This window comes from Microcoleus sp. AT3-A2 (assembly GCF_036705685.1).
Classification (GTDB): domain Bacteria; phylum Cyanobacteriota; class Cyanobacteriia; order Cyanobacteriales; family Microcoleaceae; genus Microcoleus.
The window spans coordinates 1-42,886 of sequence record NZ_JAUBVF010000055.1 but is presented as its reverse complement, the minus strand read 5'-3'; the positions used below and the strand labels follow the sequence as shown (position 1 = coordinate 42,886).

At 45.4% G+C, this 42,886-nt stretch carries 26 protein-coding genes; 17 read left to right on the top strand and 9 right to left on the bottom strand.

The annotated features are described in order from the left end of the window. Positions 1-217 precede the first annotated feature (217 nt). The 7 genes from QUB37_RS23395 (at position 218) to QUB37_RS23365 (ending at position 12,504) form a co-directional block, all read left to right on the top strand. Positions 218-1,087 carry an alpha/beta hydrolase gene (locus tag QUB37_RS23395; RefSeq protein ID WP_333166695.1) on the top strand — a complete coding sequence of 290 codons (870 nt, stop codon included), beginning with the start codon at positions 218-220 and terminating at the stop codon, positions 1,085-1,087. A 299-nt stretch (positions 1,088-1,386) separates the two neighbouring features. Further along, positions 1,387-2,529 carry a heat-inducible transcriptional repressor HrcA gene (hrcA, locus tag QUB37_RS23390; RefSeq protein WP_445251234.1) on the top strand — a complete coding sequence of 381 codons (1,143 nt, stop codon included), beginning with the start codon at positions 1,387-1,389 and terminating at the stop codon, positions 2,527-2,529. A gap of 837 nt (positions 2,530-3,366) precedes the next feature. Then, positions 3,367-4,959, top strand: a complete 1,593-nt coding sequence (gene metG / locus QUB37_RS23385; protein ID WP_333166689.1) for a methionine--tRNA ligase — start codon at positions 3,367-3,369, stop codon at positions 4,957-4,959. A gap of 105 nt (positions 4,960-5,064) precedes the next feature. Continuing rightward, positions 5,065-5,670, top strand: coding sequence for a LabA-like NYN domain-containing protein (locus QUB37_RS23380; protein ID WP_006631885.1), 606 nt, complete (start codon positions 5,065-5,067; stop codon positions 5,668-5,670). Between the two features lie 176 nt (positions 5,671-5,846). Then, positions 5,847-7,046 (top strand): LPS export ABC transporter periplasmic protein LptC, encoded by a 1,200-nt coding sequence (gene lptC, locus QUB37_RS23375; protein WP_333166686.1) that lies wholly within the window; start codon positions 5,847-5,849, stop codon positions 7,044-7,046. A 753-nt stretch (positions 7,047-7,799) separates the two neighbouring features. Then, positions 7,800-10,595, top strand: a complete 2,796-nt coding sequence (locus QUB37_RS23370; RefSeq protein WP_333166683.1) for an ATP-binding protein — start codon at positions 7,800-7,802, stop codon at positions 10,593-10,595. 4 nt (positions 10,596-10,599) lie between these two features. Next, positions 10,600-12,504, top strand: coding sequence for an EAL domain-containing protein (locus QUB37_RS23365; RefSeq protein ID WP_333166680.1), 1,905 nt, complete (start codon positions 10,600-10,602; stop codon positions 12,502-12,504). A 342-nt stretch (positions 12,505-12,846) separates the two neighbouring features. On the opposite strand, the gene QUB37_RS23360 is transcribed toward QUB37_RS23365, so the two are convergent. The 4 genes from QUB37_RS23360 to QUB37_RS23345 form a co-directional block, all read right to left on the bottom strand. After that, positions 12,847-13,455, bottom strand: a complete 609-nt coding sequence (locus QUB37_RS23360) for a Uma2 family endonuclease (protein WP_333166677.1) — start codon at positions 13,453-13,455, stop codon at positions 12,847-12,849. A gap of 163 nt (positions 13,456-13,618) precedes the next feature. Next, positions 13,619-15,067, bottom strand: coding sequence for a signal recognition particle protein (ffh, locus tag QUB37_RS23355; protein WP_333166674.1), 1,449 nt, complete (start codon positions 15,065-15,067; stop codon positions 13,619-13,621). A 149-nt stretch (positions 15,068-15,216) separates the two neighbouring features. Continuing rightward, the gene (locus tag QUB37_RS23350) at positions 15,217-16,152 is read right to left on the bottom strand and encodes a DMT family transporter (protein WP_333166671.1); all 936 of its coding nucleotides are present in this window, start codon (positions 16,150-16,152) and stop codon (positions 15,217-15,219) included. Between the two features lie 238 nt (positions 16,153-16,390). Then, positions 16,391-17,173 (bottom strand): calcium-binding protein, encoded by a 783-nt coding sequence (locus QUB37_RS23345; protein ID WP_333166668.1) that lies wholly within the window; start codon positions 17,171-17,173, stop codon positions 16,391-16,393. A gap of 493 nt (positions 17,174-17,666) precedes the next feature. Here QUB37_RS23345 and QUB37_RS23340 point away from each other — a divergent pair, with 493 nt between their 5' ends. From QUB37_RS23340 to QUB37_RS23330, 3 genes are all read left to right on the top strand, one after another. Beyond that, on the top strand, positions 17,667-20,051 hold the full coding sequence (locus QUB37_RS23340; protein WP_333166666.1) for a GAF domain-containing protein: 2,385 nt from the start codon (positions 17,667-17,669) through the stop codon (positions 20,049-20,051). A 302-nt stretch (positions 20,052-20,353) separates the two neighbouring features. After that, a complete protein-coding gene (locus QUB37_RS23335) occupies positions 20,354-25,867 on the top strand; it encodes an AAA family ATPase (protein WP_333166664.1) in 5,514 nt (1,837 codons plus the stop codon). A gap of 277 nt (positions 25,868-26,144) precedes the next feature. Then, complete coding sequence (locus QUB37_RS23330) at positions 26,145-26,570, top strand: hypothetical protein (protein WP_333166661.1); 426 nt, start codon at positions 26,145-26,147, stop codon at positions 26,568-26,570. 41 nt (positions 26,571-26,611) lie between these two features. Here the strand turns inward: QUB37_RS23330 and QUB37_RS23325 are convergent, their stop codons facing one another. Both QUB37_RS23325 and QUB37_RS23320 read right to left on the bottom strand, forming a co-directional pair. Next, the gene (locus QUB37_RS23325) at positions 26,612-27,037 is read right to left on the bottom strand and encodes a DCC1-like thiol-disulfide oxidoreductase family protein (RefSeq protein ID WP_333166658.1); all 426 of its coding nucleotides are present in this window, start codon (positions 27,035-27,037) and stop codon (positions 26,612-26,614) included. A gap of 42 nt (positions 27,038-27,079) precedes the next feature. Further along, a complete protein-coding gene (locus QUB37_RS23320; RefSeq protein ID WP_333166655.1) occupies positions 27,080-30,160 on the bottom strand; it encodes a PAS domain S-box protein in 3,081 nt (1,026 codons plus the stop codon). A 380-nt stretch (positions 30,161-30,540) separates the two neighbouring features. Between QUB37_RS23320 and QUB37_RS23315 the strand changes: the two genes are divergently transcribed. The 7 genes from QUB37_RS23315 (at position 30,541) to QUB37_RS23285 (ending at position 40,213) form a co-directional block, all read left to right on the top strand. After that, a complete protein-coding gene (locus QUB37_RS23315) occupies positions 30,541-31,734 on the top strand; it encodes an NAD(P)/FAD-dependent oxidoreductase (RefSeq protein WP_333166652.1) in 1,194 nt (397 codons plus the stop codon). Positions 31,735-31,912: 178 nt separating this feature from the next. Beyond that, the gene (locus QUB37_RS23310; protein WP_333166651.1) at positions 31,913-33,826 is read left to right on the top strand and encodes a S9 family peptidase; all 1,914 of its coding nucleotides are present in this window, start codon (positions 31,913-31,915) and stop codon (positions 33,824-33,826) included. Between the two features lie 153 nt (positions 33,827-33,979). Beyond that, complete coding sequence (locus QUB37_RS23305) at positions 33,980-34,696, top strand: HAD-IA family hydrolase (protein WP_333166647.1); 717 nt, start codon at positions 33,980-33,982, stop codon at positions 34,694-34,696. 278 nt (positions 34,697-34,974) lie between these two features. Beyond that, on the top strand, positions 34,975-35,598 hold the full coding sequence (locus QUB37_RS23300; protein WP_333166644.1) for a DUF3859 domain-containing protein: 624 nt from the start codon (positions 34,975-34,977) through the stop codon (positions 35,596-35,598). Beyond that, positions 35,599-37,389 carry an asparagine synthetase B family protein gene (locus QUB37_RS23295; protein WP_333166641.1) on the top strand — a complete coding sequence of 597 codons (1,791 nt, stop codon included), beginning with the start codon at positions 35,599-35,601 and terminating at the stop codon, positions 37,387-37,389. It begins immediately after the preceding gene. 153 nt (positions 37,390-37,542) lie between these two features. Next, a complete protein-coding gene (locus QUB37_RS23290; protein ID WP_333166639.1) occupies positions 37,543-38,763 on the top strand; it encodes a decarboxylase in 1,221 nt (406 codons plus the stop codon). A gap of 211 nt (positions 38,764-38,974) precedes the next feature. Continuing rightward, positions 38,975-40,213 carry a hypothetical protein gene (locus QUB37_RS23285; RefSeq protein ID WP_333166637.1) on the top strand — a complete coding sequence of 413 codons (1,239 nt, stop codon included), beginning with the start codon at positions 38,975-38,977 and terminating at the stop codon, positions 40,211-40,213. Positions 40,214-40,531: 318 nt separating this feature from the next. Here the strand turns inward: QUB37_RS23285 and argJ are convergent, their stop codons facing one another. The 3 genes from argJ to QUB37_RS23270 all read right to left on the bottom strand — a co-directional run bounded on the left by argJ (position 40,532) and on the right by QUB37_RS23270 (position 42,490). Further along, on the bottom strand, positions 40,532-41,773 hold the full coding sequence (argJ, locus tag QUB37_RS23280; protein ID WP_333166698.1) for a bifunctional ornithine acetyltransferase/N-acetylglutamate synthase: 1,242 nt from the start codon (positions 41,771-41,773) through the stop codon (positions 40,532-40,534). A gap of 320 nt (positions 41,774-42,093) precedes the next feature. Further along, complete coding sequence (locus tag QUB37_RS23275; protein WP_333035219.1) at positions 42,094-42,234, bottom strand: hypothetical protein; 141 nt, start codon at positions 42,232-42,234, stop codon at positions 42,094-42,096. Between the two features lie 61 nt (positions 42,235-42,295). Continuing rightward, positions 42,296-42,490, bottom strand: coding sequence for a hypothetical protein (locus tag QUB37_RS23270; protein WP_006631905.1), 195 nt, complete (start codon positions 42,488-42,490; stop codon positions 42,296-42,298). Positions 42,491-42,886: the final 396 nt, after the last annotated feature.

Sequence of the window (42,886 nt, the reverse complement as noted above, 5' to 3'; positions counted from 1 at the left end):
TTAATTGGGTCAACAGGTAAAAGATGAGTAAAATTACTCATTGACAATAGTGCTTTTAGCTTAACTTGTGAGTAATGCTTATAGCGCTTCTTGGGTAGATGAGGTAAACAATTCAACTGAAAAAGCTTGATAACACAGGGTTTTGGCTTACTCCATCTTTCTGAGAAAGGCTATACATAGGTTTACATCGGTCTTATGGAGCGGGTAGGATAAAAGTATGGCAACAATCGACATCCTAGGGGTTCGGCACGCTTACGATTTGACGGCTCCGACTGCAACTTCCCCGGTTCTGGTATTTGTCCACGGCTGGCTGTTAAGCCGCCACTACTGGCAACCTTTGACCGATCGCTTGGCATCAAACTATCAGTGCCTTACCTACGATTTGCGGGGGTTTGGCGATTCTCAATCCGACGGTGGCGTTCATCATGGGCATTCCGAACCGCTAAATTCCTGCTACACTCCCGCAGCTTACGCTCGCGATTTGGAACTTTTACTCGAAAAACTCGATATATCTTCTGCTTGGCTGGTGGGACACTCTCTGGGAGGTACGATCGCCCTTTGGGGAGCCAGCAAATTCTCCGATCGCGTTAAAGGCGTTGTCTGCATCAATGCAGGGGGCGGCATCTATCTTAAGGAAGAATTCGAGCGGTTTCGATCGGTCGGCAAGCAGCTAGTGAGAATGCGTCCCGGCTGGCTGCCTCGCTTGCCGTTAGCAGATTACGTGTTTGCCCACGATTCTGTAGCCCGCTCGATCGGCAGATCCTGGGGACGGCAGCGCTTAATAGATTTCGTGGGAGCTCATCCAGAGGCAGCTTTGGGGGCTTTATTGGACTCCACCACAGAAGCGGAGATTCACCTATTGCCACAAATTGTGTCCCAACTCAAGCAGCCTGTTTATTTTATTGCCGGCACTAAAGACAAAATTATGGAACCAAAATACGTGCTGCATTTGGCTAGCTTTCACTGGATGTTCCAAGGTTGCGGCGAGAATGTCCTTCAGCTACCCGATTGCGGCCATTTGGCAATGGTGGAACAGCCGGATGCAGTGGCTAGTTACCTGCAAAATATTCTTAAAGAACACACTTAAAGGGCATTTGCTAAAGCGAAACCGAGGAATGGGGCATTGGGCAAATCTCCGGTTCGGGGAAGCGAAGCTTCCCAAATAGAAAGTTACAAGTTAAAAGTTAAAACATTTTTCCCTGTTCATTCCCTCAACATCGATCCGTAAAATCACGTACACAATCCGTAAAATCACGTACATAATCTGTTGCTGAACTTCCTTCGCCTAAATCTGTTATCTTAAATAGATAACTCTGCCCGATCGCCCTTAAGGACAGAGCTTCTGACTCGATAGTGGCAAATTGTCTGAATACTAATTCTGCTTAAATATCTGTGCGCGTTAACCTCACCGATCGGCAACAACACATCCTTTGGGCAACGGTTCGCCACTACATAGCTACAGCGGAACCCGTTGGCTCAAAAGCTTTGGCTGATGAATTCAACCTCAGCGTCAGCCCAGCTACAATTCGCAATGCGATGGGGACTCTTGAAAAAGCTGGACTGCTTTATCAGCCCCACACTTCGGCAGGACGAGTCCCCTCTGACTCCGGCTACCGAATTTACGTAGACCAGTTGATTCAGCCCTCTGATACGCTGGCCCGCAAGGTGGAACAGGTACTAGACCAGCTCAATTGGTCGGACGGCCGCATGGACGCGGCACTCCGTGGCGCTGCTCAAATCCTGGCAACTATCAGCGGTTACATAGCCATGATCACCATACCGCAAACCAATATGGCTTGCTTGCGCCACTTGCAACTGGTGCAGCTAGAGCCGGGAAAGGTGATGCTGATCGTGGTGACGGATGCTTACGAAACTCAGTCGGTTTTGGTGCAGTTGCCGAGGGACGCAGAAGGTAACACGCCTGATGTCGAAATCGTCGATCGCCAGTTGCAGATTTTGTCGAATTTTTTGAACAGCAAGCTGCGGGGACGATCGCTCTCGGAACTCTCGGCTGTAGACTGGAGCGAGTTAGACCGGGACTTTGAGCTGTACGCTGAGTGGATGGGAACCATGCTGACTGCTTTGAGCAGCCGCCAAAGCAATCCAACCTACACGCGGATTTTGATCGGCGGTTTGGCAGAAGCGCTGCGCTTGCCTGAGTTTTCGCAGTTACAGCAAGTTCAAACCCTGGTGCAATTGCTCGAACAAGAGCAGGAACTGCTTTGGCCTTTGATTTTTGAATCGCCGGAGTTGGAGACGCCAGGGAAGCGGGTAACGGTGCGTATTGGTTCGGAAAATTCCTTAGAACCAATTCGTGGCTGTACTCTGATTTCTTCGACTTACCGCCGGGGATCAGTGCCGGTGGGTAGTGTTGGGGTTTTGGGGCCGACGCGGATGGTTTACGAAAATGCGATCGCGGTTGTGGAAGCTGCTGCTGATTATTTGTCAGAAGCTATTGGTGGAAATCGAGTTAGTTTTCCTGATGGCGATCGAGGGCGATCGGATAATCCCTTGTTAGATGCACCCTAATTTGATAGCCCTAAGCTTAACTGGCTTGGGGTTTTATTGTCTGTGGATGTACTCACAACCTTTAAAAACAGGGTTTGGTGACAAAAAACCTAGGCTTTTATCCTACATTCCACACCCTGGGGTATTATAAGCATAATTACGCAGAAAACTATATCTCCAAAGTAACAAATTATGCCTTTAAAAAGTTATTTAACCGTCAATATACGGTAATATAGTATAATTTATAGTTTTATTGCTGGATCAAAATAAGTAAAAACCGATAGTGACAGTTGAGGGTGCGGAATGTGGGTTTGATACTCTTTTTGGGGTAAGAAACTAAAGCTTCGCGCTTGACAAGAAAGTTTCGTAAACAACCCTGTTTCTCCGTCCATGAGCGGCTCGGAAAGTGGTAGGAGTTAGGGGCGATCGACCTTCCAGGGATCGAGAGAAAGATATGGCGATGGCGAGCGATCGGGCATTGACAGAAAGTGGTCGCGGAGCGTTAGTCCAACGGCGGGTTTAGCAGCCCAACTGACGAGTTTTGTTGCCAACCGGGTGGGCGGCTAAACCCGCTCTAGGGATAGCGGCTACGACCAATGAATAGATGAGGCGCGTACCCTGGGATCGTCGATTCCCAAGGCAGCAGAATGTCAAAATATTAAGACATTTTAGAGAGTTCGTCAAAAACAACTAAAAAAGATTAGTGTGGATAGGAAAGCAATATTTCTTTTGGGAATAGCCCGGGTTAGACAATTGCAAATAACTTGCAGTGAATTTGGCTTGATTGCTACTCCATAAAAAATTTAACCGCTGAGTTAAGATCGAAACGGAATTTAGGGAATTTTCTTTTAGCATTCAATGAAATCGACTGATAAAACTAAGAATACCTTTGCGATAACAACGCCTCTGTATTATGTAAACGATTTACCTCACGTTGGCAGCGCTTATACGACTATGGCTGCGGATGCCCTAGCCCGATTTGAGAGGCTGCGGGGCAAATCTGTTTTGCTGGTTACGGGGACGGACGAACACGGGCAGAAAATTCAGCGGACAGCCGAGAGTTTGGGACGATCGCCCCAAGCTCACTGCGATTCAGTGGTTCCGGCGTTTGAGGCGCTGTGGGAGCAACTCGACATCCAGTACGATCGCTTCATCCGCACAACTTCGCGGCGTCACGAGTACATTGTCAAAGAATTTTTCCAGCGCGTCTGGAACTCCGGTGACATCTACTTGAACCAGCAACAAGGCTGGTACTGCGTCTCCTGTGAAGAATTTAAGGATGAACGGGAATTGTTGCCGGGAAATCGGTGTTCTGTCCACACCAGCAAGGAAGTTGAGTGGCGCGACGAGGAAAATTACTTTTTTCGCCTGTCGCGGTATCAAGACCAACTGCTGGCATTGTACGCAGAACGTCCCGACTTCATCGCGCCGGAAAGCCGACGCAACGAAGTGCTCAGTTTCGTCAACTCTGGACTGCAAGACTTTTCGATTTCTAGAGTGAATCTAGCATGGGGTCTGCCAATGCCAGTTGACCCCAGTCACAGCATCTACGTCTGGTTTGACGCTTTGCTGGGATACGTCACCGCCTTGCTAGATCCGGACAGCGACCCGATGTTGGAGAATGCTTTATCTAAATGGTGGCCGGTTGACTTGCACTTGATCGGCAAAGATATTCTTCGCTTCCACGCAGTTTACTGGCCGGCAATGCTGATGTCAGCGAATCTACCGGTGCCGGGTCGCGTTTTCGCACATGGGTTTTTGACCAAAGACGGCAAAAAAATGGGGAAAACGGAGGGTAATACTTTAAACCCTGTTGAATTGGTCAACAAATACGGCGCTGATGCAGTACGTTACTATTTCCTCAAAGAAATTGAGTTCGGAGAGGACGGCGATTTTAACGAAACTCGGTTTATCAATATATTGAATGCTGAGCTAGCAAATGATTTGGGAAATTTGCTTAATCGTACCCTAAACATGGCTCGCAAATATTGCGGTGGCTCCGTACCGAATGTGTTGGCAGAAAACATTGACGGCGACAACCTTCTCAAGGCTATGAGCCGGGATTTGGGCGAGCAAGTAGCGAGTTTTTACGAAGACTTGGCTTTTAGCAAGGCTTGCGAAGCCGTGCTTGCATTAGTTCGAGCCGGGAACAAGTTTATTGACGTGCAAGCGCCTTGGAGTTTGTACAAGCAGGGACAGATCGAAAGTGTTGAACAAGTGCTATATTCTGTTCTGGAATCTGTTAGACTAGCATCTTACCTTTTATCGCCGATTATTCCGAATATCAGCAATGCTATCTATCAGCAGCTAGGTTTTTCAATTGACTTTAACGATCGGGTTACAGTTAACAGTTTAGCGAATTTTGCAGCTCATGCTGCCTGGGGCGCTTTGCCTGCAAACCAAACTCTGGGGGAACCCCAACCTGTTTTTAAGCGGATCGAACTGCTGTAAACAGTACCTTCATAGTTGGCAGCCAGCGCTCTGGGTGTTATGACAGACTACGAATTAGCAGTTATTTCCTTACCAATCTTTCATAAAAATTGAGGCATAACAATCATGTTGAATAGAATAGAAAGCAATGACCTTTTTACGCCGGAACAGGTGCTAGAAAATCGGGGTCGAGTAGCAATTTTTATTGACGGCTCTAACCTTTTTTACGCGGCTTTGCAGTTAGGAATTGAGATTGATTACACTAAGCTGCTGTGCCGTTTAACTGCGGGCTCGCGGCTGCTGCGCTCTTTCTTCTACACGGGTGTCGATCGCACAAACGAGAAACAGCAGGGGTTTTTGCTGTGGATGCGCCGCAACGGCTACCGGGTGATTTCTAAGGATTTGGTACAGTTGCCAGATGGTTCTAAGAAGGCGAATTTGGATGTAGAAATCGCTGTGGATATGATGGCTTTAGTGGGATCTTACGATACGGCGGTTCTGGTGAGCGGTGATGGCGATTTGGCTTATGCTGTGGATGCGGTGAGCTATCGCGGTGTGCGGGTTGAGGTGGTGAGTTTGCGATCGATGACGAGCGACAGTTTGATTAATGTAGCCGATCGCTATATCGATTTGGAGATGATTAAGGACGACATCCAAAAAACATCTCGCCCTAATTATGCTTACCGCCCTTTGTCGGGTCTGAGCTTGATGGAGGAACACGACGACAGATAGGGATTTGGTAATGGGTAATTGGTAACGGGGAATGGGTGATGGTTAATGGGTTGAATCCTTGAGAATTAGAAGTTAAAAATTTAGACCAAGTATGACACATTTTTAATTTTTGATTAATTGTTTTTCAAGACCCAATTATTAATTACCCATTACCCATTACCAATTCCCAATTACCAATGATTAATCTCAAATCCCAAATTCCGAATCTCAACTCCCCAAAATTGAGGCTGTTATTTTTAGCAGCACTGATTTTGGGGATTGGTGCTTGTGCGGTTCCGCAAGAGACTCAAAAAAACAAATTAGCTGAGGATCTCCAAACTGCTCAACAATCAAACAGCACTTTAACTTTGAACAAAGTAACCCTAGAACAAGCAAACGAAAAGGGCGAGACGTTCTGGAAAGTAAACTCGCAAAATGCCGTTTACAGCAAAGACAAAAAGATAGTTAACGTTCAGAAACCCGTGGGCAAATTGTTTCAGGACGGCAAAGAAATTTACGACATTCAGGGAGAAACGGGGCAGGTATTTCAGGAAGGAAATCAGGTTTTTCTCAAAGGTAACATAGTCGCTACTGACCTGAAAAATGGAGTGGTATTGCGGGGCAATGAGTTGGAGTGGCGGCCAAAGGAGGATATTTTAGTTGTCCGCAACAATTTGACGGGAGAGAACAAACAGGTGACGGCTTCAGCGAAGGAAGCGCGGGTTTTCAGCAGGGCTAAGAGGATGGAGTTATTCGGTTCGGTGGTGGCAAATGTTAAAGATCCGGTTTTGCAATTGCGAACCGAGCACTTAGTGTGGTTTGTGGAGCAACAAAAGGTAAACAGTGACCAACCGACTCAAATTGACAGATACAAAGATAAAATAGTAACAGACAGCGGTTTTGCCGACCAAGTAGATGTAGACTTAAAAACCAAGATTGCGACGCTGACAAAAAACGCTCAGTTGATGCCATCAGACCCGCCGCTGCAAATAGAAAGCAGTTTGATGAGTTGGAATTTTCCGGCGCAATCTGTGGTGTCGCCTGGGCCTGTGAAGGTTTTTCACCGCGTGGAAAAGGTGACGATGACTGGGGATACGGGTCGGGGAGATTTAGAGAAAAAAATCTTTTATTTGACGGGAAATGTGGTAGGAATCGGGGAAAAACGTCAAGCTCAATTAAATACCGATCGCGTAACTTGGTATTTAACTAATCAGACTTTTGATGCGGAAGGAAATGTGGTTTACAAGCAACTAAATCCGGTGTTTAATTTGACAGGGCCGAGGGCGGCGGGAGAGTTGAAAAATCAAACTGTGATTGTCAAAGGTGACGGTGGCGGCGGCCAAGTGGTTACGGAATTTGTACCGGACGAGTACAAGGGAACTTTGGGACAGCAATAATTGCGATCGCAGATGCGGGCAGATGAACACCCATAAACGCAAATCTAATTAAGATTAGATTGAGCAAGCAGGGGTTGGGATGACAACAAATTTACAAACAATTTTAGAAAGGCTGGATGAACCTATCTTAATTGACTGATTAAGTTGGAGAGAGTTTAATGCTGTTGAAAGGCATATCTCGCCTCCGGGGGGGTGCGGCTGTCGTTTTTAGATGGGGTGTGGGAGATTAGACTTAGGCCTGGAAGAAAAAACGAAACTGCCAAACAGCGGATTTCAACGCTATCTCGCTCAGCCCCCTATGTTTCCGGCGATCGTCCGTGCAGCCAAATCTTTTTAAGCTTCGCATCTGATTCAACATGAACTAATGGCAATGTTTAGTTTAGGGTTGATTGAGGCACTATGCACTCTACAGTATTAGGACTTACGCATAGATCCTCCAAACGCCTTGACCAATGGACTTTCAAGTGGCTGCCGGGAGCGGTTCCGCCTTTTTGAAGCGGTTTCTCCCTTTTTAAGCGTTGGTCTGAGGATCAGGATGGCTGTGGGTTTCAGACCGTATAATGCGTAAGTCCTGAATATAATTGTATGCTTAGATCACTTCATATTGAGGTCAAGACCTACAAGTAAATGGAAGTGTACTCAAGGTGTACTCAATATAGAGGGAATCAAGAATTTCCTTAGAGCTGACTTTAAAAGACCAAGGGTGAGCGACTGTCGTTATTGATACAATCCAAATACTAAAATGACTCCGCCATGACACTAAGCGCAAGTGAGAATGAACTTGCAAAAAACCCTCAAAAAATCCCGCTGCGCCTCGTCTTAGTCGTACCATTCGTCCTGCAAATCTTTGCTGCTGTGGGGCTGACAGGTTGGCTCTCGCTACGTAACGGCAAAACTGCCGTCAACAACGTTACTAGCCAATTACGAACAGAGGTACTCGCCCGCATCAATCAACAATTAAACACTTACTTGGAAACGCCCCATTTGGTCAATGCCATCAGCGCCGATGCCATTCGCCGCTTTGGATTATGGAATCCAGACAATATGGGTTCTATGAGAAGCTACTTCTACTGGCAGCTCAAGCAATTTTCCACTGTTAGTTACATCAGTTTTGGAGGGAAAAAAAAAGAATACGCGGGTGCTGGATATAAGGATGATGGCAGTGTGGTTATTGAAATAACCGATCGATCTACTAATTTTCTCAATACGATCGTCAAGGTAGATGGAGAGGGCAACCCGACTCAGTTTAAGGAAACCCACCCAGATTACGATCCCCGCATTCGGCCCTGGTATCAAGCTGCAAAAGTTGCAGGCAAACCCCAATGGAATAAAATTTATCAATATTATATTCAACCTAGCCTAGGAATCTCCGCTAGCCGACCTGTTTACGATAAAAATGGTACTTTTCGAGGAGTTGTAAGTACGGATCTATTTCTCTCAAAAATCGGCGACTTTCTCCAAACTTTAAAAATTGGTAGATCGGGAAAGACTTTCATCATCGAACGCTCTGGCTTGCTAGTGGCTTCTTCCACCGCCGAAAAGCCATTTATCAAAAGCCAAAATCGCCCACAAACGCAACGATTAAAAGCGATTGAAAGCAGTGTACCTTTGATCAAGGGTACAGCGCAACATTTAATAGAACGCTTTGGTAACTTTACCGAAATTGACAGCAACCAGCAACTAGACTTCATGCTAGATGGTCAGCGGGAATTCGTGCAAGTATCCCCATTCCAAGATGGTCGAGGTCTTGATTGGCTGATTGTTGTAGTCGTTCCAGAAGCCGACTTTATGGAACAGATTAATGCCAATACCCGCAGCACTATCCTACTCTGCATTTTAGCGTTAGTGCTAGCGACGTTGTTAGGAATCCTCGCCTCCCGCTGGATTACCCATCCTATTTTTATTTTGAGTAAAGCGAGTAAAGCGATCGCTAGCGGTCAATTAGACCAAAAAGTAGACGTAAATGGGATAGATGAACTGGGAGTTCTCGCTCAATCTTTTAACCAAATGGCACAGCAATTGCGCGAGTCTTTTGCTGCTTTAGAAAAGACCAACTCAGATCTAGAAAATCGAGTAGAAGAACGAACAAGTGAGCTAAAAGAGGCAAAAATTGCCGCTGATACTGCTAACCATGCCAAGAGCGAATTCCTCGCCAACATGAGCCATGAACTCCGCACACCCCTGAACGGAATTCTAGGATACTCTCAAATTATGGAACGCGATAAAACTACCACTCCTAAACAAAAAGATGCTATCCACATTATTCACCAGTGTGGTTCGCACTTACTCACGCTAATTAACGATATTTTAGACATTTCTAAAATTGAAGCCCGTAAAATGGAACTTTACAGTTCAAATTTTAATTTTTCTTCTTTTTTGATCGGGGTTTTGGAAATGTGCCACATCCGAGCTGAACAAAAAGAAATTACGTTTAATTATCAAGTCTTAAATCAACTTCCTAACGCTGTCAATGCTGATGAAAAACGACTGCGCCAAGTTTTGATTAACCTTTTGGGCAATGCTATTAAATTTACAGAAAAAGGTGGTGTTATTTTTAAGGTAGGCGTAATAGGTGAGGGGGAAGACTCCGACCAATCACAACTTACTAAAATTCGTTTCCATATCCAAGATACGGGGATTGGAATGGCACCAGAACAGTTAGAAAAAATATTTTTACCGTTTGAACAAGTCGGAAATAGCCAGCAGAAGGCAGAAGGCACTGGGTTAGGATTAGCGATCGCACAGAAAATTGTTCAACTGATGGGAGGCGAAATAAAAGTCGAAAGTATACTCGGTCAAGGCAGCATTTTTTACTTTGATTTAGAGTTGACTCAATCATCGGAATATATTGAGTACACTTCGAGAGAGAATTCAATCAATTTAACGGGATTTAAAGGAAATAAAAATAAGATCATGATAGTAGATGATCGATTTGAAAATCGAGGTTTTCTTATAAATCTTTTAGAGCCACTAGGTTTTCAAATCATGGAAGCTTGTGATGGAAAAGAGGGCTTAGATAAAGCTGCTGAGTTTAAACCTGATCTGATTATCACAGACTTAGTGATGCCAGTAATGGATGGATTTGAAATGTCGAGGCGCTTCCGAAAGTCATCAGAGTTTAAGGATGTAATATTGATAGCATCCAGCGCCAGCGTGTTTGAATTCGATCGGCAAAATAGCCAAGAAGCAGGTTGTAACGAGTTCCTATCAAAGCCTATCCAAGTAGAAGAATTGTTAGAAGTATTAAAGATTTACTTACAAATAGAATGGATTTACGAGCAACCTGCGGATTTGGCGATCGCACAGCAGGAAGGTTTCACTGATTTATTAAACGTTCAGAGTGATGAGCTTATGATACCGCCATCAGCAGAGCTGGTAGCGCTGTTTAATGCAGCTCGGATCGGCGATATTGAAGTGGTTGAGCAGGAAGCCAATAGACTCAAGCAGATAGACGGCAACTATATACCATTTGCTAATAAAATCTTGCAATTTGCCAAAAATTTTGAAGAAAAAGAACTACTAGCTTTTGTAAAAAAACATTTGGGCTAATAAAATGGTTAACAAAAAAGACAATGTAATTTTAATTGTTGACGATAACCCGAATAACCTAAAACTTCTGTTCGATTTTTTGAAGGAGTCAGGCTTCAAGGTTTTAGTAGCTAAGGATGGGGAAAGTGCTATTGATAAGCTACAACAAGTTTTGCCAGATATCATATTGTTAGATGTGATGATGCCGGGGATAGATGGGTTTGAAACCTGCTACCGCTTAAAAGCATCGGTGGCCACGAAAGATATCCCTGTGATTTTTATGACAGCTCTTACGGATCGCGTGGATAAGGTGAAAGGTCTGTCACTGGGGGCAGTAGATTATATTACCAAACCCTTTCAGCAAGAAGAGGTCCTAGCCCGCGTGCAAATACACCTGAGACTGCGAAATTTGACCAAGACGCTGGAAGAGCAAAATGTGCTTCTCAAAGAGGAAATTGAAGCGCGAAAAGAGGCGGAAGCGGCCTTGCAGAAACTCACTTCTGAGTTAGAGGAACGGGTGGCTTCTCAAACGGCTGAACTTAGACAAGCCTGCAACGAGCTTGAACAGGCTCAAGTTCAGTTGCTGGAAAGAGAAGAAAAATTAGGACATGATGCTTTTCACGACGCGCTAACGGAGTTGCCTAACCGCGCTTGGTTTATGAATCGGCTGCAACAGGCGATCGACTTGTCGTACAAACGTGAAGATTATTTATATGCGGTGCTATTTATTGACCTAGATCGCTTTAAAGTAGTGAATGATAGCCTCGGACATTTGGTTGGGGATCAATTACTAAAAAGCATTGCTCGTCAACTGCAAGTTTGTTTACGCCATACAGATGCAGTTGCGCGGTTTGGAGGAGATGAATTTGTGATATTGCTGGAAGATATTAAAGATATTGATGAACCAAACAGGGTAGCTGAACGCATCCAAAATCAATTAAGGCAGCCGTTTAATTTGAATAATTATGAAGTATTTACCGATATCAGCATTGGAATTATTGTTAGCACAATGGGTTACGATCGCCCAGAAGACGTACTCAGAGATGCAGATATCGCAATGTATTATGCTAAAGCTCAAGGTAGAGGGCGTTACGAAATTTTCGATCCAGCTATGCAAACTGTTGCGATGACGCGCTTGCAGTTGGAAAACGACTTGAGAAGGGCGATCGCGCTACAAGAATTTTGCGTTCATTACCAGCCAATTGTCTCCCTTTCTACGGGGCAACTGAGTGGCTTTGAAGCTTTGGTGCGCTGGCATCACCCATCTGGCATCCTCTACCCGCCTGCCGAGTTTATCCCTGTGGCTGAAGAAACTGGTTTGATCAATGAACTGGGGTGGTGGGTTTTGCAGGAAGCTTGTCACCAGATTAGTATTTGGCAGCAACAGTTTCCCCAAACACCTCCCTTGGCGATTAATGTCAATCTTTCCCCCGTGCAGCTCAAGCAAGTAAACCTAGTCAATCGAATTGAGGAGATTTTGCAGCAGACTGGCTTTCCAAGTTACTGTTTAAAATTAGAGATTACTGAAAGTTGCATTTTAGAAACAGTATCCAGGGAAGAAAAGATGTTGAAGCAGCTAAAAGCTCTAGGCATTCTGTTGTGTATCGATGACTTTGGCACGGGCTATTCTTCTTTAAGCCGCTTACACGAGTTTCCCATTGATACCTTAAAGATTGACCGCTCTTTTGTGAGCCGCATAGGGTTAGACAACAGCGGCGTAGAAATTATCCAGACAATTGTGACGCTGGCTCGCAGCCGAGGTATGGATATTGTGGCAGAAGGCATAGAAACGCCAACACAGCTACAGAAACTGCGAGAGTTGGGGTGTGAGTTGGGGCAAGGATATTTATTTTCTAGGCCTGTAGACAGCGAAAAGGCAACCGAACTATTAGGCTTAAAAGTAGGGCTAGCAAGCTGGCCTGACATCTAGTTTGCCTCGATAAATTTTATGAAACTCTTGTGGGACAGGCCCAAAAGCCTACTCTCATCATCATGCGAACTCAATTCTGCTGGGAATTAATAGTTAGTTTGGTGGGAATTAATAGTTAGTTTGGGTGGGATTTTTGGTATTTTATGAATTTATAAAATTTACGTCATGCCGGAACGTTAATTTTTAGGAATTCCTAGCGGGTTTACGCTCAGTAACACAGAATTTCCGATATTTTGATTCACTATTGTCTCGGACGATCGACTTTGAGTCGCACTCTTGCAGTGGATGCTGCCCCTTGGGGCGTGCGGAATCGGGGATTGCGAATTTGGTATCAAAAGCTCTCTAACGCCACACTCGCCTTAAATTCAACACAAATCCTGGCAATACGTCTTCCCCGGATAACTCGGCAGGATTGATTAATATTTCTACTTCTACTTGTTGTCGATAAATCTCTACCTGCCGGTTTTGCGGGTCAATCAACCAGCCCAATCTTGCGCCGTTGTCGATGTATTCCCGCATCTTAGTTTGAAGGGTGGAGAGACTATCAGATGCCGAGCGCAATTCTACTACAAAGTCTGGACACAGGGGAACGAAGCCTTGGCGCTGTTTTGGAGTTAGTGCCTCCCAGCGAGTTCGACTCACCCAGGAAGCGTCGGGAGAACGGCGAGCACCATTGGGGAGGATGAATCCAGTAGAAGAGTCAAAACCTTCTCCTAAATCCTCGTGTGCTTCGCACCAGCGATCAACTTGCCCGCTGATGCTGAGATTGCGGCTGCCTGATTCTCCTCCTGTGGGTGGATTCACTATTAATTCTCCTGCGGCGGTTCTCTCTAATCTCAAGTCGGGATTTGCCAATGCTAGGGCCTCGAATTGCTCGCTACTGACAACAATCCCGATCGCGTTTGGCAATTCTATAGATATGGTTTCTGGTTCAGTAAATATTTGTACCATATTCAATTCCAGTTTTTTTTAGATTGAACTCGGCAACAAAAAAAAGTTAAAAGACTCTCGCACGGGGTGGGGCGGGTTTAGGAGATTGTGTGTTTTAGGCAATTATGATCGGTGAACCCGCCCCTACAATTTTTTGACAATCGTGCAATATGTTTGACGCTTTCTACAACTGTCCGAAACCTTTTTTAGGCTTATCTTTTTTCTTTTTCTTCTTCTGCTGGGCACCCATATAGCCACGGGAACCGGGCTGCATTCCGGGGCCGCCCATTCCTGGCATTCCGGGCATTCCGGGTAATCCTCCCATTCCTGTAAAGTTGCCTTGACTCATTTGCTGCATCATAGTACGCATTTTCTGGAAATCGCTAACCAGTTTAGTTACGTCGTTTTCAGCGTAGCCTGCGCCTTTGCCGATGCGGCGGCGGCGGGATGGAGAACTTGCTAAAAGTTCGGGATTGCGGCGTTCTTCAACTGTCATCGAATTAATCATGGCTTCGGTGCGTTTTAGCTGCACTTCTCCCTGCCGCATTTGTTCGTCTGAAAGTTTGTTCATCCCCGGAATCATTTTCATGATGCCGCCGAGGGAACCCATATTTTTTAACAGTCTGGTTTGTTTGAGAAAGTCGGTAAAGTCAAACTTTGCCGTGAGCATTTTCTCTTGCATTTTTTCGGCATCGGCGATGTCGAATTCTTCTTGCGCTTTTTCTACTAGCGTCAAGACATCGCCCATGCCGAGTATTCTCGATGCCATGCGATCGGGATAAAATGGTTGCAAGGCTTCCACTTTTTCGCCGACGCCGACAAATTTAATCGGCGCGCCGGATATTTGCCGCACGGATAAGGCTGCACCGCCGCGGCTGTCACCGTCTAATTTGGTTAAGATTGCGCCGGTAATGCCGATTTGTTCGTGAAAGGTGCGGGTTAAATTGGCTGCTTCTTGGCCGGTCATGGCATCAACAACTAACAGCGTTTCGTGGGGTTGTACTGTTTGTTTGATGCGGCCCAATTCTGCCATCATGTCTTGGTCGATTTGCAGACGGCCTGCTGTATCGACGATGATGGTATCAATGCCGATTTGTTTGCCGTGTTCGATGCCTTGGCGGGCTATTTCTACGGGGTCAATGTCTTTGCCTAATTCAAATACTGGTACGTCGATTTGTTTGCCGAGGGTCAGCAATTGGTCGATCGCGGCTGGTCGATAAATGTCGGTTGCGACTAGCAGTGCGGTACGATTTTGTTTGCGGAGGTGGAGTGCTAGTTTGGCGGTAGCTGTGGTTTTCCCGGTTCCTTGCAAACCTGCCATCAGGATCACTGTGGGCCCGGAGTCTGCGGTGGCGAGAGGTACGTTGGTTTCCCCCATGACGCGCACGAGTTCGTCGTGGACGATTTTAATGAATTGTTGATCGGGACGGACGCCTGAAACGACTTCTGCGCCTTGTGCTTTTGCCGCTACCTCTGAGATGAAGTTTTTGACGACTTGGAGGTTGACATCGGCTTCCAGGAGGGCGCGGCGGACTTCTTTGAGGGCGTCTTGAATGTTGGACTCGGAGATTTTATTCTGTCCGCGCAGTTTTTTCCAGGTGGATTCGAGTCGATCGGCAAGGGCTTCAAACATAGGGCATTGTTGGCTAGTCAGTCTTTTTAATTTTAAGGCTAAATGGGGCTGTTTGGATGCAAGTTTTGGGAAAAGTTGGATGTTTTTATTTTTTAACCGCTGATGAACACGGATTAACGCGCTATGAGTTGGGATCTTTTGTTATATACTTACTGTCTATTAGTGATAATAATGCCTGCGATGATTAACAACGTACTAAAGAGATGAACTAAGGCGATCGGTTCATTGAGAATAAGCCGCGCACCAAGACCGCTAAAGACTGGAATCATGTAGTAAATTAAAGCTGTGCGGGAAGGGCCAATTAGGGCGATCGCCTGATTCCATGCGAGATAGGCCACTACTGAAGAAAGCACTCCAACGTAGAGCAATGCCCTCACGATGGCTGGATTAAAGACAACAGGATGATAAATCCAACATTCAAGGGCATATAAGGGTACTAAGAATAATAGCCCTAAACTAAAAGTACATAAGCTAAAGGTTGTGATGTGCATGGCCGATGGCTTGCGTTTGACTAACATGGTGTAGCCAGCGAAGATTATGGCAGCCAATAGCATATAAATATCGCCAAGGGCGAAAGAAATATTGAGTAATTTTTCTAAAGAACCTCCCGCGAGCAAAAGTATAACGCCGCTGACTGTGATCGCAATTCCCGCGAACCGCGTCAGAAATATAATTTCTCCATAAAAAATTCTAGACATTAGTACGATAAAAATAGGGGAAGAAGCAGCGATTAATGACAAGTTTGTGGCCTGTGTTGTGTGACCTGCAATATAGATTAATGTGTTAAAAGCAGTCACGCCTAAAAACCCCGATACAGCCAAGTATGGCAGATGTTTTTGTACCAATTTCCAGTCTGTAATTGTGGTTTTGATAGCGAATGGTGTCAGAGTTACAACAGCGATCGTCCATCGCCAAAAGGCTAGTCCTACGGGTAGAATATCTTGATTAAAAGCTCTGGCAACAATGAAGTTACCCGCCCATATTAAAGTAGCAACTACTGCTAAAAAATAACCCATTAGTATGAGAGAGTTAGGCTGTGATTTACCTAACTTCTCGCTACTTTTATAATTTTTATTATTCTTCATTATCATTTATGATATCGTTTGGAACTCGCTCGGTATTCGATCGACCTCCAGTATACCTAGCTCATCTGCCAGTGTTAAAACTTCGGCAATATCCATTTTAAGAATTCTGCAAAGTACGGTTGCCTATAGATAGATTGCCCGCTATATGTAGGGACACGGCAGTACCGTGTCCTCCGCAAAACTGCCGTGTCTCGTACCCGGAACTAACTCTATAGCCCGTCTAATTCCCTACAAATAACTAAGCCAAAAACTGGAATTGAGAACCGTTAACTGCCAAAGCAAACGGACTTGCTTGTTCAAATGCACCGATAAGTTCAAAGTTGTCCGTGTTTAAAACTATCCCCACAACTTGTCCGGTAATTATGTTTTCAATTACCATGTCGTTGATAATTCCGTCGTTATCGTAAGCAATCAAATTGTCGTCTTCAAAGAAAAGGTCTAACTCTGTTAAACCGTCCGTCAAACCGATGCGATCGCCCTCGTCAAAGTTAAAATCGGTAACGACATCTGCTCCATTTATACCAAATGCTTCATCGTTGCTTCTGAGGACGAATATGTCACCACCGAGGCCTCCCGTAAGCACGTCAACTCCCCGATCGCCCACCAAGAAATCGTCGCCCTCATTGCCGTCTAAATCGTCGTCTCCTTGCCCTCCCCGCAGGATATCGTTCCCGAACCCTCCGAAGATAAGGTCATTTCCGGCGTCGCCCCTAACTACGTCGTTGCCATCATTTCCATCCAGGAGATCGTCTTCTTTACCGCCGTAAATTATGTCATTTCCGCCGCCACCACCGATAATATCATTGCCGTTATTTCCTAACAGCCGTTCGTTGGAATCCGACGAACCTCCTATAGTATCGTTGCCGTCGAGTCCCCAAACTCCCCAGGGAAAAGACGACAAATTTCCATTCCCTACGTTAATCTCATCGGGTGTAGCGAATGCCAAAAGACGTGGGCCGCCGCCAGCAAATACAGGAAATCCCGTCACATCGCCAATGAGATTGTTAACCGTTAAAGCCATAACTATGTCCTTTCAAAAATCCTGTTAGCTATATTATATATGTTAATTCTTGCATTGCCAAATAGCAAGTTATATTGGAATTTTGGTCGCAAATATCCTTGCTAAGTTAGTGACAAGCAACCTGCTTGCCAATTATTAATTACCAATTACCAATTACCAATTACCAGGGCTGTGATTCATTCAACCCAAACTTGCTATATATCTCGCCTCAGAGTCAAATAGCATTAGTTGCTGACACTATCCGCTACTGTTTACCGCTTATAATGGGTGTTACCCTCCAGGCGGTAAACACGTTAATATCACCTATAACGTCGAGACTGAGAGGTTGTTTGTGAATAAAAGTAAAAGTCCCTGGGCCCATCGTCCGAGAAAAAACCCAGTTTCCGATACCCATACACAAACTTTACAAACAGGATATAAGCTCTTTACAAAGCCATAATCGCCGATCGCTGACATTTTTTGGCAAAATCCACTGCTTTCAGGTGTTTTACTCATGTCTACTCCTAAATCGTCTTCCCATCAAAACAACAACTCCGTAAAATCACTGCCAGCGACAGATATCGTCCCAACAAAGCAAGACAGTAAGAATCTGCCCAGCGAACCAAGTATAGAACAGCTACTGGAAGCTTTGGCGGGCCAAGTACCCAGTCAATCTTCTGAAATTGAACCCTTGAAAACGTGGAAACAAGATTTACAGCGATTGTTTCAATTTCTCGGCGATCGCCGCGTTTTAATCGCAGTAATGCAACCGGGAACTTTTGCCCTGCGGTACGCTAACGCAGCATTTTGCCGCTTGGCCGGTTGGGAGGAAACGTCCTTGGCAACTCAATCTATCAACGGTTTGTTTGCAGAAACCGACATCACTCTGCTGGAACTGTTCGAGGATTGGGGCGGCAAAACAGCAGAACAATTGTACCGCCGCCATCTTTTGCACTGGGTATTTAAGCAATATTATCAAATTGACATTGATGGTTTGCGGGTGCTAGAAGAACCTGTCACTGCGAGTGTAAAAAACCCCAAACACCGAGAGCCCAGATTTATAGAATTTTGGCTGGGTTCGGAACAGTTAAAAACTACTCGAATCGACTCAAAAATAGATGAATTCGCAGATATTTCTTTAAGATTAATGCCTGTTGCGGAACGGGAAGCTTGGCTGATGCAGCCGAATCAACTGGAAAATTTAGCCGATCGATTGCAGTTGGATAATTACCGCGTAGAAGGCTTGCTGTTGCTAGAAGGTTTTGATGTCACTGTGCAGGAGCAAATTCGCCGACTGACTCAGTTATTGATCGATCAAGATTCGATGCTGCGGCCAGACAAATTTGAGAAAATTGATCGGTGTTTGCGATCGCTTTTTAATGCTGACGGCACTTTGCTGCTGCGGCCCGACGGCGAACAGGTACAGCTATTAGTTGCAAAAGACGGCCAACATTTGCAGCCAATTCTTTATTCAATGAATTCTTTAGAAGCTTCTCACTTTTTGAAGGCCACAGCAGCAAATCAAGTTTGGAACGTGCCAGACTTGCGTAGGGAGTGCGAAACCGAGTGCGATCGAACTTTGCGGAGAATGGGAACTCGATCGATGCTGCTGGTGCCCCTGGTAGTCAAATCCGTCACCCGTGAGGGGTGCGGGGTGCGGATTTTGGGTGTTGTGGGGCTGTTGTGCGATCGGCCAAACCACTTCAACGGCATTGACACTCAACACGCCCAAGAACTCATTCCCGCCTTCATTGCAGCCCTGCGGCAAGCCATCCAAGAACGGTTTACCCACATTCACAACATCCACCCCGCAGTCGAATGGCGGTTCGCCCAAGAAGCAGAAAGGCGAAGTTGGGGACTACCTGCTGAAACAATCGTATTTGCTGATGTTCATCCGCTGTACGGAATTTCGGACATTCGCGGTTCTAGCGACGAAAGAAACCGAGCCATTCAAACTGATTTGCTCGAACAATTCCGCTTAGGTTTAGTCATAGCTGATGCCGTTTGCGAAACACAAATTACCCACCTCGGCGAGCAACTGCGGCTCGACTTGCTCGACTACATCCAGCATTTAAAACAAAAAGTAACAGTCGATATGGAGGTGCGAGCCGCCGAGTATTTAAACGAGCATTTAGAAGTATATTTTGACTATTTTGTGCAGTGCGGGCCCAAGGTTCAGGCAGCCGTTGAAGCTTACCAAGCAGCCTGTGAAAACGAACATAACTGCGTTTACAGCGATCGCAACCGCTACGACCAAATGCTGAACTTAATCAGCACCAAACTCCAGGAAACCTGGGCCCGCTGGCAAGAAAAAATGCAGCAAATTCTCCCCCACTACTGCGACATCGAATGCACCGACGGCATCGATCACATGATTTATGTAGGAAAATCGATCGATCCCAAATTTAGCCAGTTTCACCTGCACAGTTTGCGGTACGAACAACTGCGAGCTATTTGCGATTGTGGCCGCACAGTTTTTCGCCTACAAGCCGAGTCTCAAATCAATATGGAACTCGCACATTTAGTCTTAGTGCAGAATACCACGATCGACATTTTTCACAACGAAAACACCGAAAAAATGTTTGATGTCAAAGGCACTCGCGACATTCGCTACGAACTTGTGAAAAAGCGGATCGAAAAAGCCGTTGACAAAGACGCACAAGAGCGAATTACCCAGTCGGGAATGTTGACTGTTGTTTATTCCACGGAGGAAGAGTGGGAAGAATATCAGCAATACTTGCGCTACTTGTCTCGCGAAGGTTGGGTAGAGCCAAAAGTTCAGACTGGCATGGTAGAATCACAACAAGGAGTTAGCGGTTTAAAATTCGCCCGCGTGCGTATTCTGCCTGACCCGGAATCTATTTCTACTATCTGTGAAGTTACAGTAGTCAGCGATTGAGAACCTGTTCAATTGCCTATTTGAGACCCAGTGCGATCGCTCCCATCTCCGGCTGTTTTAGGCCCAGTGCGATCGCTCCCATCCCCCTGAAAAACTTTGCAGCCAAAGCATTCGGGACTCACACACAAGACCAATATTACATTTTAAATGTTGGTTGACACAAATGATCAAGCCCACATTTTCACTTAGTTTATATTCCGTGTGATTGGAAATCGCCAAATACACGATCAAAATCACACTTAATTTAGATTAAGTAGTGTTAACCTAATGATAATTAGCTCCTGTAATTTATAAGTTAAGTTATGTTAAACTTATCAGAATACCAAATAAATTCTACTCTGCACGAAGGCGTCGAAACAATCATCTATCGCGGACAAACACCGAGAAAAGCGGCACCAGAAATTCTGAAAGTCCTCAAAGCCGAATATCCCACCCTCGAAGCCATTACCAGGCTCAAACACGAATATCAAATCCGCCAAAATTTAGACAGCGAACAAATCGTCAAAGCCATCAGTATCGAAACATTCGACCACCGATTAGGCATCGTTTTAGAAGACTTTGGCGGCGAATCCCTCGCAAAACTGCTGGAAAGAGAAACCTTGAGCCTGCAAGCCAAGTTACACATCGCCATCCAAATAGTCAAAGCCTTACAATACCTGCATTTTCATCACATTATTCACAAAGACATCAAACCCAGCAACATCATAATTAACTCGCAAACAAAACAAGTAAAAATCACCGACTTCGGCATTGCTACAAAACTCAACAAAGAAAATCCGCAATTTAACAATCCCAACTCAGTCGAAGGCACATTAGCCTATATGTCACCCGAACAAACCGGGAGAATGAACCGCACCCTCGACTACCGCACAGACTTTTATTCCCTTGGTATCACATTATATGAAATGCTGGCAGGAAAATTGCCTTTCTGCAGCAACGACCCCTTAGAAGTAGTTTATAGCCACATTGCAGTTCAACCAATATATCCCCATCAAACCAATTCAGAAATACCTGTCGCCATCTCAGAGATAGTGATGAAATTAATGGCAAAGAATGCCGAAGATAGATATCAAAGTGCTGCCGGATTGTTAGCCGACTTAGAAATTTCTTTGGATCAGTTAGAAACCACCGGACAAATTGCCGACTTCATCCCCGGACGCTTAGATATTCTCAGCCAATTGTTAATCCCCCAAAAATTGTATGGTAGAGAACAACAAGTCAACGAACTATTAGCAGCATTTGAACGTGTAGGGGCGGGTTCACCCAAATCTTTGCAACCCAACCTAAATACAGAAAAATCCGCCCGCCCCAATGCAGAAACCCTTTCAGTCGCATCTTTTCCACCAAACCAAAATACAGAAAAATTCGCCCATTGCCAAAGCGAACTAATGCTAGTATCAGGCTACTCAGGCATCGGTAAATCAGCCGTAGTCAACGAAGTTAGCAAACCAATTACCAGGTCAAAAGGTTACTTCATCAGCGGCAAATTTGACCAACTAAAACGCAACATTCCTTATGCCTCATTAATCCAAGCATTTAACTCCTTGCTGCGACAATTGCTAACAGAAAGTGCTGTTTCCTTAGAAATATGGCGCACTAAAATTTTAACAGCAGTGGGAACAGACGGCCAAGTAATTGCCGACGTAATTCCAAAAGTTGAATTAATCATCGGCAAGCAGCCAGAAGTCCCAGAACTCGCCCCTGTAGAATCCCAAAATCGATTCAATCGGGTATTCAAAGAATTTATTCGCGTTTTCGCCCAAAAAGAACACCCCCTAGTTATCTTTTTAGACGATTTGCAGTGGGCCGATTCAGCAACATTAAAGTTGATGCAAATACTGATCACTGACCCTGACCAAGAATATTTGTTGCTAATCGGTGCCTATCGAGACAATGAAGTTAGTCCGACCCACCCCTTAATTCAGACTGTAGAAGAAATTGAAAAAACTGGTACAATAGTCAACAATATCGTGTTGCAACCGCTAGATTTAGCAAATGTGACGGAATTAGTCACTGAAACACTTAACACTTGCAAAGAAAAAGTAACAAATCTAGCCGAGTTAATCTGGAATAAAACGGGCGGCAATCCTTTTTTCTTGACCCAATTACTCCAAGCACTTTATCAAGACTCTCTTTTGAAATTTGAATTTAATCACATTATAAATGAGGGAAGTCAAGGTGGCTGGTATTGGAGTATCGATGAAATCCAAGCCATTGGAATCACCGATAAAAGTGTGGTGGAACTGGTAGCTTCTCGCATTGAAAAGCTGCCCACAGCCACGCAAGAAGTGTTGAAGCTAGCAGCTTGCGTGGGAGATAAATTTGCTTTAGATGTGCTGTCACTTGTTAGCGAAAAGTCAGCTAATACTACAGCAACTGAACTTTATTCAGCTTTGCAATCCGGGTTAATTCTGCCATTGAGCGATGCTTATCGCATTCCTTTAGTTTTCGATCGAGCCGAATCAATCAATCTCAAGTTAGACACTTCGCGGGTTAGTTACAAATTTTTGCACGATCGCGTTCAGCAAGCCGCATATTCGCTAATTCCCGAAGACCAAAAGCAATCCACCCATTTAAAAATCGGTCAATTACTGTTACAGAATACTCCACCCGACAAGCTAGAAGAAAACATCTTTGATATCGTCAATCAGTTGAATGTCGGAATTGACACGATTAGCCAACACTCGGAAAAAACTCAGTTGGCACAATTAAATTTAACTGCTGGACGCAAGGCAAAAGCTGCTGCTGCGTATGAAGCTGCTGTTAGGTATTTGCGGGTTGCTATGGAATTATTGCCAGCGGATTCTTGGCAAAGTCACTATGACTTAACGTTAGCCATTTACGAGTCAACTGCAGAAGCTGAATACTTAAATACCAACTATGAGAATTCAAAAAAATTGGTTGATATTGTAGTCCAAAAAGCTAAAAGCTTACTGGAAAAAGTGAATGTTTATCAACTTCAAATTCAGTCTTATAACGCTCAGACTAGACTTGTAGAAGCCCTCAATACAGGACTGGAAGTGCTGAAGCTGTTAGGTATTTCTTTTCCTCAAAATCCCCACGCGCTAAATATTGTGGCGGCACTGAGTAATACTAAACTGAGCTTGGGATTCAAACGAATTGAGGATTTAGCTAACTTGCCAGAAATGATTGATCCCGAAAAACAAGCAGCCATGCGGATTTTATCAGGGATTCTCAGCAGTGCTCTTCAGGGCAAACCCCGCCTGGTACCGCTAGTGGCATCTAGGATGGTCAAGCTGTGCATTAAATATGGTAATTCGCCTTATGCGAGTAATGCCTACGTTTTTTATGGCGTAGTTATGTACAAGCTAGGGGACAGTAGTTCGGCATACCAATTCGGTCAACTGGCAATTAGGCTGTTAGACAAATTTCCCTCCCGTTCAATCAAAAGTAGAGTTTATACAGTCTTTGGTTCTTTTATTAACCACTGGAAAGCCTCTGTCAAGTCAGGGTTAGGCGATCTCAAAGAAGGTTTTCAAGCTGGAATAGAAAGTGGAGAGTTGGAATATGCTGGTTATTCTATAGGTGAATATTGCCTAAAAAAACTGTCGATTGGAGAGCCTCTAGATTTGGTGGAGCAGGAGACTGGTAAATATATGAAACTAATGCAGCAATCTCAACTTGAAATGGCGGTACAGTATATAAGTATAGGGAGGCAGACAGCCCTAAATTTGCGCGGTCAATCTGTCGAACCCTGCCATTTAGTCGGCGATAACTTTAATGAATTAAAAACGCTCCCCGTTTTAATAGAATCTAAAAACTTTTTTTTAGTTAGTTTGGTTTATAATGCCAAAACTCAGCTTAATTTTATTTTCAGAAACTACGCGCAAGCCTTGGAAGCTTCAAGGTTATTTGAGAAATATGAAGAAGTCGCAGCCGGAATTTATGTAGTTTCCCTGAATAATTTTTACTCCTCTCTCAGTCTGCTCGCTTTGTATCCCCAAGCTGACAAAGGGGAGCAAAAGCCATATCTAAAAAAAATTGTACAAAACCAAAAAAAGATGAAAAAATGTGCCGTTGATGCTCCGATGAATTATCAACACAAATACGACTTGGTAGCAGCGGAAACAGCGCGAGTTTTAGGGCAAAATACTGAAGCAATGGAATTGTACGATCGCGCAATTGATGGAGCAGCCAAAAACGGTTACATTCAAGAGGAAGCATTAGCCTATGAATTAGCAGGAGAATTTTATCAAGCTTTGGGTAAAGAGATAGTTTCGCAAGCATATCTGACTAAAGCTTATTATGGATATATCCATTGGGGAGCCATAGCTAAAGTTAAACACTTAGAATCAACACATCCTTTCTTAGCAGCACAGACGCGCACAATTCAAACCCCAACCCTAGATGTCACCCGCACTGCCACCGGAAATACTACCAGTAGTAGTTTAGGCGATTTCTTAGACTTAGCTACTTTTATTAAGTCGGCGCAAGCCATTAACGGTGAAATTGTTCTAGAAAAATTGTTGACCAAATTAATCAAAATTATTTTAGAAAATGCGGCGGCTCAAAAAGTAGTGCTGCTGCTGCTGAAAAACGATATTCTCTGCATAGAAGCTACTGGGAATTTTGCGGAGGATAAAGTGACAATTTTACAGTCTATTCCCGTAGAAAATTATCAAGATATTCCCCTGTCTGTGATTAATTATGTATACAGCAGTCAAAAGCATCTGGTTTTAGACAATGCGACTGTCGCCGAACCTTTTAATGTAGATACCTACATTCAGAAATATCAACCCAAATCAATTCTCTGTTTGCCGATTATTTATCAATCTCAGCGGCGCGGAATAATTTATCTAGAAAATGCTTTGACGGTAGGAGCTTTTACAGCAGAGAGAGTAGAAGTATTCAAAGTGTTAATTTCTCAAGTTGCTATTGCTGTAGAGAATGCTGGTTTGTACGCGCGCGAGAAAGAAAAATCTCAACAGTTAGAAAAATCTTTCAATGAATTGCAACAGGCGCAACTGCAACTGATTCAAAGCGAAAAAATGTCTGCTCTCGGCAACTTGATTGCAGGGGTTGCTCACGAAATTAACAATCCGCTTGGTTTTATTGCGGGCAATCTTGATGCTGCTGCTGAGGCGAGCTTAGATTTGATTGATTGCTTACAACTTTACCAAGAAAAATTTCCTAATCCAGGAAATGAGTTAGAAGATAAAGCATCGGAGATTGATTTAGAATATTTGATCGAAGATTTGCCGAAAATGCTTTTATCTATGAAATCAGGTACAGAACGCATCCGCAATATTAGCAAGTCTTTGCGGACTTTTTCCCGCGCTGACAGTGCGAATAAAGTATTAGCAAATATTCATGAGGGCATCGACAGCACTTTGATGATTTTACAGTATCGTCTGAAAGCTAAAGATACTCGCCCCGCGATTAAAGTTATCAAAGAATACGGAGATATCCCGCCAGTTAAATGTTATTTTGGGCAACTGAATCAGGTATTTATGAATTTGCTGGCAAATGCGATCGAGTGTTTTGACGAATTCAATCAGGGTCGCACTTACGCAGAAATTGAAGCTTTACCGAATACGATCGCCATTATCACTCAACTCTCGGAGGATAACAACAGCGTGGTGATTACAATCAAAGATAACGGTCAAGGGATGTCATCGGAGCTCAAGTCGAAAATATTTGACCATCTATTTACTACCAAAGGAGTAGGGAAAGGTACGGGTTTGGGGTTGTCTATCAGCCGCCAAATTGTGGAAGAAACCCATGGCGGTAAACTAACTTGTGAATCAGTGCTGGGAGAAGGTTCGGAATTTGCGATCGCCCTTCCCGTGAATTAAGATTATGGAACTATGGCGTGTTTTAAAACCCGGAGATCCCCCCTAACCCCCCTTAATAAGGGGGGGACAAGAGTATCCTCAAAGTCAACCCCTACTCCCCTTTTTAAGGGGGATTTAGGGGGATCGAGACTCGGCTAAAAACGGCACAACACATATATGAAAATTTGTCAATGCCTAATTATTTCTGAAAAAGTCCGCTGTTCACAGTCTACATTCGGCAGTATGCAGTTACATTATTAGCTAAATGTAATAACTATATTTGATAGGAGTTTTTCGAGTGAACGCTGCCGAACAAGCCAAAAATATAGAAGTTGCCAGCAAAATTGCTGCGGTTGTTAATTTATTCAAGTCCGAATTCCCGGATGCAAAAGTCGATTTGAAACCTTGGATGAATGACGAGGATACCAGAGAACTTGTAGATCCAGATTCGATCGACATTGGCTTCCATTTTCCCGGTAGAAGTCGCTTGCTACAAAGCCGCAGTATTTTGATTCAAATCCGATTTTACCAAGATCCGGTGGAAGGATATCGGCGGGCGATCGGGGTTGAGGCCGCCGGTTACGATCATAGCGGTCAGCAGTGGCACTTTTCTACTGTGGAAAATTGGAATTTTCTCGGTCTAACCGAACCTGCGGTGGAGTCGGCGCAAAAACTCAAAGACTTTTGCCAGCAGATATTCGATTTGTTTAATCAATCTTTTTGAGGAATTCAGTTTTCACGGCTCTCCTGTTTGTAGTAAGGACTTTAGTCTTTGCTATTATCGCAATTGTCGATCGACCTACAGCCAACCGCATAAACAGATTTGTACGTTGTCGATCGCTTGCCAAACAAAGTATAGCGGTTATCGCGGACTTGTTCGTACACGCGATCGCCCATCCACTTCATCCCCGGCATTGCCCGGTAAGCAGCCACAAACACCTCGCCAGCAGGAAGTATCCGCCCGATTTCCTCCGCCGCATCGCTGCCCTGCCAGCGCCGTTCCGGGGTGTTGCTATCTATCAAAATCATCCCCATTTCGCAGTCTTCAGACGTAATCCCAAAGCGATTTAATTGCTCTAAATCTTGCATGGAAATATACTCAAAATTCTGGCCTTTATCTAAATTTTCTAGTAACTGCACCAAGGTGACACAGAGATTGCAATTGCCGTCGTAAATTACGTTATATTTCATTAGTTGACTGTTGACTGTTGACTGTTGACTACTGACTACTGACTACTGACTATTCCCCACAGGAATCTCGATCGCAAATTCCGTGCCTTGACCCGGTGCGGAATGGCATTTAAGCTGCCCGCCGTGTTTTTCCACCACAATTTGATAGCTAATCGACAGCCCCAAACCAGTACCTTTACCAGGTTCTTTCGTAGTAAAAAACGGATCGAATAGCCTTTCGTGAACATCTATCGGAATCCCCGGGCCGTTGTCAGCAATCCGAATCACAATATGAGAAGGATGCCGACTCGAAGCATCAGAATCTGCTGTTTCTGCCTGCATCACAGCATCCTGTTCATATTTTACATCCGTACAAATCCGCAGCGTCGGCGAAGGACAATAAGGAATAGGCCCCTGTTCCCCCTCCGCCCAATGTCCAGTCTCCATTGCCTCTTCCAAAGCATCAATTGCATTGCCAATAATATTCATAAAAACCTGATTCAACTGTCCTGCATAACACTGTACGCGGGGCAAATTGCCGAACTCTTTAAGCAGCACAATTTTTGGATGTCCTGCAGTTTCTTTAAACCTGTGCTGCAAAATCAACAAAGTGCTTTCAATCCCTTCGTGAATGTCAACCTGTTTTTGTTCCGCTTCATCCAAACGCGAAAAATTCTTCAGTGACAGCACTATTTGGCGAATTCGCTCGGCTCCCATTTTCATCGAATTTAACAGCTTCGGCAGATCTCTGAGCAGAAAATTCAAATCGATATCATTTATCTCTTGTTCAATTGCCCGTGTTGGGTGCGGGTATTCCTGCTGGTAAAGTTGCAGCATTTTTAGCAAGTCTTTAAAGTAATCGTCAGCGTGCATGACGTTGCCGTAAATAAAGCTAACTGGATTGTTGATTTCGTGAGCAACTCCAGCGACTAATTGCCCCAAACTTACCATTTTTTCATTTTGAACCATCATGCTTTGAGTTTTATGCACGTCCCGCAGGGCTTTTGCCAATTCTTGATTTTTAGTCCTCAATTGACTTTCGGAAAGCTGCACCGCTTCTTCGGCGTGTTTGCGATTGGTAATATCTTTGCGAATTGCTACATATTGATGGGGTTCTCCGCTGGTATTTAAGCAAGGTACAATCGTAGTATCCAACCAGAATAATGTGCCGTCTTTAGCTTGATTTTTCATTTCTCCCCGCCAAACCTTTCCCTGGCGGATGGTTGACCAAAGTTTCTTGAAAAAATCTGCTGGGTGATAGCCAGAATTGACAAGTCTGTGGGTTTTGCCAATCAGTTCTTCTCGGGAATATTTAAATTGTTCGCAAAATTGATCGTTGACATAGGTAATCATTCCGAATTCGTCGGTATTCGAGACAATTGCCGATTGATCCAAAGCAAATTTTTCAAATTCCAACTCTTGAAGAGTTTGGCGCAATTCTGCTTCGGCTTGTTTGCGATCGCTAATATCGGTAATCATCCGCAAAACACCTGAAAATTCGCCCTCAGCGTCGAACATCGGCGTCGCCGAGACGATCGCCCACAAGTGAGATCCGTCTTTGCGAGTAAACTTAAAATCGTGGCGTTCACGAAGGCCTTGCCGCCTGCGCTGGACATAACTTTCAGCTATTTCCCTAGACTCGCAGTCGATAAACTCAAATAGCGATCGCCCCACCATTTCCTCCACAGTATACCCCAGCATTTCGCCCATCCGAGAGTTAGCAAAAGTCGTGATACTTTCGCTGTCAAACATCCAAACGCCCTCCGAAGCCGTCTCGACAATGCAGCGGTAATAATTCTCCCTCTCCCTGAGTGTTTCCTCTGCTTGCTTGCGATCCGTAATATCAGTTTGCACCGCAATAAAACCTTCGAGTTCCCCATTTTCGTGATAAATGGGGGCGATCGAAAGTGCCACCCAATAACCCTTTCCCTCCTTTTTGTAATTGTAAATTTCCTGATTAAACGGCACACCTGCAGCCAAAGCCGATCGCAGTTTAGCAATAGTTCGCGGGTCTGTTTGAGGGCCTTGCAGTACATCACCCGGTTTTTTTCCATGTATTTCTGCCAGCACATAACCACTAATCCGAGTAAATCCTTCATTCACCCATTCAATGCAGCCTTGAGCATCAGTAATAATCACACCATTTTGCGTTTTTTGAGCTACAATAGCCAAACGCGACAATTCGGTTTCATTTTTTTTTCTTTCCGTAATATCTTCAGCAATACCCAGAATGTACTTAGGCGCGCCCGAATCGTCAAATAAAGGAACTTTTTTCGTGTGCAAAATCCGCTTTCCCCGATGGGGAAGTTGGATAGTTTCTTCAGGCAAATCGACGCCTTTTCTCGTTGCCAACACTTCTAAATCTTGTGCTTGCAAGTAATTTGCCTCCTCTGAATTCAACAAGTCAGCAGCATTGTTTAAGAGCACTTCATCCCTGGAATAGCCAAACAATTCTTCGCTAGCAGTATTCCAATAAATAAATTTTTGCTCGACAGCATCTTTAATAAAGACACTAATCGGCAGATTTTGCAGTACCGCATTCAGAAACTCTTGAGTGTTTCGCAGGTTTTCCTCAGCTCGCTTTCGTTCAGTAATATCCAAAATCACTCCGTCGAGATAAACAACCCGACACAGAGAATTTGCGATCGGCGAAACCGGCGAAACCGGCGAAACCACAGCCGACAAAAAGTCCTCAAGTTCCTCTTGTCCCTCTTGTTTTCCTCTAGCCTCTTCCGCCTCGCAGCAAACAGCTTTGCCTTTTTCGTAAACCCAGCTAATTTCGCCGTCAGCCCGGACAATCCGGTATTCAAGGATGTACGAAGTTCTGGTTGCTACACTTTTTTTGACAGTAGCATCCACATTTTTGCGGTCTTGAGGATGGATAATGCTGGAAAAAGAACGGACGCGATCGTTGATAAAATCAGAAGAGGGATAGCCTGATATTTCTTGAACCGTCTCGCTCAAAAACGCCATTGTCCGTGTTAATTCCTCGTCGTCCGTATACTCGCAGGTACAGCGGTAGACAGCACCGGGAATATTAGCTACTAAATTTTTATATTTTTCTTCGCTTTTTAACAAAGATGAGCCGTCTTCGTTATTGTGATCGCCGTTCTTAAATTTAGAAGAATTCGAGGAAATTTGCATGATTTTTTCACTTGTGAGTGCGGGGGCAAGTGTTACAGTAGATGACCCTATAAAAAGTGAATTAAATTTGCGAAATAATTCGTTATAAACTAATATAGTACAAAATTAGTTCTACGAACATTCAGAAAATTTGAGGGTGGCTAATAGGTAGAGCTAATCAAGGCTAGAGATAGAGAAAACAGTTCGGCAACGGATTTAACGCATTTAACGCATTTAACGGATGGATCTTGAGGATCGAGGGAAACAGGGAAGATTTTCCCACTCTCCCCCTCTCCCCATTTCTCCCACTCCCACTCCCACTCCCCCACTCCCTCACTCCCCCACTCTCGTTACAATAAGATAAGTTTCCTTGCTACCGATCGCCCCTCAAACAAAACACCATGACTCAACAACAACCCCGGATTTGCATTCTCGGCGGAGGCTTCGGCGGACTCTACACAGCCCTGCGCTTGAGTCAGTTACCCTTCTCCAAAACCGAAAAACCAGAAATTGTCCTAGTTGACCGCCGCGATCGATTTTTGTTCGTTCCCCTGCTGTACGAACTCCTGACCGACGAACTCCAAACCTGGGAAATTGCCCCACCGTTTGCCGAACTCTTGCAGAACACAGGTGTGCGCTTTTGTCAGGGTACTGTCTCCGGCATCGATGTGGAGGAAAAGCGAGTGCAGTTGCACGACGGGCCAGAAATTCCGTGCGATCGCCTGGTTTTAGCTTTAGGCGGCGAAACCCCTCTAGATATGGTCAAGGGTGCGGTTGAATATGCTTACTCTTTTCGCACTCTCGACGACGCCTACCGCTTAGAAGAAAGATTGCGGTTTTTAGAAGCCAGCAACACCGATAAAATTCGGGTTGCGATCGTCGGCGCCGGTTATTCAGGAGTAGAATTAGCTTGTAAATTAGCCGATCGACTCGGAGAAAAAGGTCGCGTGCGGTTAGTCGAGCAAAGCGACATGATTCTGCGGACATCACCGGAGTTTAACCGCGAAGCCGCCAGCCAAGCTTTAGAAAAACGGAAAGTGTGGATCGACTTAGAAACAGAAGTAGAGGCGATCGAAGCGGACACAATATCCTTACTTTACAAAGGACAATTAGATGTTCTCCCCGTAGACATAGTTCTGTGGACAGTAGGAACTCAAGTTAGTCAAGCAGTGCGATCGCTACCCCTCAAACAAAACCGCCGCGGTCAATTAACAGTCAATCCGACAATGCAAATTATCGACCATCCAGATATATTTGCCTTGGGAGACTTAGCTGAATGTCACGATGCAACGGGTCAAAAAGTCCCCGGAACAGCCCAAACAGCCTTCCAGCAAGCTGACTACACCGCCTGGAACATTTGGGCATCCCTCACCGGCCGCCCATTACTTCCTTTCCGCTATCAGCCGCTAGGAGAAATGATGACATTAGGAATTGACAACGCCACCCTGGCAGGTTTAGGAATTAAACTCGACGGACAACTAGCCCACATTGCTCGCCGCTTAGCTTATCTCTATCGGATGCCAACATTTGATCATCAGTTAAAAGTTGGTTTCAATTGGATTAGCAAGCCGATTCAGGATTTGCTTAAAAGTTAGTTAATTGTTGACTATTAACTGTTAACCGTTGACGGTTGATTGTTGATGGTAAAACTTATGATGGCGGTTCCGAAACCGGGTTTTTCACGAAAATACTTCACTACTACCCGCATATTTGGTAAAAACCTGGTTTTTTCTGTCGGAGTGTAGATTCAGAGAATATTACGCACGCAAAAAGATGCCAACTTCCACATTTCAACAGCCCAAAACTGAACTTCCACCGTTGATAGAGCGGGAAATTCTCTTCGGAAATCCCGAAAAAACTAGCCCCCGACTTTCACCCGACGGCAAGTATCTTGCCTACATTGCACCAGATGAAAACAACGTTTTGCAAGTGCAATTGCGTACCGTCGGTCAAGCAGACGATCGCCAACTGACAGCAGATAAAAAACGAGGCATCCGCATCTTTTACTGGACTTACAGCGGCGAAGAGCTAATTTATCTCCAAGATGCTGAGGGTGATGAAAACTGGCATTTATTCTCAGTCAATATCCAGTCAAATCTGGTTCGCGACTTGACACCATTTCAAGGCGTTCAAGCTCAGACGATCGCCTTTGACCGCAAATTCCCCAATGAAATATTAGTGGGAATGAACATCCGCGATCGCAGCAAACACGACGTTTACCGCATCAACCTCAAAAATGGTGCCGTTGAATTTGACACCGACAATCCAGGTAACGTCGTCCGTTGGATTGCTGACGCCCAATTCCAAGTGCGGGCGGCCACAGCCACCACTGCCGACGGTGGCTCAGAATTGGTGTTTCGGGAAACTGCCGACAAGTCTTGGGAAAGCCTGCGAAGGTGGGGGCCCGATGAGGAAGGTGGTGCCCTCATGTTCTCAGAAAACGGCAAAATTCTTTACATCATCGGCAATCATGATGCTAACGCCGAACGTTTGATCGCATTAGACTTAGAAACTAAACAAGAAACCGATCTCGCCTCTGACCCAGAATACGATGTCGGCAACATTGTCGGACACCCCACCAAGCGAGAGATTCAGGCGGTTTCCTTCTACAAGGACAAGCAAGAGTGGCAGATTTTAGACCAAAGTATAGCAGATGATTTTGAGGCGATCGGCAAATTTCGCCCCGGCGAATTCGACCTTACCAGCCGCAACCTCGCCGATACCACTTGGCTAATCGCTTACAGGACAGACGACGGCCCAGTTTACTACTATGTGTACGATCGCGCCTCCAAAACCTTCACCTTTCTGTTTAGCAACCAACCCAAACTCGAAGGGCTACCGCTATCATCAATGGAACCCATTTCTTACACGGCAAGAGATGGTTTAACCATTCACGGCTACCTGACAAAACCGGTTGGTGTCTCAACACCCGTACCGACAGTCTTGCTAGTTCACGGTGGCCCCTGGGCACGCGATACCTGGGGTTACAATCCACAAGCCCAATGGCTGGCCAACCGAGGTTACGCCGTTTTGCAAATCAATTTTCGCGGTTCCACCGGCTACGGCAAAGCCTTTCTCAATGCCGGCAATCGCGAATGGGCCGCTAAGATGCACGACGACTTGCTAGATGGAGTTAATTGGCTGGTAGAAACAGGAATTTCCCAACCCGATAAAATTGCGATTATGGGTGGTTCCTACGGCGGTTATGCTGCCTTAGTGGGATTGACTTTTAGTCCCGATGTTTTTGCCTGCGCCGTCGATATTGTCGGGCCCAGCAATTTGATTACACTGCTGCAAACTATTCCCCCTTACTGGGAACCGAGAAAAGCAAGTCTGTATCACCGCGTGGGCAATTTGGAAACAGAACCAGAGTTTCTGAAATCGATCTCGCCTTTATCTTTTGTCGATCGCATCCAGAAACCTTTACTAATCGCCCAAGGTGCCAACGACCCGCGAGTCAAAGAAGCAGAAAGCGAGCAAATTGTCAATGCCATGAAGCAAGCTGGCAAACCTGTAGAATACGTGCTTTATACAGACGAAGGACACGGATTTGCGCGGCCGGAAAATCGCCTGCACTTTTATGCGATCGCCGAAGAATTCCTAGCCAAATATTTAGGAGGCAGATTTGAACCGGCGGGCAACATTGCCAATCATTCTGGTTTAGTGAATCCACAAACAACTCATTAGAAGGAATAAGGAAAAAAGAAGAACAAAGAAGGAATTACTCAAATCTCTCTTCTCTTCTCTTCCTCTGTGTTCTCTGTGTTCTCTGTGGTTAAATCATTCCGATGCAACCGGATGTGCGATAAGTCCTCTTTCCTCTTCCCTTTTTCTTCTCAAATGACCAAAATTATTTTTCTCGATGCCGCAGGCACGTTATTTGACGTGCGCGGCAGCGTCGGCGAAGTCTACGGAAAATTTGCCCGCAGTTGGGGAGTAACTGTTTCTAACGAAGAGTTAAATGCAGCATTTTTTCAAAGTTTTGCCGACTCAAATCCGATGGCATTTCCCGGAAAAGAATTAGCCAAAATTCCCCAGCTAGAATTTGAATGGTGGCAAGCAGTTTGCGCGAACGCTTTTCAAATAGCAGGCGTTTTCAATCAATTTTCAGACTTTCCCAAATTCTTTGTCGAACTCTACGCTCATTTTGCCACCGCCGAACCTTGGTTCGTCTATCCCGACGTATTCCCAGCCTTAAATAAGTGGCAGCAACAAGGAATTGAATTAGCAGTAGTATCGAATTTCGATTCCCGAATTTATGCAGTATTAAAAGCACTAAATTTAGCGGAATATTTCACATCAGTGACAATTTCTACCGAAGTTGGTGCAGCAAAACCAGACTCTCAAATTTTTACCGCAGCATTGCAAAAGCACAACTGCACTGCCGAGAATGTTTTGCATATTGGCGACAGCTTCAAGGCTGATTATTGTGGTGCTAAAAATGCGGGACTAAACGCAATTTGGTTGAATCGTCAACAGGAAAAAATAGATTCAGGAAAGTTGAATTTAACTGATTTCCAAAAAGTAGAAGAGTTTCCTAGTCTGGATTTTATATAAGTCAGGATTTATTCACTCGGACAAAGAAACTTGGTTTTTTACCTAATATGCGGGTTGCAAAAAAGAAGTGTTTTTGTAAAAAGCCCCGGTTTCTGGGCCCCCATGCTAAGTCCTATAAATATGATTTTTATGAGGTCAAGGTTATGATTTTTATGAATTGACTTTGAGAGCTATTTATTGAATAATATGGATAATTTAACCACAGAGAGCGCAGAGGGCGCAGAGGAAGAGAAGAGAGGGGTGATTTATATATCTAACTTTTAACTGGAAAGAACTTTATGGAACCTCGACTTACTCAAACTCAATTAGCACAGGTGATCGCTGAGATCGACAAGTTATCGCAGCAGCGCGAGTTAGAATTGGCCCCAGATCAGGTAAGAGAAATTTTACGAGAGTTGAATCTTCCTGATGAGCTTTTAGAAGATGCGATCGCCCAAGTGCGCCGCCGCGAAGTCCTAGAAAAACAGCAGCGACGCAACCGTTGGATCGCGATCGCCTCGACAGTTGTTGTCATTTCTGCGATCGGTATAGGCGTGCTGTTCGGGCAAAATCAGCAGCAGCAAACTGCTCAAATTGTCGCAGGAGAAGACCGAATTGCCCTATCTCAAAAGGGCGGTGACAGCCTTACTCAAGTCAACCGTCAAATTAATCCCCGCATCTACTACCAGGTGACGTTGCAAAATGCTCCGATCGGTCGTGAGTTGTCTTTACAATGCGACTGGATTAACCCCAGCGGTGACATTGTTCATCAGGGCAGGTATCAAACTCGCACGATCGATACTGCGGTTTGGAATACGCACTGCTTTTACGATCTCGGATCTGCTGCAGCCCCAGGCAAATGGGAAGTTCGGATGTCCCTGGATGGGCGCGCGATCAGCAGTGAACCTTTCACGGTGAAATAGATGGGTGCGATCGACAAACCTTCACATTTTATCGGCTATTGGGGACTGGACGATTCCCTACGGGATAGCTTCGCTTCACGCACAAAAACGCTCAGCCGTTTAGTCCCAGATTACTGCATTCGGCAGGGTAAATTATCAGAATGGGCGATCGCCTCTGCATCTGTACTCACGGCTGACACAGTGACGCTGAATGCTTGCGGGCGATTTGGGCCAACCGATTTACCGGGAGATGCTTGGGCGGCGGTAGAAGCGAAACAGCTACGGCTGGGGCGCGATCCTTTTGGGCGAGTGCCGCTTTACTGGATGCAGTTGGGAGAAACGATTTGGTTTGCGACGCAAATGCAATTGCTGCTACCGCTGATTGCTTCCCCTCAAATTAGCCCGATCGCGCTACACAGTTATGCTTGTTTTTCCTACGTGCCCGCCCCGTTAACGCCGATCAAGCAAATTGCATCCGTAGCAGCCGGAAGCGAGATGATTTGGGAAATCGCCGATATTAACAATCAGCCGAAAGTACGCGCGGCGAAGCTATCCCGTAGGGAATCGCTGCCATCGGCTTGGCAGGAAGCGCCCCAACTACTGCGGAGTGAAGACGAGGCGATCGCACAATTGCAAGGGCTGTTGCAACAGGCGATCGATCGACAAGTGGCCGATTTGCCGATCGACGAACCCGTAGGCGTTTTACTCTCCGGTGGCATCGATTCTTCCCTGGTGACGGCGCTGCTAGTGAAAGCAGGCTTGCAAGTGCGCGCCTATGCCCTCGATTTTGGTGTCGAAGCCTATTCCGAACTGCCCTACGCCCAACAGGTGGCGGACTTTTTCCAGATTCCGCTGATCCGAGTGGCGGCGACGGGTGATGCAGTGTTGCGCGCGATCGGGCCAACCGCCAAAGCCCTCGATTTACCCTATGGAGATGGCACAACAGCCCCGCTGTTTTTGCTCAAACAGGCGGCGGCGCAAGACGTGCGAGTTGTATTCAATGGCGAGAATGGCGATCAGCTATTTGCCGGATGGACAAACAAACCTTTGATTGCCAACGGAGTTTACAGTGCAGAACATCCTGCCGGAAAAGAAACCTTTGAACAGCAGTATTTGCGGACATTTCAGCGATTTTATGGTTATGAAAAACAGATTTTTTCGCCAGAAATGCTCGATCGCATCCAGTCTCACGATTTGAGCGTTTACCTGCAAGACGCGATCGATCCCGAAACCTGTCCCTCCCTGCTAGCGAGGCTGCGGCGCGCTTCGCTGATGCTCAAAGGTGCCCAAAATATTCAGCCGAGGGCAACGGCATTGGCGTTTGCTTGCGGTTTGTGGGTGCGATCGCCCTTCTGCGACCCCGACCTCACAGCATGGACGTTTCAACTCCCTGGCGAGCTGCTACTGCAAGGTGCGTGCGAAAAATACATCCTCAAAAAAGCCTCCGAACGCTGGCTGCCACCGGAAATTGTCTGGCGGGAAAAGCGCGGGATGGGTGTGCCGTTGAAGGTTTGGTATTACCGCGAATTTTGGGCTGCGATCGGCGATCGGCTGAATCCGAATCTGTTGCGATCGCAAAATTGCTGGCAACCTTATTTGGCTGACTCGATGTTATCGGGACAACTCGGAGTTGCAATGCGCGATCGCTATATTGGCAATAATCTCTGGCTGCTGCTGATGTGGCAGGCATGGCGAACCGAGGTTTTAGGCGAAATTCCGGTTAAGCGATCGCTCGATCATGTGTTTTGGTTGCCACCGGCGATCGGCCAACGCATTTGGAAATATCGAAGGAGGTTGACTGTTGACTGTTGACTGTTGACTGTTGACTGTTGACTGTTGACTGTTGACTGTTGACTGTTGATTTTACAATCTTCCCTGTTCCGAACATCCGTTAAATCCGTTAAATAATTCGTTGCCGAACATCCGTTACATCCGTTACAAAATCCGTTGCCGAACTTCTTCTATATGACTGAATCTTTGCTAGAGAATGAAACCAAAATACATTCGCCGCCGTTCTCCGAAGCAATGGCTAAGCGACTGTTATCAACCTATGGTTCGCCCTTATATGTGTATCAAGCCGATATCCTCCGTCAGACTCTTGAGCATATTACGCGATCGATCGACTATCCGCACGTTCAGTTTCATTTTGCTAGCGTCACCAACGGCAATATTGCTCTGTTGCAATTGATTCAGCAAGCTGGTTGGGGGCTACACGCGAATACACCGGGGGATGTTTTTTTGGGGCTGAAAGCGGGTTTTACGAGCGATCGCATTGTCTACACGGGCAGTAACCTCAACAGGGCGGATATTCAGCAATTGATTGAATGGAAGATCGATCGATTTAACTTCGATAGTCTGTCGCAACTCCAAGATTTTTGCGAATATTGCGGCAGTCAACCGCGATCGATCCGTGCCGAAATTGGACTGCGCCTCAACTCACCGGAATTGACGGGAGACAGTCGGATTGGAGTGCGTCCCGCCGAATTTGAGAAAGCCAACGAAATCGCGCAGCAGCAAGGGTTTAGCATCACTGGACTGCATTTTTATCGGGGGACTGGAACTAACGCCACGAGTGCTTTTACGCAGGCGATCGATCGGCTAATTGCGATCGCCCAACAGTTGCCAGATTGGCGAACCCTTGATTTTGGCGGTGGTTTTGGCTATCCCTATCGAGGCGGTGCAGTGTTTGACTGGCGGGAGTTTGGTGCGGCGATTACTGAACGATTGAGTGCGCTATCTCGCCCGATCGAGTTGGTGATTGAACCGGGACGATCGGCGATCGCAGGTTGTGGCGTTTTGCTTGCGAAAGTTGTGTCGGTGAAGTGGTTGGGCTATCGGCAAATTGTCGGCGTGGATACGACTGTATCAAATCTATCGGTGCCTGCGGTGCACGGGGGCTATCGGGCGATCGCGACTTGGGAAACCGACGATGTATCGCGACATGAAACGGATATTTGCGGCAACACAACTTATTCGCGGGATTATTTGGGGCGCAACTGTTGGCTACCCAAACTCAAAATTGGAGATGCGATCCTGATTTTGGATAGCGGGGCTTACGGCTATGCGATGTCGTCACATTTTCTGCACCGCCCCCGCCCTGCTGAGGTGTTGATTGATGCTACGGGCGATCGATTAATTCGACAGCGAGAAGACTATTCTATCTTGTTAAACGGGCAAATCTTTTAAACCGAACTATTCATCTCTCTCTTCTCTTCCTCTGTGCCCTCTGCGGCCTCTGCGGTAAAATCATTCCGAAACAACCGCCAACGATATAAATCCATTAAATTAATCAGGAGTAACCGAAATGGGAATGAAATGCGTCCAGTGTAACACCGACAACATTTTGAGAGATCGTACCAGGAACTCAGGTCGTTGCAAACAGTGCAACCATCTGTTTGTGTTTGAACCCACTACCGTCACCGATCAAAGATTCGCATTCACCGATCCGTTTTTCAAGAAGGCGATCGAAGATATTTCCAGCCAAAATATGTTATTCTTCACGCTCAAACAGTTTTTGTATTTTATTGACAAAAGGCTTAAATATCGTGCTTCAATTGGCCAATGGAGTTGGCTTGGTTTATACTTATTTTTCCCCGTTTTGGGAGCGATTTTCGTCTGGATTTTTATTAGTAATATGCTTCAAGATCCGCCGCAATTAGCAGTTTTTATTTTATTCATTTTTTACAATGTTTTGTGGATTGGGCAACTTTTTAAAAATAGCAACTCTTCTCAGCAAGGTATTCACAGCAGAAAAAATAATGCTAAAAATCTACAAATTTTAGGGATAATTATTTTAGTGATAGGTGTTCCCTTCAGTCTGATTATTAATTCTTTTACCGGGTATATCACAGTCTGTTTCCTAGGGCTATTTTCCTTGTGGCTCGGCACCTCACAAAAACGTCGTCAACAGGAAATTCGTGAAGTATTTCTCGTCAATGCAGCGCAGAGCGATGAATGGCTACAACGCTGGCAAAGGGTGAACGGAACGTTAGAAAAACTGCTGTCGGCTCCTCGTCAAAACGCTTTACCCGCCGCCATCGATCCCGAAATCACCGCCTACAGTTTCGATCGCGCAATTATCTGTGACAGTGACGAAATAGCTCAATTCCTCATTGCCAACAACGTCCATTTTGAAAACAACTGCGCGATTCTTAGTATTAGTGGCTATCCCCAAAGCATCTTCAGTACCGTGATTGAAATGCTGCGGCGTAATACCGATTTAAAAGTCTATGCACTGCACAATGCGAGCCCTGCTGGAGTTGGCTTGGTACATCAACTGCGAACCAGTCCAAACTGGTTTGGCAATCAAGCGGTGACGATTTTTGATTTGGGAATTTCTCCCCGTCAAATCTTAGCAACCCGCGATATGTTTGTGCAGCAATCTCAAACAGTCGCACAAACCGCCCGTCAATTACCCGACACAGTGAGGCAAGGTTTAACAGCCGAAGAACTAGCATGGCTGGATGCAGGGAATTTTGTGGAATTGGAATCGTTTACCCCACAGCGGTTGTTGCGCGTGGTGAATTATGGACTTGCTCAGAGTGGCGATCCGCAGACCAATGACGGCTTAATATTAGTGGATAATGCTGTCGGGTATGGTGGTGGCTATGTGTTTGTCTCCGATAGTTTCGGTTAGGGCGTGTTTTCAAGATTTTTTTAGACTTATTAATAATAACCTTAAAAAGTCTTGAAACTTAGTCTGAATAAGATTTTTAGCGCTCTTTAGTTAAAATCATAAAAAGCTTATCTGTGTAATGGCTTCAGCGATTTTAAAAGGAGGAGCAAAAAAGCTGAGATTAACTTGGTGAGTAAAGGTTTCAGATTTTTAAATTTCCCCCCACGGGGGGAAGTTTAGTTTAAATTGTGTGAAATTTGCCTTTAACCCGCTCTCGTCTGGTTTTGTTTGTGTAGACGCGGTTTCTAACCACCCGGACTTGTAACGTCGTGAACTTTTTTAAGTCGTATACTCCGCATTAATCTTCACGTAGTCGTAACTCAAATCGCATCCCCAAGCTTTAGCAAAACCGCTGCCATTCCCGACACTAATCTGAATTAAAACCGTATCAGCCTTCAAATATTCTCCCTCCGCAGCCGCTTTCATATAATTACTTGCAGCAGCGCGATCGAACTCTTTAGGTTGTCCGTTTTCCATCATCAAAAAATCCCCCAATTGAATCCGCAAATTCTCTTGATCGAAAGCGACACCAGCGCGCCCAGCCGCCGCCGCAATTCTGCCCCAATTCGGATCGCGTCCGAAAATAGCAGCTTTCACCAAAGAAGAACCGACAATTGTTTTGGCAATTTTACTCGCAGAAACTTCATCCAGCGCGCCACTAACTTGCACTTCCACCAAACAAGTTGCACCTTCGCCGTCACGGGCGATCGCCTTTGCTAAATGCACGCAAACTTCTGTCAGCATTGCCTCTAATTTTTCAGCATCTGCCCCCATTTCCGTAATTGCCGGTGTGCGGGATTGACCGTTTGCCAAAGCAATTAGCGAATCGTTGGTACTGGTATCGCCGTCAACAGTAATTTGATTGAAACTTCTGTTAGCCGCCCGACTCACCATTTCTTGCCACAAATGCGATGACACTGCTGCATCGCAAGTTACAAATGCCAGCATTGTTGCCATATTCGGGTGAATCATTCCCGAACCTTTGCAAATGCCGCCTATGCGGACGGGCCGATCGCCAAACATGGTTTCCAGGGCGATCGTTTTCGGCACTAAATCAGTCGTACAAATAGCTTTAGCCGCTGCATCGGAACCAGTTTCCGATGCCTCAGCAACTAATCGGGGAATTCCCGCCCTCAGTGGCTCCATTTTTATCCGCTGTCCGATGACGCCCGTGGAGGCCAAAAGAATAGATTCTGGAGGAATATTCAGCGCTTCTCCCAACAATTTGGCACTTTCGAGGGCATCTGCCAAACCTTGTTCGCCAGTAGCAGCATTAGCTTGTCCCGCATTGCACAAAATTGCTTTCGCGCTGGGTTTAGCTTGCAAACGCTGGCGGCAGTAGTCCACACAAGCGGCCCGGACTGTTGATGTCGTGAAGACTCCGGCGGCGATCGCGTCCACCTCTGACAAAATTAAACTTAAATCCGGCAAGCCTGAAGGCTTCAAACCCGCTGTAATTCCCGATGCTCGATACCCTCTGGGTGCTGTAACTCCGCCGTCAATTTCTTTCCAGTCCGACATCATGACCTCCCTAGTAGCCTTCAATCTGCTGAAAGGGGATTATACCATTTTAGATTTTAGATTTTAGATTTTAGATTTTAGACTTCGGCGTCAGCGATCGGTCAAACGATTTTAGATTTTAGATTTTAGATTGTTTTGAACCCAATTTCCCATTCCCAATTCCCAATTCCCAATTCCCAATTCCCCATAAAACTAATCGCGGCTTCCAATCTAGAGTTAGAACTCAAGAAGAAGTCGCGACGGTTTTGTAATTGACATTATTAATTTTTAGGTGGCAAACAACAAACTCGATTCAACTATCTCGCCGTTGAAAAAAGGGGTTATTTGCGATCGATATTCGCTGGAGAACCAGCATCTAAACCAACTTCAGCAGCCACACGGCTCAGCATGGATTCCTGACGGTTTTTGACGACGTGTTGATGGCGCATCATCAGGTTGCGGGCTTGTTCTTGAGTTGACATCACTGATTTCTCCAAATTCTAGGTAATAACTTCGTAGACAATTGTCGAAATTGAGCTTGGCCTAGCTCATAGTGGCGTTGCTGCGATCGTAACTCGCTTGAAAGCTGGGCTGCGGTTTGCCTTGAATGTGACCCCAGTAGTGCGTATCTTCCATCCCGACTTCGGTGGCGGTGCGGTTGAGCATGGATTGCTGGCGGTTCTTCACCAGTTGGTGGTGGCGCATCATCAGAGAGCGAGCTTGATTTTCAGTAGACATATGGGTTTCCTCCGTATTCTTTAGATTAATGTTGGGCTTGTTTTTTCTTCTCTTCTATCACTATAACAGACAATTCTGTATCTAAAGCTACCAAATCAAAATTGTCACAAAACTTTACAATTGGGCTATGGGGCGAGAATCTCGATCGAGGTTGCAGGAAGTGCGATCGGGCTTTGGCTCGTGGATTCAGGCCCAACCCCAAGCAGCACTTGGCAAAATTTGACCATATTCGTCTTCTAAGAGCCACATTTTAGCGACTACGTAATTGCTAGTGGCCATTACTCACAAGTTAAGCTAAAAGCACTATTGTCAATGAGTGATTTTACTCATCTTTTACCTGTTGACCCAATTAAAATATGACTCCATTTGTTCCTTTATTATTGAAAAAAAATTGTT

What these genes read in the sequence shown, in the direction of transcription:
- ffh (WP_333166674.1), bottom strand. Translation starts at nt 15,067, where the DNA reads ATGTTTGAAGCCCTTGCCGATCGACTCGAATCCACCTGGAAAAAACTG.
- argJ (WP_333166698.1), bottom strand. Translation starts at nt 41,773, where the DNA reads ATGTCGGACTGGAAAGAAATTGACGGCGGAGTTACAGCACCCAGAGGG.
- QUB37_RS23310 (WP_333166651.1), top strand. Translation starts at nt 31,913, where the DNA reads ATGCCAACTTCCACATTTCAACAGCCCAAAACTGAACTTCCACCGTTG.
- QUB37_RS23320 (WP_333166655.1), bottom strand. Translation starts at nt 30,160, where the DNA reads ATGCAAATTTCCTCGAATTCTTCTAAATTTAAGAACGGCGATCACAAT.
- QUB37_RS23345 (WP_333166668.1), bottom strand. Translation starts at nt 17,173, where the DNA reads ATGGCTTTAACGGTTAACAATCTCATTGGCGATGTGACGGGATTTCCT.
- QUB37_RS23370 (WP_333166683.1), top strand. Translation starts at nt 7,800, where the DNA reads ATGACACTAAGCGCAAGTGAGAATGAACTTGCAAAAAACCCTCAAAAA.
- QUB37_RS23335 (WP_333166664.1), top strand. Translation starts at nt 20,354, where the DNA reads ATGTTAAACTTATCAGAATACCAAATAAATTCTACTCTGCACGAAGGC.
- metG (WP_333166689.1), top strand. Translation starts at nt 3,367, where the DNA reads ATGAAATCGACTGATAAAACTAAGAATACCTTTGCGATAACAACGCCT.
- QUB37_RS23325 (WP_333166658.1), bottom strand. Translation starts at nt 27,037, where the DNA reads ATGAAATATAACGTAATTTACGACGGCAATTGCAATCTCTGTGTCACC.
- QUB37_RS23360 (WP_333166677.1), bottom strand. Translation starts at nt 13,455, where the DNA reads ATGGTACAAATATTTACTGAACCAGAAACCATATCTATAGAATTGCCA.
- QUB37_RS23270 (WP_006631905.1), bottom strand. Translation starts at nt 42,490, where the DNA reads ATGTCTACTGAAAATCAAGCTCGCTCTCTGATGATGCGCCACCACCAA.
- QUB37_RS23340 (WP_333166666.1), top strand. Translation starts at nt 17,667, where the DNA reads ATGTCTACTCCTAAATCGTCTTCCCATCAAAACAACAACTCCGTAAAA.
- QUB37_RS23380 (WP_006631885.1), top strand. Translation starts at nt 5,065, where the DNA reads ATGTTGAATAGAATAGAAAGCAATGACCTTTTTACGCCGGAACAGGTG.
- QUB37_RS23305 (WP_333166647.1), top strand. Translation starts at nt 33,980, where the DNA reads ATGACCAAAATTATTTTTCTCGATGCCGCAGGCACGTTATTTGACGTG.
- QUB37_RS23350 (WP_333166671.1), bottom strand. Translation starts at nt 16,152, where the DNA reads ATGAAGAATAATAAAAATTATAAAAGTAGCGAGAAGTTAGGTAAATCA.
- QUB37_RS23365 (WP_333166680.1), top strand. Translation starts at nt 10,600, where the DNA reads ATGGTTAACAAAAAAGACAATGTAATTTTAATTGTTGACGATAACCCG.
- QUB37_RS23300 (WP_333166644.1), top strand. Translation starts at nt 34,975, where the DNA reads ATGGAACCTCGACTTACTCAAACTCAATTAGCACAGGTGATCGCTGAG.
- lptC (WP_333166686.1), top strand. Translation starts at nt 5,847, where the DNA reads ATGATTAATCTCAAATCCCAAATTCCGAATCTCAACTCCCCAAAATTG.
- QUB37_RS23295 (WP_333166641.1), top strand. Translation starts at nt 35,599, where the DNA reads ATGGGTGCGATCGACAAACCTTCACATTTTATCGGCTATTGGGGACTG.
- QUB37_RS23275 (WP_333035219.1), bottom strand. Translation starts at nt 42,234, where the DNA reads ATGTCAACTCAAGAACAAGCCCGCAACCTGATGATGCGCCATCAACAC.
- QUB37_RS23315 (WP_333166652.1), top strand. Translation starts at nt 30,541, where the DNA reads ATGACTCAACAACAACCCCGGATTTGCATTCTCGGCGGAGGCTTCGGC.
- QUB37_RS23395 (WP_333166695.1), top strand. Translation starts at nt 218, where the DNA reads ATGGCAACAATCGACATCCTAGGGGTTCGGCACGCTTACGATTTGACG.
- QUB37_RS23290 (WP_333166639.1), top strand. Translation starts at nt 37,543, where the DNA reads ATGACTGAATCTTTGCTAGAGAATGAAACCAAAATACATTCGCCGCCG.